52 protein-coding genes, 1 pseudogene and 1 riboswitch (2 of these 54 only partly in view) are annotated in these 57671 nt (G+C 55.4%); of the genes and pseudogenes, 49 read left to right on the top strand and 4 right to left on the bottom strand.

Annotated elements, in window-relative coordinates:
• The 34 genes and pseudogenes from HMPREF1992_RS02545 to purD all read left to right on the top strand — a co-directional run.
• Positions 1-1310 carry the end of a DNA polymerase III subunit alpha gene (locus HMPREF1992_RS02545; RefSeq protein ID WP_021684252.1) on the top strand. Its footprint begins 2083 nt before the window's first position, so the window shows 1310 of its 3393 coding nt (coding positions 2084-3393); the start codon falls outside the window, past its left edge; its stop codon occupies positions 1308-1310.
• A gap of 8 nt (positions 1311-1318) precedes the next feature.
• Positions 1319-1987: pseudogene (locus tag HMPREF1992_RS02540) on the top strand (pseudouridine synthase); the annotation flags it as partial.
• 58 nt (positions 1988-2045) lie between these two features.
• Positions 2046-3299, top strand: coding sequence for an NAD(P)/FAD-dependent oxidoreductase (locus HMPREF1992_RS02535; protein WP_021684250.1), 1254 nt, complete (start codon positions 2046-2048; stop codon positions 3297-3299).
• Between the two features lie 4 nt (positions 3300-3303).
• Complete coding sequence (gene aroA, locus HMPREF1992_RS02530) at positions 3304-4611, top strand: 3-phosphoshikimate 1-carboxyvinyltransferase (RefSeq protein ID WP_021684249.1); 1308 nt, start codon at positions 3304-3306, stop codon at positions 4609-4611.
• A gap of 12 nt (positions 4612-4623) precedes the next feature.
• Positions 4624-5277 (top strand): (d)CMP kinase, encoded by a 654-nt coding sequence (gene cmk, locus HMPREF1992_RS02525; RefSeq protein WP_021684248.1) that lies wholly within the window; start codon positions 4624-4626, stop codon positions 5275-5277.
• A gap of 9 nt (positions 5278-5286) precedes the next feature.
• Complete coding sequence (locus HMPREF1992_RS02520) at positions 5287-5889, top strand: 1-acyl-sn-glycerol-3-phosphate acyltransferase (RefSeq protein WP_021684247.1); 603 nt, start codon at positions 5287-5289, stop codon at positions 5887-5889.
• A 307-nt stretch (positions 5890-6196) separates the two neighbouring features.
• Positions 6197-6952: an MBL fold metallo-hydrolase gene (locus tag HMPREF1992_RS02515; RefSeq protein WP_037358126.1), complete on the top strand. Its 756-nt coding sequence runs from the start codon at positions 6197-6199 to the stop codon at positions 6950-6952.
• 13 nt (positions 6953-6965) lie between these two features.
• Complete coding sequence (locus tag HMPREF1992_RS02510) at positions 6966-8069, top strand: S1C family serine protease (protein ID WP_021684245.1); 1104 nt, start codon at positions 6966-6968, stop codon at positions 8067-8069.
• Positions 8066-8545: a 23S rRNA (pseudouridine(1915)-N(3))-methyltransferase RlmH gene (rlmH, locus tag HMPREF1992_RS02505; RefSeq protein ID WP_021684244.1), complete on the top strand. Its 480-nt coding sequence runs from the start codon at positions 8066-8068 to the stop codon at positions 8543-8545. Before HMPREF1992_RS02510 ends, rlmH begins: the two co-directional genes overlap by 4 nt.
• Positions 8546-8701: 156 nt before the next feature.
• Positions 8702-10051, top strand: coding sequence for an NADP-specific glutamate dehydrogenase (gdhA, locus tag HMPREF1992_RS02500; RefSeq protein WP_021684243.1), 1350 nt, complete (start codon positions 8702-8704; stop codon positions 10049-10051).
• Between the two features lie 133 nt (positions 10052-10184).
• Positions 10185-11030, top strand: a complete 846-nt coding sequence (locus tag HMPREF1992_RS02495; protein WP_021684242.1) for an undecaprenyl-diphosphate phosphatase — start codon at positions 10185-10187, stop codon at positions 11028-11030.
• A gap of 3 nt (positions 11031-11033) precedes the next feature.
• The gene (gene pth / locus HMPREF1992_RS02490; RefSeq protein ID WP_021684241.1) at positions 11034-11669 is read left to right on the top strand and encodes an aminoacyl-tRNA hydrolase; all 636 of its coding nucleotides are present in this window, start codon (positions 11034-11036) and stop codon (positions 11667-11669) included.
• The gene (locus HMPREF1992_RS02485) at positions 11626-12903 is read left to right on the top strand and encodes a radical SAM protein (protein ID WP_021684240.1); all 1278 of its coding nucleotides are present in this window, start codon (positions 11626-11628) and stop codon (positions 12901-12903) included. Before pth ends, HMPREF1992_RS02485 begins: the two co-directional genes overlap by 44 nt.
• Before the next feature lie 176 nt (positions 12904-13079).
• Positions 13080-13391 carry a 50S ribosomal protein L21 gene (rplU, locus tag HMPREF1992_RS02480; protein ID WP_021684239.1) on the top strand — a complete coding sequence of 104 codons (312 nt, stop codon included), beginning with the start codon at positions 13080-13082 and terminating at the stop codon, positions 13389-13391.
• A gap of 3 nt (positions 13392-13394) precedes the next feature.
• Positions 13395-13715, top strand: a complete 321-nt coding sequence (locus tag HMPREF1992_RS02475) for a ribosomal-processing cysteine protease Prp (RefSeq protein ID WP_037358119.1) — start codon at positions 13395-13397, stop codon at positions 13713-13715.
• Positions 13712-14014: a 50S ribosomal protein L27 gene (gene rpmA / locus HMPREF1992_RS02470; RefSeq protein ID WP_006691870.1), complete on the top strand. Its 303-nt coding sequence runs from the start codon at positions 13712-13714 to the stop codon at positions 14012-14014. The genes HMPREF1992_RS02475 and rpmA overlap by 4 nt, the downstream gene beginning before the upstream one ends.
• A 60-nt stretch (positions 14015-14074) precedes the next feature.
• Positions 14075-15358, top strand: a complete 1284-nt coding sequence (obgE, locus tag HMPREF1992_RS02465) for a GTPase ObgE (protein ID WP_021684237.1) — start codon at positions 14075-14077, stop codon at positions 15356-15358.
• 14 nt (positions 15359-15372) lie between these two features.
• The gene (locus HMPREF1992_RS02460; protein ID WP_037358117.1) at positions 15373-15672 is read left to right on the top strand and encodes a YhbY family RNA-binding protein; all 300 of its coding nucleotides are present in this window, start codon (positions 15373-15375) and stop codon (positions 15670-15672) included.
• The gene (proB, locus tag HMPREF1992_RS02455) at positions 15669-16793 is read left to right on the top strand and encodes a glutamate 5-kinase (protein ID WP_021684235.1); all 1125 of its coding nucleotides are present in this window, start codon (positions 15669-15671) and stop codon (positions 16791-16793) included. Before HMPREF1992_RS02460 ends, proB begins: the two co-directional genes overlap by 4 nt.
• 22 nt (positions 16794-16815) lie before the next feature.
• Positions 16816-18117 carry a glutamate-5-semialdehyde dehydrogenase gene (locus tag HMPREF1992_RS02450; protein WP_021684234.1) on the top strand — a complete coding sequence of 434 codons (1302 nt, stop codon included), beginning with the start codon at positions 16816-16818 and terminating at the stop codon, positions 18115-18117.
• A 143-nt stretch (positions 18118-18260) separates the two neighbouring features.
• A complete protein-coding gene (nadD, locus tag HMPREF1992_RS02445; RefSeq protein ID WP_037358113.1) occupies positions 18261-18881 on the top strand; it encodes a nicotinate-nucleotide adenylyltransferase in 621 nt (206 codons plus the stop codon).
• Entirely contained in the window at positions 18865-19440 is a 576-nt protein-coding gene (gene yqeK, locus HMPREF1992_RS02440; RefSeq protein WP_021684231.1) for a bis(5'-nucleosyl)-tetraphosphatase (symmetrical) YqeK, read from the top strand. The genes nadD and yqeK overlap by 17 nt, the downstream gene beginning before the upstream one ends.
• Before the next feature lie 36 nt (positions 19441-19476).
• On the top strand, positions 19477-20526 hold the full coding sequence (locus HMPREF1992_RS02435) for an LCP family protein (RefSeq protein WP_021684230.1): 1050 nt from the start codon (positions 19477-19479) through the stop codon (positions 20524-20526).
• A 14-nt stretch (positions 20527-20540) separates the two neighbouring features.
• On the top strand, positions 20541-20885 hold the full coding sequence (rsfS, locus tag HMPREF1992_RS02430; protein ID WP_021684229.1) for a ribosome silencing factor: 345 nt from the start codon (positions 20541-20543) through the stop codon (positions 20883-20885).
• A gap of 5 nt (positions 20886-20890) precedes the next feature.
• The gene (locus HMPREF1992_RS02425; protein WP_021684228.1) at positions 20891-21799 is read left to right on the top strand and encodes a S1 RNA-binding domain-containing protein; all 909 of its coding nucleotides are present in this window, start codon (positions 20891-20893) and stop codon (positions 21797-21799) included.
• Positions 21800-21888: 89 nt separating this feature from the next.
• Positions 21889-22839: a chemotaxis protein gene (locus HMPREF1992_RS02420; protein WP_021684227.1), complete on the top strand. Its 951-nt coding sequence runs from the start codon at positions 21889-21891 to the stop codon at positions 22837-22839.
• A gap of 45 nt (positions 22840-22884) precedes the next feature.
• Positions 22885-23016, top strand: coding sequence for a secretion protein HlyD (locus HMPREF1992_RS11720; protein WP_071782447.1), 132 nt, complete (start codon positions 22885-22887; stop codon positions 23014-23016).
• Positions 23017-23109: 93 nt separating this feature from the next.
• Complete coding sequence (gene purE, locus HMPREF1992_RS02415) at positions 23110-23598, top strand: 5-(carboxyamino)imidazole ribonucleotide mutase (RefSeq protein WP_021684225.1); 489 nt, start codon at positions 23110-23112, stop codon at positions 23596-23598.
• A gap of 62 nt (positions 23599-23660) precedes the next feature.
• The gene (gene purC / locus HMPREF1992_RS02410; RefSeq protein ID WP_021684224.1) at positions 23661-24374 is read left to right on the top strand and encodes a phosphoribosylaminoimidazolesuccinocarboxamide synthase; all 714 of its coding nucleotides are present in this window, start codon (positions 23661-23663) and stop codon (positions 24372-24374) included.
• A gap of 5 nt (positions 24375-24379) precedes the next feature.
• The gene (purF, locus tag HMPREF1992_RS02405; RefSeq protein ID WP_021684223.1) at positions 24380-25831 is read left to right on the top strand and encodes an amidophosphoribosyltransferase; all 1452 of its coding nucleotides are present in this window, start codon (positions 24380-24382) and stop codon (positions 25829-25831) included.
• A 6-nt stretch (positions 25832-25837) separates the two neighbouring features.
• Entirely contained in the window at positions 25838-26887 is a 1050-nt protein-coding gene (purM, locus tag HMPREF1992_RS02400; RefSeq protein ID WP_021684222.1) for a phosphoribosylformylglycinamidine cyclo-ligase, read from the top strand.
• Entirely contained in the window at positions 26880-27512 is a 633-nt protein-coding gene (gene purN, locus HMPREF1992_RS02395) for a phosphoribosylglycinamide formyltransferase (protein WP_021684221.1), read from the top strand. Before purM ends, purN begins: the two co-directional genes overlap by 8 nt.
• Positions 27509-28102, top strand: a complete 594-nt coding sequence (locus HMPREF1992_RS02390) for an MGS-like domain protein (protein ID WP_021684220.1) — start codon at positions 27509-27511, stop codon at positions 28100-28102. Before purN ends, HMPREF1992_RS02390 begins: the two co-directional genes overlap by 4 nt.
• 10 nt (positions 28103-28112) lie before the next feature.
• A complete protein-coding gene (gene purD, locus HMPREF1992_RS02385) occupies positions 28113-29372 on the top strand; it encodes a phosphoribosylamine--glycine ligase (RefSeq protein ID WP_037358176.1) in 1260 nt (419 codons plus the stop codon).
• A 57-nt stretch (positions 29373-29429) separates the two neighbouring features.
• Here purD and HMPREF1992_RS02380 read toward each other — a convergent pair whose 3' ends face one another.
• Positions 29430-30188, bottom strand: a complete 759-nt coding sequence (locus HMPREF1992_RS02380; protein ID WP_021684218.1) for an HAD family hydrolase — start codon at positions 30186-30188, stop codon at positions 29430-29432.
• 158 nt (positions 30189-30346) lie between these two features.
• Between HMPREF1992_RS02380 and HMPREF1992_RS02375 the strand changes: the two genes are divergently transcribed.
• The 12 genes from HMPREF1992_RS02375 to HMPREF1992_RS02320 all read left to right on the top strand — a co-directional run bounded on the left by HMPREF1992_RS02375 (position 30347) and on the right by HMPREF1992_RS02320 (position 46453).
• Positions 30347-31681 carry an MATE family efflux transporter gene (locus tag HMPREF1992_RS02375; protein WP_037358175.1) on the top strand — a complete coding sequence of 445 codons (1335 nt, stop codon included), beginning with the start codon at positions 30347-30349 and terminating at the stop codon, positions 31679-31681.
• Between the two features lie 114 nt (positions 31682-31795).
• Positions 31796-32031: riboswitch (cobalamin riboswitch) on the top strand.
• 159 nt (positions 32032-32190) lie between these two features.
• A complete protein-coding gene (nikB, locus tag HMPREF1992_RS02370; RefSeq protein WP_037358173.1) occupies positions 32191-33114 on the top strand; it encodes a nickel ABC transporter permease in 924 nt (307 codons plus the stop codon).
• Positions 33111-33923, top strand: coding sequence for a nickel transporter permease (gene nikC, locus HMPREF1992_RS02365; RefSeq protein ID WP_021684215.1), 813 nt, complete (start codon positions 33111-33113; stop codon positions 33921-33923). Before nikB ends, nikC begins: the two co-directional genes overlap by 4 nt.
• An 11-nt stretch (positions 33924-33934) precedes the next feature.
• Positions 33935-35500, top strand: a complete 1566-nt coding sequence (locus HMPREF1992_RS02360; protein ID WP_021684214.1) for an ABC transporter substrate-binding protein — start codon at positions 33935-33937, stop codon at positions 35498-35500.
• A gap of 18 nt (positions 35501-35518) precedes the next feature.
• A complete protein-coding gene (locus tag HMPREF1992_RS02355; RefSeq protein WP_021684213.1) occupies positions 35519-36316 on the top strand; it encodes an ABC transporter ATP-binding protein in 798 nt (265 codons plus the stop codon).
• Positions 36297-37127, top strand: coding sequence for an ABC transporter ATP-binding protein (locus HMPREF1992_RS02350; protein WP_021684212.1), 831 nt, complete (start codon positions 36297-36299; stop codon positions 37125-37127). The genes HMPREF1992_RS02355 and HMPREF1992_RS02350 overlap by 20 nt, the downstream gene beginning before the upstream one ends.
• A 306-nt stretch (positions 37128-37433) precedes the next feature.
• Positions 37434-38060, top strand: coding sequence for a DUF47 domain-containing protein (locus HMPREF1992_RS02345; protein ID WP_021684210.1), 627 nt, complete (start codon positions 37434-37436; stop codon positions 38058-38060).
• Positions 38053-39051: an inorganic phosphate transporter gene (locus HMPREF1992_RS02340; protein WP_021684209.1), complete on the top strand. Its 999-nt coding sequence runs from the start codon at positions 38053-38055 to the stop codon at positions 39049-39051. Before HMPREF1992_RS02345 ends, HMPREF1992_RS02340 begins: the two co-directional genes overlap by 8 nt.
• A 68-nt stretch (positions 39052-39119) precedes the next feature.
• The gene (locus HMPREF1992_RS02335; RefSeq protein WP_037358108.1) at positions 39120-40742 is read left to right on the top strand and encodes a nucleoside kinase; all 1623 of its coding nucleotides are present in this window, start codon (positions 39120-39122) and stop codon (positions 40740-40742) included.
• A 144-nt stretch (positions 40743-40886) separates the two neighbouring features.
• Positions 40887-42356 carry an LCP family protein gene (locus HMPREF1992_RS02330; protein ID WP_021684207.1) on the top strand — a complete coding sequence of 490 codons (1470 nt, stop codon included), beginning with the start codon at positions 40887-40889 and terminating at the stop codon, positions 42354-42356.
• Between the two features lies 1 nt (position 42357).
• On the top strand, positions 42358-44283 hold the full coding sequence (locus tag HMPREF1992_RS02325; protein WP_037358105.1) for an ABC-F family ATP-binding cassette domain-containing protein: 1926 nt from the start codon (positions 42358-42360) through the stop codon (positions 44281-44283).
• A 1-nt stretch (position 44284) separates the two neighbouring features.
• On the top strand, positions 44285-46453 hold the full coding sequence (locus HMPREF1992_RS02320) for an ATP-dependent RecD-like DNA helicase (RefSeq protein ID WP_021684205.1): 2169 nt from the start codon (positions 44285-44287) through the stop codon (positions 46451-46453).
• A gap of 144 nt (positions 46454-46597) precedes the next feature.
• On the opposite strand, the gene HMPREF1992_RS02315 is transcribed toward HMPREF1992_RS02320, so the two are convergent.
• The 3 genes from HMPREF1992_RS02315 to HMPREF1992_RS02305 are packed head-to-tail and all read right to left on the bottom strand — an operon-like array spanning position 46598 to position 49646.
• Positions 46598-47464 carry a hypothetical protein gene (locus HMPREF1992_RS02315; protein ID WP_021684204.1) on the bottom strand — a complete coding sequence of 289 codons (867 nt, stop codon included), beginning with the start codon at positions 47462-47464 and terminating at the stop codon, positions 46598-46600.
• Positions 47461-48867, bottom strand: coding sequence for an ATP-binding protein (locus HMPREF1992_RS02310; protein WP_021684203.1), 1407 nt, complete (start codon positions 48865-48867; stop codon positions 47461-47463). The genes HMPREF1992_RS02315 and HMPREF1992_RS02310 overlap by 4 nt, the downstream gene beginning before the upstream one ends.
• Positions 48868-48917: 50 nt before the next feature.
• On the bottom strand, positions 48918-49646 hold the full coding sequence (locus HMPREF1992_RS02305) for a LytTR family DNA-binding domain-containing protein (protein WP_021684202.1): 729 nt from the start codon (positions 49644-49646) through the stop codon (positions 48918-48920).
• Positions 49647-49858: 212 nt separating this feature from the next.
• Between HMPREF1992_RS02305 and HMPREF1992_RS02300 the strand changes: the two genes are divergently transcribed.
• The 3 genes in view from HMPREF1992_RS02300 to HMPREF1992_RS02285 are tightly spaced (at most 36 nt apart) and all read left to right on the top strand, a layout consistent with a single transcriptional unit that may run on beyond the window.
• The gene (locus HMPREF1992_RS02300; protein ID WP_021684201.1) at positions 49859-50812 is read left to right on the top strand and encodes a glycosyltransferase family 8 protein; all 954 of its coding nucleotides are present in this window, start codon (positions 49859-49861) and stop codon (positions 50810-50812) included.
• A 10-nt stretch (positions 50813-50822) separates the two neighbouring features.
• Complete coding sequence (locus tag HMPREF1992_RS11710) at positions 50823-53192, top strand: autotransporter outer membrane beta-barrel domain-containing protein (RefSeq protein WP_021684200.1); 2370 nt, start codon at positions 50823-50825, stop codon at positions 53190-53192.
• A gap of 36 nt (positions 53193-53228) precedes the next feature.
• Positions 53229-57671, top strand: partial view of a YDG domain-containing protein gene (locus HMPREF1992_RS02285; RefSeq protein ID WP_021684199.1) — the 5' portion only. 1035 nt of this gene lie beyond the right edge of the window; only the first 4443 of its 5478 coding nucleotides appear in the window; it begins with the start codon at positions 53229-53231; its stop codon lies off the right edge, out of view.

Genomic DNA, 57671 nt, shown 5'->3' with positions numbered 1-57671 from the left:
GCGCGATGGGGAAGAAGAAGCACGATCTGCTGATGGCGCAGAAGGAAATCTTTTTGCAGGGCTGCGACAAGAATGGCATTGAGTCAGGACTTGCCAACCACATCTTCGATCTTTTGACGCACTTTGCGGACTATGGCTTCAACAAGTCGCACAGTGCGGCCTATGCACTGCTCGCGTGGCAGACGGCATATCTCAAGGCGCATTATCCTGTGGAATTCATGGCGGGAGTCCTGACGAGCATTATGGATAAGACGGATAAGATCCCCGTCTACATCCAGCTCTGCCGCCAGATGGGGATCAAGATCCTGCCGCCCGACATCAACTCGAGCGCGGCGTCGTTCGGTATCGAGGACGGGGCAATCCGCTTCGGGCTTGCCGCTGTCCGTAACGTTGGCGAGAACGCGATCATGAGCATGGAGCGCGTGCGCGCGGAGGGCGGGAAGTTCCGCTCGCTTGTGGATTTCTGTGCGCGCGTTGATATGCGGACGATCAACAAGCGCGCGATTGAAAGCCTCATCAAATGCGGTGCATTTGACAGCATTGGCGTCGAGCGCAACCAACTGCTCGCAGCACTTGACGCGGCGATACAGGATGCGGCGCGGCGGCAGCGCGATCTTTTGAGCGGGCAGATTGGACTCTTCGGCGATGATACCATGGAGGAGGTGCAGCAGATTCGCATCTCAGATGATGTCGCGCCGAGTACAGCCCGCGAGCGCCTAACGTGGGAAAAGGAGGCGACGGGGTTTTATATTACCGGGCATCCGTTGGACGACTGCAGCGATACACTCTCATCACTGCTCTCCATTGGGGAGATTCGGAGTGCGGTGCGAAAGGATCGCCAACTCGTACGCGTCGGCGGGATCCTTACGAGCACGAAGCGCTTTACAACGAAGAAGGGCGATACCATGCTCTTTGCCGAACTTGAGGACTTCAGCGGGACGATCGAGGTCACCGTATTTCCGCGCGTGTTTTATGCGCATGTGTCCGACTTGGAGCCGGATGCGATCATCGTGGTGGAGGGGCGCGTCGATATGACGGGGGAAGAGCCAAAGCTGCTCGCTGACGAGATCTGGCGGATGAGTGAGTACCGCTCTTCCTTTTACCTAATTCCGCCGACCGATACGGACCGTCGGGTGCTCTGGAATGAGATGCAGGCCGTCTTTGCCGGACATCCCGGAGATCACCCTGTCTATGTGCGCAGCGACGGACGCTGGCGGCAGCTTGAGACGCGCCATTGGATTGACGGATCGGCAGCGGTACGACGAGAACTCGCACAGCTTATGGGAGAAAGCGCAGTCAGAGTGCGCTAGGGAACGATATGGAAGAACGACTGCAAAAGATCCTCAGCAATGCGGGCGTGGCATCGCGCCGCGCGGCAGAGGAGATGATCCGCGCCGGACGGGTTGCGGTGGATGGCGTAACGATTACGGAGCTTGGCTCAAAGTACGATCCTGCGCGGCATAAAATCTCCGTCGACGGCAAATTCATACGGGAATATGAAAAGCGCTGCTATATTCTCCTCAACAAGCCGCGTGGCTATCTTTCGACGGTCCGGGATGATCGGGGGCGCAAGACCGTGCTCGATCTTCTGCCCGATTTCCCTGTGCGGCTTTACCCCGTGGGGCGATTGGATGCCGATACGGAGGGACTGCTCCTCATCACCAACGACGGTGCCCTGACACAGGGGCTGCTCCATCCGCGCTACGAGATTGACAAGGTCTACCATGCGGAGGTCGTGGGTACCGTTACGGAGGATGGTCTGGCGCAGCTGCGCTCCGGCATTCTCCTTGAGGACGGCAGGACGGCTCCGGCACGTCTGCGCGTGCTGAAGGCAGAGGAGGGGCGTACGGTAGTCGAGACAATCATCCATGAGGGGCGTAATCGACAGGTGCGCCGCATGTTTGCGGCAATCGGCTGCCGTGTGACTGTACTCCGGCGCGTTCGCTTTGCTCAGCTGACATTGCGTGGGCTTGCCTGTGGTGCGTATCGGCATCTGACGGCGGAGGAGATTCGGGAACTATGTATGATTGCGGGGGTGCGGGTGAGTGAAGCGAATCATCGTGGTGGGCGCAGGCCCTGCGGGCATGATGGCGGCAGCAGCGGCGGCGGAGTACGGCGGGAGCGTTCTGCTCCTCGAAAAGATGGCACGCGTCGGCCGCAAGATGATGATCACGGGCAAGGGGCGGTGCAACGTCACAAGTGCCGACGAGATTCCTGATATTATCAAAAATATTGTTGGAAACGGCAGATTTCTCAACAGCAGTCTGCGTGCCTTTGACAATGCAGATGTGATCGCGTTCTTTGAGGGGCTGGGTGTACCGCTCAAGACCGAACGCGGCAACCGTGTATTCCCGCAGAGTGACCGTGCTGCCGATGTGGTGGATGCCGTTCTGCGCCATCTGCATGATCAGAATGTGGAGATCCGAACAAACGCAGCGGTGCGTGAACTTATCATCGAAGATCATGCCGTGTGCGGCGTACAGCTGCAGGACGGCAAACGACTGGATGCAGCCGCCGTGGTTCTTGCCACGGGCGGCGCATCCTATCCGGCGACAGGGTCGACGGGCGACGGCTATGCACTTGCGCGTACGGCAGGACATACGGTTACGCCGATCTTTCCCGCCCTCGTTCCTCTCGTGACGAGGGAAGTGTGGGTAAAGGATGTGCAGGGGCTTGCGCTGCGGAATGTGCGCGCAAGCCTCCATCGCGAGGGGAAGAAGGAGCAGGAGTTTTTCGGTGAGATGCTCTTTACCCATTTTGGCGTGACAGGCCCCATCATTTTGCAGCTGAGTCGCTGTGCCTCAGAGCTTCTTGCGGCTGGTGCAAAGGAGCTGGAGCTTCGTCTGAATCTGAAGCCTGCACTCATGCATGAGAAACTGCGGGAACGCGTGGATCGGGACTTTGCGGCGTACGCGCAGAAGCAGCTCCACAATGGCATGGTCGATCTCCTGCCCAAGCGTCTCATAGATATTGTCCTGGAGGCAGCGAATCTTTCGCCGGAGCGTGTTGTTGGGCAAACTTCGGCGAAGGAACGTGAGCGGCTGGTGCGTACATTGCAGGCACTGCCGCTCACGATCATCGGGACACGTCCCATTGCCGAGGCGATTGTGACAGCCGGTGGGGTCGCAACGCATGAGATCAACCCGCGCACGATGGAGTCCAAGCTTGTGAGGAATCTCTATTTTGCCGGAGAATTGGTCGATGTGGATGCTTATACGGGCGGTTATAATTTACAGGCGGCATTTTCGATGGGGCATGCAGCAGGCTGCTGCAGCGTATGGAATTTGGAAGGGGCGTAAGTGAATGGCTGAGATTCGGACGATTGCACCCGCGCGACACGGGTGGCAGGGCGAGATTGATATACCGGGGGATAAATCCATCTCGCACCGCAGCGTCATGTTTGCGGGACTCGGAAATACACCCGTGCATATTCGAAATTTTCTCCATGCAGAGGATTGCCTCTCGACGGTCGGCGTGATGCGTGCGCTGGGCGTGGATGTCAAATTTCTTAACGAGAATGAGCTGATCGTTACAGGCAATGGTTTACACGGGTTGACCGAACCACTGACCGTCCTTGATGCGGGGAACTCTGGGACGACGCTGCGCCTCATGATGGGCCTGCTCGCTCCGCAGCCATTCCTCTCCGTGTTTTGCGGTGATTCCTCGCTGACGCGCCGCCCGATGGGGCGTGTGCTCCGACCGCTCTCTGAGATGGGAGCGCAGATCTATGGACGCAGCGGGAACAACAATCTCCCGCTCACGATTGTACCGACGGAGGCAAAGCTGCGCGGCATTCACTACAAAAGCCCCGTTGCAAGTGCACAGGTCAAGTCCGCGATCCTGCTTGCGGGACTCTATGCGGATGCGCCGACGACCGTCACGGAGCCGTATGTTTCGCGCGACCATACGGAGCAGATGCTCGCGGGCTTCGGCGTCCATCTCGAGCGAAGTGGAACGAGCGTAACGCTTTACCCTGTGGAGAAGGGCGGCTACCGTGCACCGGATGAAATCACGGTGCCTGGGGATATCAGCTCAGCGGCGTTCTTCCTCGTTGCGGGCAGCATTATCGCGGACAGTCGGCTTCTCTTGAAAAACGTTGGCATCAATCCGACACGTACGGGGATTCTGGATGTACTCACAGAGATGGGAGCACATATCACACTGCAAAATGAACGCATGAGCGGCGGCGAGCGTGTGGCGGACATTGCAGTCGAGGCGGCGCATCTGCACGGCGTGTCCTTCGGTGCGGAGATTATGCCGCGCCTCATCGACGAGATTCCGGTGCTTGCCGTTGCTGCTCTCTTTGCCAAGGGTGATACCGTAATCACGGGAGCGGGGGAATTGCGCGTAAAGGAGACAGATCGTCTCCGTGCGATTGCGGCGGAGTTCCAAAAACTTGCTCCCGGCAGCATCGAGGAGCGGGAGGATGGACTTGTGATCCACGGGAACGCAAAGATCGAGCGGGCGCAGGTGTCGAGCTGGGGGGATCATCGCATGGCAATGTCGCTTGCTGTGCTCGGTGCGGCGGCAGAGGGAGTTCTCCTTGAGAACTCGGACAGCGTGAATATTTCTTACCCAACATTTTTTTCCGAACTTGATCGGCTGAGCTAGGAGGATTTTGACATGAAGCGTGTGATAGCGATTGATGGCCCTGCAGGTGCGGGCAAGAGTACCGTTGCTAAAATTGTGGCGGAGAAGCTTGGCTATACCTACATTGACACGGGCGCGATGTATCGCGGTGTTGCGTGGAAAACACTGCAGCAGTCGCCTGAGGCAACGGATGATGCGATCCTGCATGCCGTCCGTGATATCGACGTGCGCCTTGCCTGCACGGAGAATGGCACACGGGTCACGGTCGACGGGACAGATGTAACACGTGATATTCGCACGCCTGAGGTTACACATATCGTCTCGCGCGTTGCGGCACTCGGCCCCGTGCGCGAAAAGATGGTGGAACTCCAGCGTGTGATGGCGGCAGACGGCGCTGTCGTGATGGACGGACGCGATATTGGGACGAATGTGCTGCCGAATGCCGATGTGAAGATCTTCCTCACCGCCTCCGTCGAAGAGCGTGCGCGGCGCCGCTATGACGAGATGAAGGAGAAGGGGTATGCGGTCGATTATGATGAACTGAAAAAAGAGATCGCTGACCGTGACAAGCAGGACAGCGAGCGCGAGATCTCTCCCCTGCGTCAGGCGGAGGACGCGATCCTGCTCGATACAACGGCACTCTCCATTGACGCGGTTGTCGCACGGATTATGGAACTCTCGGAATAGGCGGTCACTATGTTGTATGGATTTTTGCGTTTCGTTTTTCGACTGATCTTCTACATTCTCTTTCGCACGCGCGTCTACGGGCGTGAGAACATCCCCGCAGAGGGCGCGGTGATTCTGGCTGCGAACCATGCGAGTAATATTGACCCGCCGCTGATGGCGAGTCTGATCGATCGCCCCGTCAGCTATATGGCAAAGATCGAGCTCTTCGAGAATCCGATCTTCGGTGCGGCAATTCGCCGCTGTCACGCATTTCCTGTGAAGCGCGGCGAGTCTGACCGCGGTGCAATCAAGACGGCGGTCACCGTGCTCAAGGAGGAGCGCGTCCTCGGACTTTTCCCCGAGGGAACGCGCAGCAAGACTGGTGAGCTGCAGAAGGCAGAGGCAGGCGTCGCCCTCATCGCTGCCATGACGGGCGCTCCGATTGTGCCCGTTGCCATCCTGAACACACACCGCATCTTTGCCAATGGCGGACTGCTTCCGCAGCTGCGCATCAAGTACGGGCAGCCGATTTCATTTCAGGGCGACCGCAAGAGCAAGGAGGCGCTCGATGCGTTTTCTGCCGAAATCATGGCGCACATAGCGCGGATGAAGGAAGAGCTGGGGAAAAAATAGAACAAGGGGCTGTTGCACGAACGCCCCTATCGGCTCGCTGCACTCGCCACTTCCCCCGTTGTGACGGGGGAAGCTAAGATGCCATAATCCTAGCCTCCCCCGTGCGACACGGGGGAGGGGGACCGCGTAAGCGGTGGAAGGGGCACTTGTAGCGATACTGCTGACATAGACAAGGGCTGTTGCACGAAGTTTTCTAGCTTCGTGCAACAGCCCCTTGTTTTGTCGTTCTCTCACATCTATCCGATGGAATTTGCAGGATATTTACAGAAAAAAGGAATATCATGAAACGCAGAGAGGGGGCTGTTCGTTGCAGGTATCCATATTGGCGAGCGGAAGCAAGGGAAACTCGGTCTATGTCGAACTCGATGGCACGCGCCTCTTGATTGATGCAGGCATCAGTGCGGCGCGCATTACGAGGAGCCTGCGGGACTATGGCGTAGAGCCGCAGAGTCTGGATGCAGTACTCATCACACACGAGCACATTGACCATGTGCGTGGCCTCAGGACACTGGCGAAGCAGTACCATCTGCCGATTCTTGCAACGCGGGGAACGCTTGCGGCGATTGATGGAGGCGCAGCATTTGAGGACGACATGCGCGGGATTACCGATGCGTTTTCCATCGGTGATGTAATAGTGCGACCATTTGCAATTTCTCATGATGCTGCAGATCCATGTGGATTTCGCATTGAGGGGTCATACTGCTGTACAATTGCAACTGATCTTGGCGTTGTGACGGAGACGGTGCAGGAGGCAATGGAGGGGGCCGATGTCCTCGTTCTTGAGGCAAATCATGATGCCGATCTCCTGCGCCAGGGCAGCTATCCATGGCCGCTCAAACGGCGCATCCTATCCAATCGGGGACATCTTGCGAACGGGGATGCGGCGTGGGCCCTCACACGCATGAAGAAACATCCGCGTAAGGTCTATCTCGCCCATCTGTCGGAGGAGAACAATCGACCTTCGCTTGCGCGCGATACGGTGCAGGAGATCCTGGCCTCACGCGGTATGACGCTTGATATTGAGAGCTGCCTGCCGGAGGGCGGTGCAGGGGTTGTTATGTAAAGGAGATGCTTCGATGAACATCCGATTCAAAAAGAAGAAGGGCGCTGCCCTGACAGCAGCGGTGCTTTTGGCTTCCTTTGTCATTTTCGGCGGCTGCTCGATGGGGACGGCTGCGGACAACTCGGTCGGTGCCATGAAACCGTCGCAGACGGTCGACGTTTCAGGACTCTCAGAAGCACGCAATACACCTGTCGTTCGTGCGGCAAAGGCAGTCGGACCTGCCGTTGTCGGCATTACGAATAAGGCGGTCGCGCGCGACTGGTTCAACAATCCGGTTGAGACAGAGGGCGTTGGCTCCGGCGTGATCTTCCGGAGTGATGGCTATATCGTGACGAACAATCACGTCATCAGCGGGGCAAAGGAGATCATTGTCTCGCTCTCCGACGGACGCAGTCTAAAGGGAAAGCTTGTCGGACAGGATGAGTTCACGGATCTTGCCGTTGTTAAAGTCGATGAAAAAGATCTGCCAACGGCGGCCTTTGGAAACTCGGATGAGGTGGTCGTCGGCGAGCCTGCCATTGCGATTGGCAACCCACTTGGCCTTGAGTTCCAGGGGAGCGTCACGGTGGGGGTCATCAGTGCGCTGAACCGAACGCTTGATATCAGTGACAAGCGCGTAAAGCTGCTGCAGACCGATGCGGCGATCAGTCCAGGCAACTCGGGCGGGGCGCTTGTGAATGCGGACGGTGAGGTCATCGGCATCAACAGTGCGAAGGTATCGGCAGCTGCCGTCGAGGGCATGGGGTTTTCGATCCCCATCAATACGGTGCAGGCCATCGTGAATGAGCTGATCGAAAAGGGCTATGTTGCGCGTCCGTATCTTGGCGTCTCCGTCTTTGATCCGACGACAGCAGCACGCTATGGCTACCAGCTGAACATCGACAAGGGCGTCTATATCTTCCGTCTCTCTCTTGACGGGCCATGCGGCAAGGCAGGATTCCAACGCGGCGATATCATCCTCGAGATCGATGGTGAGGAGGTTAACAGTGTTGCGGATCTGCGCACGAAGATTGCCTCATATAAAGTCGGTGACAAGGTAACGGTGACCTATGACCGCAACGATACGAAACGCAAAGCAGAGGTTGTACTTGAAGAGATGCCGCAGGATGACCGGTGAAGATCACGATCGTCTGTGCGGGTAAAATAAAGGAAAAATATTTGCGTGACGGCATTGCCGAGTACGAAAAACGCCTGCGCCCCTACGCTGATCTACGTACAATTGAGATTACAGAGGAGCGCATGAAGGACAAGCCCTCGGCAGCGGAGAAGACGGAGACCATTCGCCGCGAGGGAGAGCGCCTCGCGGCACAGGTGCCCCAGGGCGCATACATCATCGTCCTCGACGTTGGCGGTGCGGCGCTCTCCTCGGAGGAGCTTTCGGCGAAGATAGATCATCTTGCTGTTACGGGCGAAAGCCATATCGTATTTCTCATCGGAGGCCCGTTCGGCCTTGCGGATGAGCTGCGGTACCGTGCTGATCTCAGGCTGTCGTTTTCGCATTTCACATTTCCGCATCAGCTCATCCGACTTTTCCTCTTGGAGCAGATCTACCGTTCGTTCAAGATCAGCCGGGGAGAGCCATACCATCTGTAACATGAGAGGTTTCTGCGAAGGTGCAGGAGCCTCTTTTTTGTATTTTCACTGCATATTGTATTCATGTTCCCAATCTCTATACAAAGTTCTGCTACCTGTGCTATACTCTGTCACGTTCGCTGAACAGTCACCGAACAAGGAGAAGGAGGAATTATAATGTCTGACATGAAACAGTATGTGGATGATGTTCTGGATTTAGTATCGAAGAGAGACCCCGATCAGAAGCAGTTTAAGAATACGGTCTCCGAGGTCATGCGATCTGTCATTCCCCTTTTGGAGAAGCACCCCGAGTACAAGGCACACAAGATTCTTGAGAGGATGATAGAGCCAGAGCGTGTGATCACGTTCCGTGTACCGTGGGTGGATGACAAGGGCGAGATCCAGGTCAACCGCGGCTATCGTGTGCAGATGTCCAGTGTCATTGGTCCATATAAGGGGGGCCTCCGTTTCCATCCGAGTGTTTCACTCGATATTCTGAAATTCCTTGCTTTCGAGCAGGTCTATAAGAACGCCCTGACAGGACTGCCCATCGGCGGTGCCAAGGGAGGATCTGATTTCGATCCACATGGACGCTCCGACAATGAGGTCATGAAGTTCTGCCAGAGCTTTATGACGGAGCTCTATCGTCACATTGGGCCGAACCTGGATGTTCCGGCCGGCGATATCGGTGTCGGCGGGCGTGAGATCGGCTATCTGTTCGGGCAGTATAAGCGCATCCGTGACTCCTATGATGCGGGTGTTCTGACGGGCAAGCGCATTGACTATTGGGGGAGCCTTGCACGTACCGAAGCAACGGGCTATGGCCTTCTCTACTTCGTTAAGAATATGCTTGATGCAAAAGGCATTGATCTCGCAGGCAAAACGGTTGTCATCTCCGGCGCCGGCAATGTTGCTACATATGCAATCGAGAAGGCGCAGGAATTCGGTGCAAAGGTTGTGACCTGCTCTGACTCGAACGGCTATATCTACGATCCGAATGGGATCGATCTCGCGGCACTCAAAGAAATCAAGGAAGTACGTCGTGCGCGCATCAAGGAGTATGTGGCGGTGCATCCAAATGCTGAGTATCATGAGGGGTGCAGCGGCATCTGGTCGGTGAAATGCGACATTGCGCTCCCCTGCGCGACACAGAACGAGATTGACCTAGAGTCCGCAAAACTGCTTGTCGCCAACGGTGTGCAGGCGGTTGGTGAGGGGGCAAATATGCCGTCCTCTCTCGACGCCATCGCTTATTTCCAGAGCCACAAGGTTCTCTTTGCACCGGCAAAGGCTGCCAATGCCGGCGGTGTTGCGGTCTCGGCACTTGAGATGTCGCAGAACTCTGAGCGTCGCCAGTGGACCTTCGACAAGGTCGACACGCGCCTCAAGAAAATTATGGCAAATATCTACAACAATGCGAAGAAAAATGCTGAGCTCTACGCCGATCCCGATGACCTCGTCGCCGGCGCAAATATCACCGCCTTTGCAAAGGTTGCAGATGTCATGCTCGCACATGGTCTGGTATAAGAGAATCGTCACTTTCATAAGGGCTGCTTCGGCAGCCTTTTTTCTTTGATCTCACCGTGCAGAAACGAGCGAACTGTGCTATAATAGGCGGGATTTTGTTGAAGCTTTCGGAGAGCGAAGGAGTACATTTACTGTGGATATTTCATTGATTGAGCTGCTGAAGGTTGTCATATTGGGCATTGTAGAGGGCCTGACGGAGTGGCTGCCCGTTTCGAGCACAGGTCACATGATTCTCGTCGATGAGTTCATTCGGCTTGATGTGTCAACGGCATTCATGGATATGTTCCTCGTTGTGATCCAGCTTGGTGCCATTCTTGCCGTTGTTGTGCTGAACATGGAGAAGCTCAACCCGTTCCTAAAGAGGAAATCTCAGGCAGAGCGGCGCGAGACATTTGATCTCTGGGCTAAGGTCATCGTTGCCTGTCTGCCCGCTGCCGTGATCGGGCTCGCCTTCAATAAATATATGGAAGAGCATTTCATGAATGCGCCCGTCGTTGCTGCGATGCTCATTCTCTATGGCGTTCTCTTCATTGTTGTCGAACGATGGAACAAGCGCCGTACGCCGCGCGTAGAGAGCCTTGCAAAGCTCGACTACCGCACGGCATTCATCATCGGCATGTTTCAGGTACTGTCGCTTGTGCCGGGAACGAGCCGCTCGGGTGCGACAATTCTCGGCGGCATCATCTTCGGTGCGAGCCGTTATGTTGCGACGGAGTTCACCTTCTTCCTCGCGATTCCCGTCATGTTTGGCGCATCTTTCCTGAAAATTGTAAAATTCGGTTGGAACTATACGGGGACGGAGATCATGATCCTCGCAGTCGGCATGGTGACGGCATTCATCGTTTCCATCCTTTCGATCCAGTTTCTCCTGCGCTACATCAAACGCAACGATTTCACGGCATTTGGCTGGTATCGCATCGCGCTCGGCATCATTGTGCTCGCCTATCTCTTCATAGTCGGCGATCCGACGAAGGAGTAACACATGAAAATCATTGCAGGGCTTGGCAATCCTGGAGCAGAGTATGCACAGACGAAGCATAACGTCGGATTTATGCTGGTGGATGCATTGGCGGAGCGCCTGAATGCGCCCGCATGGAAGGAAGATTTTCTTTCGGCCGCCACAGAGGTACGCATCGGCGGTGAAAAAGTTTTTCTCGTAAAGCCTCTGACCTATATGAACAACAGCGGTGAGGCACTTGGGCCCATGCTTTCCTACTATAAGATGGATGTGGATGACCTCGTTGTCGTGCACGACGATATGGATATTCCCGCAGGTATGGTACGCATTCGTCGGAAGGGAAGCTCAGGTGGACACAATGGCATCAAATCCATTCTAGCGCATGTGGGCAGCGAAGATTTTGCACGTGTCCGCATTGGTGTCGGACGTCCTCTGCCTGGATGGACAGTCATCAATCATGTGCTTGCGCCGTTTTCAATGGAAGATGCACCGAAAATTCGAGAGGCAATTTCCTACCTCCTCCCTGCGGTGGAGTGTATCGTAACGGATGGTGTAGATTTTGCGATGAATCGCTACAATCCACATAAGAAAAAGACGAAGAAACAAGAGGGAAGCCATGAAGCCCAAGAAGAAGCTGCAGGCATGCGCACAGAGGGATGAGATCCAGGCCGTCTATGCCGACCGCCGCGGCAATATTTGTGAGGCGGAGGGGCTGCGCGGACTTGGGCGTATCGGTGCAAAAAATGTCCTGCTTGCGCCTGAGGATCTGATTCCGCTTCCCGAGAGCGCCGACCTGATGTTTATGCCGGAGCATTCTGCCGTAGGGCAGGGAGCAGAGGGACAAGAGGAGAGCATTCCAGGGACGGCAGTTGCCGCGATTCTGCCGCAGGGCTACACGCGGACACATCTTCCTGGATTCCATCGAAGGGAAGGCGCCGCCGCCCTGCCTCTCTATGGATATACCGCCGTTGTGTCCCATCGCGGGCGGCTGTGTGTCGCTGCCATCTACACGGATGAGAACGAGAAATGGGATCCTGCCAACTATAATGGAAAGGAGCTTAAGAAACTCGTGCGGCGCACGATGAAGGATCTGCCGAATAACCGCATTGTGGAACAGGTGGGGAACTGTTCGCTCAACTATCACTGTCTGACGGCACAGAATCTCTTTTATCGCCGTTGGGAGTGCGGCGTACCTACATCACCTGTATGCAACGCAAACTGTCTCGGCTGTATATCGCTTCAGAGCGCGGAGTGCTGTCCCTCACCGCAGCAGCGCATTACATTTTCTCCAACTGCGGAGGAGATCGCAGAGGTCGGTATCTATCATCTTTCGCTTGCGCCCGATGGGATCATTAGCTTTGGGCAGGGCTGCGAGGGCGAACCGTCGCTCGCAGCTGACCGCATTGCAGAGGGGATTCGAAAGATTCGCTCCGTAACTGCACGCGGTCAGATCAATATGAACTCCAATGCCGGATTTCCTGCTGGGATGAAGAAGATTGTGGACGCGGGACTCGACTCCCTGCGTGTCTCCATTATTAGTGCACGTGACGAGAGCTATCAGGCCTACTATCGGGCCAACTATCCGTTGGACAATGTAAAAGAATCCCTGCGCTACGCACTCGATCACGGCGTCTATGTGTCGCTTAACCTGCTCCACTTTCCGGGGTTCACGGATCGTGTGGAGGAGCTGACGGCGTGGCAGAATTTTTTTCGTGCGCTGCCCGTGCAGATGATACAGATGCGAAACTTGAACATTGATCCGACGCTCTTCCTGCGAACGATGCCGGAAACATCGGAGTCCTCCCTTGGAACACGTACATTTATGGAGGAGCTGCACAGAGAGTTTCCGCAGCTTGTCATCGGGAGTTTTAGCCATTATGTCACAGGGCGCTAATATACTTTTGATCCATGGTCGTTGGCGGGGTTGACACCATCCCATAAATATGCTAGTATTCGCTAATGTGGGTGTATAGTGTTTGAAAAGATACCCATCCCCAACCGCACGGCGAGGTCACACAATCGGCTCTGCCGAACCGAAGCCGGCGAGTAATGATATAGGGAGGTGTTTTCATGTATGCAATCGTAAAGACAGGCGGCAAGCAGTACAAGGTCGCTGAGGGCGATACCATCTTTGTGGAGAAGCTTGAGGCGGGTGAGGGCGAGACCGTTGTGTTTGATCAAGTTCTGACTGTTGTAAGCGATGCCAGCGTCAAGCTCGGACGTCCGATGGTGGACGGCGCAAAGGTGACGGCGAAGGTCGTGGCACATGGCAAGGGCAAGAAGATTCTCGTCTTCAAGTATAAGGCGAAGTCCAACTACCGTAAGCGTCAGGGTCATCGCCAGCCGTTCACGAAGGTCGTTATCGAGAAGATCGAGGCATAATTTGTGATTTCAGTTGAGATCTTCACAAATGACAGAGGGATGATTGCGGGATACCGTGTTTCAGGACACAGTGGTACCGCCGCGCGCGGACAGGACATTGTCTGTGCTGGCGTATCCGCTTTAACCCAGTCTGCATTGCTCGGAATCATGGAGCATCTGCATCGTGCCGTCACCTATGACATAGCGAGCGGAAATCTCGAAATGCAGCTCTCAGATCTGCCGGATGATTGTACCGAAGCAATTCTGCGCACCATGTATATGGGACTTGCAGAGATTGAGAAGATCAGCCCAAAGGGCATTCGAATTCGAGAAGTAAAGGGGTGAACAGATTGTTTTCGTTTGATTTGCAGCTTTTTGCACATAAGAAGGGTGTCAGCTCGACACGCAATGGCCGAGACAGCCATTCCAAGCGCCTTGGCGTGAAGGAGCAGGCAGGTACGCATGTGACGGCAGGCAGTATCATTGTCCGCCAGCGCGGCACGCATTTCCATCCGGGGCACAATGTCGGCATCGGCAAGGACGATACGATCTTTGCGAAAATTGATGGCAAGGTTGCCTTTGAGCGCAAGGGGCGTCATCAGCGCCAGATCAGCGTGTATCCGCTTGCGGAGGCCGCTGTATAACTTTGTTATATGTGGATGCCTGTACCTAGGTGGTGCAGGCTCTTTTCTATAGGGGGACGTATGCAGTTTATTGACCGCGCACAGATCACGGTAAAGGCAGGAGACGGAGGACATGGAAAATCTGCGTTCCGTCATGAGAAATTTATGCCGAAGGGCGGCCCCTCAGGCGGAGATGGCGGGCGCGGCGGAGACGTTATTTTTCGTACAGACCGCAATCTGAATACGCTCCTTTCCTTTCGTTTTCACCGTAAGTTTTTAGCCAAAAATGGTGAGAACGGCGAGCACAAGAACCAGTACGGAAGAAATGCACAGCCCCTCTATGTAGATGTTCCGCCAGGCACGATTGTTACGGATGACGAAACAGGTGAGGTGTTGGCGGATCTCACAGAGGTCGGTATGGAGGCAGTGATTGCACGCGGCGGGCGCGGCGGACGCGGCAATGCAAAATTTGCAAACTCTGCGAACCGTGCGCCGTCCTTTGCTGAGTTTGGTGAGCCGGGCGAGAGCCGCAAGCTTCGCTTGGAGCTCAAGCTCCTTGCAGATGTTGGGCTCGTCGGCTATCCGAGTGTCGGCAAGTCGAGCCTTGTGGCCTCCTGCTCGGCAGCACGTCCTGAGATTGCAGACTACCACTTTACAACATTGACTCCCGTACTTGGTGTTGTGCAGACGGACTATGAAAAGAGCTTCGTCATGGCGGATATTCCGGGTCTGATTGAGGGCGCTGCTGATGGTGTGGGACTCGGACACGATTTCCTCCGTCACGTGGAACGCACGCGCCTCATTCTGCACATCGTCGATGCCTCCGGCATTGAGGGGCGTGATCCCGTCGAGGACTACTATAAGATCAATAAGGAGCTTGAGCGCTACAGCGAGAAGATCGCACGCCGCACGCAGATCCTTGTGGCGAATAAAATTGATCTGCCTTCTGCTGCCGAGCATCTGCCGCGCCTGAAGTCGCTTGCTGAAAAAGAGGGAATGGAGTTTTTTGCAATTTCGGCGGCGACGCGTTCTGGTGTACAGGAACTAATCGATCGTGTCGGTGCATGGCTGGATGCTTACGTACCGGAGCCTGAGTCTGAGGAAGAGGATGTTGCCGTTTACGATCAGAATGCCGAGGATGATGAGAAGGTGACAATTTCGCGCAACGATGCAGGCGATTTCGTCGTCTCAGGCAAGGCGATCGAAAAACTTGTCGCGATGACGAATTTTAATAACGATGAAGCTGTCCGTCGATTCCAGTACATCTGGCGTCTCAAGGGACTTGATGAAAAACTCCGCGCACGCGGTATCAAAGAGGGAATGACCGTTCATATCGGAGATATGGAGTTCGACTATCAGGATTAATTGGAGGAAGCATTTTGCTGAGAAACTCACTGACCAGTAAGCAGATTCGAAAGCTGCGCTCGCTTGGCATGACGGAGGAGGCGATTGTCATGATCGGCAAGGAGGGGGTGACACCGACGGTTGTCGCATCTGCACGTGAGGCAATTAAGAAGCGCGAGCTCATCAAGGTACGTGTCCTGCAAAACGCTCCTAATGATCCTGCCGATGCCATCACTGTTCTTGCGGAACGGGCAGATGCCAACCTCGTCCAGATCATCGGCAGAAATGGACTCCTCTTCCGACGGAATTTTGACAAGCCAAGGATCGAGCTATGACTGCAAGGACGCGCCTGCGCGAGGCGAAACGCATTGTCGTTAAGGTGGGAACGAGTACGCTCACACATCCGTCTGGAGGGATGAATCTCCATCGAATTGAGCATCTCGTACGGGAGCTGATCGACGAGGCAAATCAGGGGAAGGATATCCTGCTCGTTTCCTCGGGGGCAATCGCCGCAGGGGTGAATACACTCGGACTTGCAGAGCGTCCTGCCAGTGTTCCTGCACGTCAGGCACTTGCCGCCATCGGACAGGGGGCGCTTCTGCATATCTATGAGAATTTTTTCCATGAGTATGGACGCACGATGGCACAGGTGCTGCTCACAAAGGAGAATGCGGCGCGTCACCACCAGTACATGAACTCGCGTAATGCTTTGCTTGCTCTTCTTGAGATGAATGTCATCCCCGTCATCAACGAGAATGATGCGGTCGCTGTCGATGAGATCAAGATCGGGGACAACGATAATCTATCGGCGGTTGTAGCAGCATTGGTCGATGCGGATGCACTCATCATCCTATCTGATATTGACGGCGTTTATACTGCGAACCCACGCACAGATGCGGCGGCAAAACTGATCTCTGAGATCCCCGAGATCACACCGGATATCGAGCGAATTGCGGGTGGTGCCGGTTCGTCGCAGGGAACGGGGGGGATGCAGACAAAGATCGAGGCAGCCAAGATCGCTCAGAATGCCGGTGTAACCATGGTGATTGCACGCGGTGATGCCGATGGAGTGATCCGAGGTATTCTCCGTGGTGAGGAGATTGGGACGTTGTTCCCTGCACGCGAGGCACACCTCAGGACGCGCAAGAGTTGGCTTGCGTTTGGCAAGCATCTTATGGGGGAGATCAGCGTAGATGATGGATGTGTCGCCGCTATGCGGCGTGGCGCAAGCATTCTGGCGGTTGGCATAACGGCTGTATATGGAGATTTCTCAGCCGGGGAGACCGTGCGTGTCCTCAGCCCATCCGGGCGGGAGATTGCTCGGGGCATTGCCGCATATGGAGCTCAGGATATATTACGTTTAATGGGGCATCGGACAGTGGATTTTCGGGAGCTCGTGGCAGATGGTGCGTCTGAAGAGATTATTCATAGGGATAACATGGTGCTGATGATATAGGAGTTGCTGATTGTGGAGGGCGATGATGATGGAGCAGGAGATTCGTACACAGGCGGAGGCAGCAAAGGCGGCATCATATCAGCTTGCAAACCTTCGGACAGATGTACGCAACGCGGCACTCTGCGACATGGCTGATGCACTGCTGAAGCATACTGCCGCCATCCTGCGTGAAAATGCGGCGGATGTTGCGGATGCAAAGGCAGCGGGGACACGTGTGTCTTATCTCGATCGTCTGCGCCTTGATGAGGGACGAATTGCGGCGATGGCAGAGGGGCTTCGTCTGACGGCTGCACTTCCCGATCCCCTCGGACGGGAGGACTATTCCGTACGACGTCCGAACGGGCTTGAAATACGCCGTGTGCGTGTGCCGCTTGGCGTGGTCGGGATGATCTATGAAGCACGTCCGAATGTGACGGCAGATGCCATCGGACTCTGCCTGAAATCAGGCAATGCTGTTGTTCTGCGCGGCGGCTCCGATGCGCTTCGTTCCAACCGCGTGATTGCAGATGTCCTCTCCTATGCCGCGTATGCAGCAGGGATTCCGACGGGAGCGATACAGTTGCTTGCGATGAAGGATCGTGCTGCTGTCGATGTCATGACAAGGCTGACGGGGCTGCTTGACGTCATCATTCCGCGCGGTGGGGCCGGACTGATCCGCCGTATTGTGGAGAACAGTACCGTACCTGTCATCGAGACGGGGGCAGGCGTCTGCCATATCTATGTGGATCGTGCAGCAGAGGTGGGGATGGCGCTTCGCATTGTGGAAAATGCGAAGGTGTCCCGCCCATCGGTCTGCAACGCAGCAGAGACACTGCTTGTTCATGCAGAGATCGCCGCAGACTTTCTGCCGCAGATGGCGCAGATACTCCGTGCGGATGGCGTGGAGCTGCGCGGCTGCGCCAAGACGAGCGCTATTCTTTCAGATATTGGGACGGCGACAGAGGAGGACTGGTCGACGGAGTACGGCGATCTCATCCTTTCGATCCGTGTCGTGCAGGATATGGATGCGGCAATCTCCCATATTAACTACTATAATACGGGGCATTCCGAGACAATCGTCACGAATGATATTCGGACGGCGCATGACTTCCAGCAGCGGGTAGATGCCTCTACGGTCTATGTCAATGCCTCAACGCGCTTTACGGATGGCTTTGAGTTTGGTTTTGGAGCCGAGATCGGCATCAGCACGCAGAAACTCCATGTGCGTGGACCGATGGGACTTGACGCACTGACGAGTACAAAATATCTCGTCTACGGTGAGGGGCAGATCCGTGAGAACATTTCGTCCTCATCGGAGAACAATGCAAACGAATGCAGCGGTTGATTGGATATCTGCGTACACTGCATCAATATGCGAAAACGCAAAAGGGACGTCATGATATCCTCGACTACCTGTATGCAGGCAGTACATTCTTTCTCATAACAGGGCTGATATTGCTTCTGCTCTGGATTGTGAGGTGAGCAAGCGTGGCGAAAAGCATTGGAATCATGGGGGGAACCTTTGACCCCATTCACATCGGGCATTTGATCACGGCAGAGATGGTGCGCTCTGGAGCCTCCTTGGATGAGGTCATTTTTATTCCATCCGCGCGTCCGCCCCATAAGGATGGAATACACGCCGCTTCGCCTGAGGACCGGCTTGCTATGGCAGCGTGCGCCGTGCAAGAGAATCCTTATTTTACCGTATCGGACATTGAACTCAAGAGAGCCGGGCCTTCCTATACGGTGGATACGATTGCGGAGCTTCGGGAGAACCTCGATGGTGCGGAGCTTTTCTTTATCACCGGAGCGGATGCAATGAATGATCTCTATCGCTGGCATGAGCCAAAACGGTTGCTGCAGTCCTGTCAGTTTATCGTTGCTACACGGCAGGGAGCACCGCTCGATGAGCTCCTGATTGCGGAGAAGTTCACTGCAGAGGAGCGCAGGCACATACATGTGCTGATGACACCACATCTGGAGATCTCATCGAGTGTGATTCGTACGCGTATTCGAGCGGGGCTTTCCGTACGGTATCTTGTGCCGCGCGCTGTTGAGGAGTATATTGAAAGGAGGGGGCTGTATCGTGAGCATGACGAAGAGCTATGAAGAGATGTGTGAGATTCTGAAGCAGCAGCTGACGCAGAGCCGATATGAGCATTCCCTCGGTGTTGCCGATACCGCCGCCGGACTTGCACGTCGCTTTGGCATGAATGAAGAGCGTGCACGCGTTGCCGGGCTTCTGCATGACTGCGGCCGTGCATTCGCAACGGCTGCATTGCCGAATGAAGCGCGAAAGCGCGGGATTCCCATCGGAAAAATTGAGTCTGCGATGCCGCTCCTCCTTCATGCCTACGTGGGGGCATATCTGATCTACGAGATCTATGGTGTAAATGATGCGATGATTGCACAGGCCATTTGGCGGCATACCGTCGGCGGCGTCAATATGACAGCACTCGACAAGATCATCTATTTTGCAGACATGATCGAGCCGTCAAGAGCCTACCCAGAGGTGGAGCATCTGCGTAAGCTTGCATGCACGGCATCCTTGGATGAGATGCTTTTGGTCGGGCTTACAGAGTCCGTTCTCTTCGTTGCCCAGAAGGGGGGACTTATCCATCCCGATACCGTTGCTGCGCGAAATGAAATCCTTTTGAATCAGCGCTGAACAATTTGTTTTATAAAAAGAGGAGAGGGGGAGGCGATGTCGGAATACGATGCAGAGGAGCTTGCTGCACAGCTGCAAAGCGAAAACTCGCGTGAAAATATACAAAAACGCCGCAGCCAGCGCAAACGGAAACGACGCATGGCATTTCTGCGCGGTATCTTTCGCATGATCAGCACACTTCTCCTCCTCGTGACCGTTACGGTCTCCGGTTACTATCTGATCGGATGGGGGGTTCAGGTCTATCGAGATATACGTGACATGTACGAGGCATACCTCATTCGGCAGGAAGAAAATCGCGGTGAGGTCGATGTTCGGTTTGACGGATATACGAACGTCCTCGTGCTCGGCTTGGATGACTCTGTCAATATGGATAACGTCGCGGAGAAACGTGCTGACGCCATCCTTCTCATCAGCATGGAGAATGCGACGGGAAAAGTGCGTATTCTCAACATTCCGCGTGATACGTGGGTTACGGTGGCACAGGATAAGGGGGAGACGCGCCTCGCCCACGTCTATGCCGTCGGCGGAGCGCCACTAATGGTGCGGACGATCAACCAGATGTTTGATATCTCTATTCACCAGTATGTTGTCATCGACTTGGCTACATTCGGAAAAATCGTGGATGCGCTTGGCGGGATTGATATCTACATCGAACGAAACATGGACTATGACGACCCGGAGGCAGGGCTCTCCATCCATATGCGTCAGGGATACCGTCACTTGGATGGTGTGGGAGCGGAGCATTATCTGCGCTATCGAAGTGATGACCTCGGCGATCTCGGACGTACACAGCGCCAGCAAAAATTTGTCAAGGCATTCTACGCGAAGCTGCTGCGTGTTGATACACTGCCAAAAGTACCGGCGATTGCAGATATTCTGAAACAGAATGTGACAACAAGCGCAGAGTTGTTTGACTCGATGCACATTGGGAATGTCATACGTAAGCTCAGTATCGAACCGCCGCGTACCATTATGCTTCCCGGTGATTTTTCGCGCAAGGATGACACCGTATGGATCATGGATCGTGCGGCAGCCGATGAAATTATTCATGAACTCTTTCCGCCCGAAGAGGCGGGAACGCAATAACAGGAGGGAATAGATTGACAGAACAGGAAAAGTGCCGTGTAATATGCAGGGCGGCAGATGAAAAGAAGGCGCGCGACATTGTACAGATGGATATGATCGGACTCATGTCGACGAACGACTACTTCGTTATCTGCTCGGCGAATACGGCGACACAGGTGCGTGCAATCGCAGACAATATCGAGGAGAAAATGGAGGAGGCAGGGATTTCCTTCCTGCACAAAGAGGGGTATCGTGAGGGCGAGTGGGTCTTGCTCGACTATGGTGATACCGTCGCGCATGTCTTCCAGCAGGAGGCACGCGAATACTATGCGCTGGAGCGCCTGTGGGGCGATGCAAAGCTGACGCCGTACGAGGAATAGAGTCCATGCAGGAAAGAACACGGCAGGTGCAACGCACGGGACAGCCCCGTAAATATGGACCGAGTCAGGTGGCTGAGCTCACCGTTGTTCGGGAGAGTGAACTCGGTGTCTTTCTCGATGCGGAGACCGGCAATACGAGCGATGATATATTGCTGCACACGGTTCAGCAGACCGCGCCTGTCAAGATCGGTGATCGTGTCCGCGTTTTTCTCTATCTCGATCCTAAGCGCAGACTGACGGCAAGCATGCGGACGCCGCGGATGAAGGAGGGGCAGGTTGCGCGCCTGCGCGTCATCAACGTGACGAAAGAAGGGGCTTTTCTCGATGTCGGCGCGGAGCGTGGAATCTTTCTGCCCTTTGCCGGCATGCGCGGACGTCCGCAGGTCGGTGAGACTGTCTGGGCGAAGCTCTATACGGATAAGTCTGGTCGTCTCGCTGTGACGATGGAGGTGGAGGATGAACTGCGCCGTGCCTCACGTCCGGCTGAGGGCGTTCGCGTCGGTGACCGTCTCAAAGGCTCTGTCTACAACATTACGGAGCGCGGAGCATTTCTCTTCACGGAGGAGCGTTACATTGCCTTCATCGATCATCGAGAAATTCCGCGTCGTCCACGTGTCGGCGAAACTGTCGAAATGCGCGTGACATATCTGCGCGAGGACGGACGGCTAAATGCGTCGCTTCGCCCGCCAAAGGAGGCAGCGCGTGTCGAGGATGCCGATCGGATTCTTGCGCTCCTGCAGGAACATGACGGGAAGATGCCCTATACCGACGCGACGTCACCTGAGGTCATTCAGGATCGTTTCCAGATCAGCAAAGCTGCCTTCAAACGGGCTCTTGGCCGTCTGCTCAAGGAGGGGCTTATTGTGCAGCGTGACGGATGGACATATTTAGCGCAGGAAAACAAAAAGTCCTAGTTTTTTATTAACAGAGGCAGGATTTTTTTTCCAAAGGGCGAATAGAGAGCATAGCAAACAATGTTTACGAGCATGGGGGAGAGAGATAAATGGCAGAGACGGTTACCGAAGAGAGAAAAGGGATCCTGCTTGAGACAGGAACGAACGAATTTGAGATCGTCGAGTTCAGCATCGGGAAGGTAAACTATGGCATAAACGTGGCCAAGGTGCGTGAGGTTATTACGCGCACGCCGGTGACGGCAATGCCCGAGGCACATCCATACGTTGACGGACTCTTTACGCTGCGCGGCAAGGCGATCCCACTCGTCAATATGGCACGCTGCCTCAATCTCCAGACAGAGGACGAACTCCAGAACATCATTGTGACGGAGATCAACAACTACGACATCGGCTTCCTCGTCGGCAGTGTCTACCGCATCCACCGCATTTCGTGGAAAAACATGGAACCTGCTCCGAACGTCGGAGAAGGTTCGCGCGTGGTCGGCATCATCAAGATGGAGGATCGCATTGTTCTTCTGCTGGACTTTGAGACCATCATCGCAGAGATCAATCCAGAGATCAACCAGAAGCTCACAACGGTCACGGAAGCAACACAGGATGCCAAGACGCGCCGCGGCACGGCGCACGTTGTCGTTGCAGAGGACTCCAAGATGCTCCGAGACCTCCTCGTAACGACGCTGCATGAGGCAGGCTATAAATTCATCCGCGACTTCGGCAACGGTCAGGACGCGTGGGACTACCTGCAGGATCTCGCACGCAAGAACGGGCCGATCGAAAACCACGTGCGCATCATCATCTCCGATGTTGAGATGCCGAAGATGGACGGTCACCGCCTCCTGAAGCTCGTACGTGAGGACAACCGTTTGGGTGAGGTTCCGCTCGTTCTCTTCTCCTCGCTCATCAGTGAGGAGATGAAGCGCAAGGGTGAGAGCCTTGGTGCATCGGGACAGGTATCGAAGCCTGAGATCAATCAGCTCATCGACCTCCTGGATACACTCACCTTTGGGGAGCCCCTCCACGATATGGTCGAAGAACAATAAAATATAGGAATCGCTGATAAAATGAAGTCCGTCAGATTGGCGTAAATTTTTCGTCCGAACAAGGAGGCAAACCGGACGCATAGCCAAAGCTATGTGGAGGATTTGCCGACACAGTGCGGGCAAAAAAGATGCGTCAAGATGGCGGTGCTGAATTTATCAGTGCTTCCTATAATATGATAGGGACTACTGTACTCTGTATGGCAGTCCTTTTTTCGTTCTATTGACATGGCTTTGAAATCTCGTTATCATAGAGCTTAAGGAGATGGTAAAATGAAGGTAGCAGTCCTCATGGGAAGCGACTCCGACTGGCCAATCTTAAAGCCGGCGGTAGAGCTTCTGAAGCAATTCGGCATTGAGCCGGTCGTCAAGGTTGCATCGGCGCATCGTACGCCATCGAATGTGCGTGACTTTGTGATGGAAGCCGATCACAACAAAGAGTATGCCGCATTCATCGTTGCAGCAGGAGCCGCGGCGCACCTCGCAGGCGTTGTGGCAAGCTATACGATTAAGCCCGTCATTGGCATTCCGATCAATGCTACCCCGCTCAATGGCATGGATGCACTGCTCAGTACAGTGCAGATGCCGTCGGGCGTTCCCGTTGCCTCGATGGCAATCAATGGCGCCAAGAATGCTGCGATCTTCGCGGCAGAGATCCTTGCAGTCTACGATGCCTCTATTGCAGAGGCGTTGATGGACTATCGTGAAAAGATGGTTCTCGATGTGGAGGCGAAGGCCGATCGTGTCGCTGCTCAACTTTAAACGAAAGTGATATCAAGCAATTTTTACGATGTATTGAGGAACAGTGGAAAGGCAGGCCTATAATGGCACAGAAAGAGGCCCTTTACGAGGGTAAGGCAAAGATTATCTATGCGACGGATCGCCCAGATGAGTATCTTGTCTACTACAAGGATGATGCGACGGCAGGAAATGGTGCAAAGAAGGGAACGATTGCAGACAAGGGCGTAATGAATAACAAGATGACGGCCTTCTTCTTTGACCTCCTGGCAAAGGAGGGGATTCCGCATCACTACCTCTCCATGCCGAGCGACCGTGAGATGATTGTCAAAAAACTGACGATCATTCCGCTCGAGGTTATCATCCGCAACGTGGCCGCAGGTTCGCTTGCTCAGCGTCTTGGACTTGAGGAAGGGGTACCCATGCCGTTCCCGATCATTGAGTACTGCTACAAGAACGACGAGCTCGGTGATCCGATGCTCAATCGCTATCACATTCGTGCAGTGAAGATCGCAACGGATGAGGAGCTGGATGAGATTGAGCGGATGTCACTGAAGATCAACGATGTGCTCACGAAGTTCCTCAAGACGAAGCGTGTCGATCTCATCGATTTCAAGCTTGAATTCGGCAAAGATGCTTCCGGCAAGATCATTCTTGCAGATGAGATCTCGCCGGATAACTGCCGCTTCTGGGATAGTGATACGAAGGAAAAGCTGGATAAGGATCGTTTCCGCCGTGACCTCGGCAATGTAGAGGACGCCTATAAGGAAATGCTCCACAGGCTGACGGGAGAAGCATAAGCACAATGTACGAAAAAGTGCCAAAGTGGAAAGAAGAGTGCGGCATCTATGGTGTATACTCCCCTGAGGAGAACGTCTCCGAGATGACGTATCTTGGTCTCTTTGCGCTCCAGCATCGTGGGCAGGAGAGCGCAGGTATTGCGCTCACGGATGGATATTGGATTGACGTGAAAAAGGGCATGGGACTTGTTACTGAGGTGTTTCATGAACAGCTTCCGTGTCTCGACAATGCAAAGATTGCTATTGGTCACGTCCGCTATGCGACAACGGGATTCAGCCTTGCGGCAAATGCTCAGCCCCTCCGCGTCAACTACGCGGGGGGCGCGCTTGCGCTCGCACATAATGGAGACCTTACGAATGCGGGACTCATTCGTCGTGACCTCGAAAGCAAGGGGACCGTCTTTCAGACAACGATAGACTCTGAGGTCTTTGTCCATCTCATTGCACGCTCTCAGAAGACCTCTGTCGAGGAGCGTATCCTCGAGGCGGTCAGTGTTGTACGCGGTGCATTCTGTCTTTCCATCATGACGGAGGACAAGCTGATCGGTGTGCGCGATCCGCAGGGGTTCCGGCCTCTGTGTATTGGCAGCACACCAGACGGGGGCTGGGTGCTGTCCTCGGAGACTTGCGCGCTTGATGTGAGCGGTGCCGCCTTCGTGCGTGATGTCCTGCCTGGCGAGATGGTTGTCATGAGCAGTGAGGGGATTAAGTCCTATCGATTTTCCAATGGACAGGACATTGCCTCCTGTATTTTTGAATACATCTATTTTGCGCGCCCGGACTCGATCATCGATGGTCAATCTGTCCATGCGGCGCGCTTTGAGATGGGGCGCGTGCTTGCACGTGAGTCCGGACTGCGCGGCGATGTCGTCATCTCCGTGCCGGATTCCGGCACTACGGCAGCGACTGGATTCGCTTATGAGACGGGAATCCCTTTTGCGGAAGGGCTCATTAAGAACCGCTATATTGGCCGGACCTTCATTCAGCCGACACAGAAACAGCGTGATACGGCCGTCAAGCTCAAACTAAGCCCGGTTCGCTCCGTTGTAGAAGGAAAATCCGTGATCATGGTGGATGATTCCATCGTGCGCGGAACGACAAGCGGGAAGATTGTCCGACTCCTCCGAAATGCGGGAGCGCGGGAGATCCATGTCTGCATCAGCAGTCCGCCCATCACAGATCCGTGCTACTACGGCATTGATACATCTGTTCGCAAGGAGCTCATCTCAGCGACGAAGAGTGTCGAGGAGATTTGTTCTTTCATTGGTGCGGACTCCCTTCATTTCATCTCGATAGAGGGGCTGCGCAAATGTGTTCCAAGACTGAACCCAGATCATATGTGCTATGCCTGCTTCAACAATAACTACCCTGTCCCGGAGGAGGATGCCACACTGGATGAGGATGATAAGATCATCCTTGAGCGGCGGCAGATTGCAGAGCGTGAAAGGGGGCTTTGAGAGCTGATGGAGAAAATGACCTATCGCGATGCGGGGGTTGATATCGATGCGGGCAACAAGTCTGTGTCTATGATCAAAGATGCTGTACGTGCGACCTATCGCCCAGAGGTGATGGGCGATCTCGGCGGTTTTGGCGGACTGTTTGCACTCAACACAAGGGACTACAAAGAACCAGTGCTTGTGTCGGGGACGGATGGCGTCGGCACGAAGCTCCGCCTTGCTTTCCTGCTCAATAAGCACGATACGATTGGGCAGGATGCGGTTGCAATGTGCGTCAACGACATCCTCGTACAGGGAGCGGAGCCGCTCTTTTTCCTCGACTACCTTGCCGTGGGCAAACTTGATCCGGATCAGGTCGCTGAGGTGGTCACGGGGGTTGCCCGTGCCTGTAAGGAGTCCGGCTGCGCCCTGATCGGCGGTGAGACGGCGGAGATGGCTGGTTTTTATCCGGTTGGTGAGTACGATATTGCGGGGTTCTCGGTCGGCGTGGCAGAACGCTCCAAACTCATTACAGCTGCCCGCGTGAAGGCAGGGGATATATTGCTCGGACTGCCTTCTTCGGGAGTACACTCGAACGGCTACTCTCTTGTGCGTAAGATCGTCTTTGAGCATAAGGGCTTCAAGGGCGGCGAGTATATGGAGGAGCTTGGCAAAACAATCGGAGAGGAACTGCTGACGCCGACGCGGCTCTATCCGCGCATCTGCCTGCCGCTCATTCAGGAGTTTGACATTCACGGCATGGTACATATTACGGGCGGCGGCTTCTATGAAAATATCCCCCGTGCTCTGCCGGACCACATGGGTGCGGAGGTGAACGCTGCGGCGTGGGAAATGCCGCCCATCTTCCGTCTGCTGCAGGAGTGGGGGAATGTGGATTGGGCGGAGATGTACCGCACGTTCAATATGGGCATCGGGATGGTGCTCATCGTCTCGCCTGAGGAAGCGCAGCGCATTGCCGCACACTTGAAGGCGCAGGGGGAACGTGTTTATCAGATCGGTCATGTGACCGAGGGGGCGCATGAGATCGTCATCAAGGGCGGTGTCTTTGATGCGTGAGGAGAAAATTGGCGTTCTTTGCTCGGGGCGCGGCTCCAATCTCGCGTCCATCATCGAGGCGATTGAGCGCGGTGAGATACGTGCCGAAATCGCCGTTGTCATCGCGGACAAAGCGGATGCCTATGCGCTTGAACGGGCACGGGAGAAGGGGATTCCTGCCGTTGCTGTCATCTATCGGGACTATGCGGAGCGTGCGGACTTCGAGCGTGCACTGCTCACGGAGCTGCACGCACATGGGGTAACTCTTGTTGTGCTTGCAGGATTTATGCGGATTCTGTCTCCTGTCTTTGTGCACGCCTATACGGGACGCATCCTGAACATTCACCCGGCGCTTCTGCCGAGCTTTCCGGGCGCACATGCACATCGCGATGTACTTGCCTATGGCGTGAAGGTCAGCGGATGTACCGTGCATTTCGTGGATGAAGGCATGGACTCCGGTCCCATCATCCTGCAGGCTTCCGTGCCTGTTCAGGAAGGGGATACGGAGGAGACGCTTGCCGCGCGTGTGCTTGCACAGGAGCATCGCATATTTCCCGAAGCGATCAAACTCTATGTCGAAGGAAGGCTGCGTACGGATGGGCGAAAGGTGCATATTCTGTCCGCCGCTGAAGGAGAATCACCATGAAGATAAAACGTGCTCTGATCAGTGTATCCGACAAAAATGGCGTTGTGGAGTTCGCGCGTACTCTGCACAAGGCCGGTGTTGAGATCGTCTCCACGGGGGGGACGATGAAGGCACTGCGCGAGGCAGGCATCCCTGTCATCTATGTCAGCGATGTGACGGGCTTTCCGGAGATCATGGATGGCCGCGTCAAGACGTTGAACCCCTTTGTGCATGGAGGAATTCTTGCCGTACGGGGGAATCCGGAGCATGAGAAGGCGCTGCGCGAGCTCAAGATCACGCCGATTGACCTCGTTGTCGTCAACCTTTACCCATTCAAGGAGACGGTTGCGAATCCCAATGTCACACTTGCCGAGGCTGTCGAGCAGATTGACATTGGCGGCCCTGCGATGATTCGTGCGGCGGCGAAGAACTTCAAATTCGTCACTGTAATTACGAATCCGGCGCGCTATGCGGAGATTGCAGAGAAGATTGAAAAGGACGGCGCTGTTGATGGCATGACACGCATGCGGCTTGCACATGAGGCATTTGAACATACAGCAGACTATGACAGTGCCATCAATGCATATCTCGCCGGACAGTTGGAAAAATGAGGAAGATGACGTGAATATTCTCGTAATCGGATCGGGCGGACGTGAGCATGCCCTTTTTTGGAAACTGTCGGAGAGCCCGCAGGCAGACCGCATCTACGCCATTCCCGGAAATCCCGGCATGGGGGAGCTGATCGATATCCCTGTCACGGACAATGCGGCGATTCTCCACTTTGCGAGGGAAAAGGAAATCGGCCTTGTTGTGGTGGGGCCGGAGGTTCCGCTAATGAACGGCCTTGTAGACGAGCTCGAGGCAGCGGGCATTCCTGCCTTTGGACCGCGCGCGAATGCGGCTGAGATCGAAGGCTCGAAGTCGTTTGCCAAGGATCTCATGAAGAAGTACGGAATTCCAACCGCACGCTACGAGGTCTTTACTGAGGCAGAATCTGCGCGCGCCTACATTCGTCGCGAGGGCGCGCCGATCGTTGTCAAGGCGGACGGCCTTGCCGCAGGGAAGGGCGTCATTGTCGCCATGACGGAGCAGGAGGCACTCGATGCTGTGGATGCCATCATGGAGGACAATTCCTTCGGCGATGCGGGTGCCCGTGTCGTCATTGAGGAGTTCATGGAGGGAGAGGAGGCATCTCTTCTCGCCTTCACCGATGGTAAGGTTATTCGTCCCATGATCAGTGCGCAGGATCACAAGCGTGCCTTTGATGGTGACAAGGGACCAAATACGGGCGGTATGGGGACATACGCACCTGCACCCGTCATGACGCCCGCGATGACCGAGCGTGCTGTGGAGGAGATTCTAAAGCCGACCATCGCCGCTATGGAAAAGGAAGGCCGGATCTACCGCGGATGTCTCTATCTCGGGCTGATGATTACGGACGACGGTCCTAAGGTTGTTGAGTTCAACGCGCGTTTTGGCGATCCTGAGACGCAGGTTGTGCTGCCGCTCCTCGACGGGGATCTCGCTCAGATCATGCTCGCCTGTACGGGTGGTACGCTTGCTGATGTTCCCATTCATTGGAAGGATGGGGCGGCCGTCTGCGTTGTTCTCGCTGCGGGCGGTTATCCCGGCTCCTATGAGAAGGGCCATGAGATTTCCGGCATCGAGGATGCAGCGAAGCTTGGCGCACTCGTCTTCCATGCGGGGACGGCAGCGCAGGGGGATAGGATTGTTACGAATGGCGGTCGTGTCCTCGGCGTTGTCGGCCGGGGAACGGACATTGCATCTGCTGTGCAGGCTGCTTATGCTTCAGTCGGGCAGATTTCTTTCAAAGACGCCTACTACCGTAAGGACATCGCACACCGTGCATTGCGTCGGTAAGTAAAAAATCGGGTTTGCCGAGAAGTTTCGGCAGACCCGATTTTTTATTGGATAGTTTCACATGTGATCGCGCAGCATTGCGCCAACGGAATCGTAGACGGCACGCGCAGCCTCGTGCATAAAGGGCTGTGCGCGGGCTACGGTGAATCCGTGATATGCCTCAATCATGGCGAGATCGTTACGGTCGTCACCGATGATGAGCAGTTCTGCATCCTCCCATCCGCAGCGCCGGACAAGATCGGCGATGCCTGTGCTCTTGTTGACGCCTGCGGTATTGAGATCAAGGTACTGCCGGTTCATATTGCCCGTGAACGTATCGGGAAAGTCTGCATCGATGGCCGCAAAAGCCGCGAGTGTCTCCGCGCGGTCCGCGAATCGCATGCCCATCTGAACGACATTCTCAAGATCGAGGGCATCCTCAACCCGATCCAGTGGTGTGAGGCAGGAAGGAGAGACATCGGCGTGCAGGCGGTAGGAATACGCACGCGTATCGGTAAAAAAGAGCATACCGCCTTCATACGTGCGGACATGTTTTGAGGCGAAGAGCTGCTCCATTGCAGCACGGGGGAGATGCGTCAGCGCCACCGGGGTTCCCGTTGTATCGTGAAGTGCTGCGCCGTTGCAGCAGATGTAGAAGTCGACCGGGATTTCATATGCTGCTGTTTCCATTGCAATGAGACTGTGGTCGCGTCCTGTGACAATGCCGAACTTATTTCCGGCGCTCCGCCATGCGTGAATCGCGTCAATGTTTTCTGCCGGAACTCCTTCGCCCGGCACAGCGAGTGTACCATCATAGTCACTGAATGCTATTTTCATCAGTTCTGTTCCTCTGCATTTGCCGTTTCAATTCGATGGAATAAACCTACATGATTCGGAGGAAAAAGTCAATTTATATTCATATATTGTTGACAAAGATTATCAACCTGTGATAGCTTGTTGGAGGGCTATTGGGACCGGAGTTGGGAGATGATATGTTGCTGACCTCTTACGATAGAAATTATTTGCGGATTAGTCTGCCCGCCGCGCTCGAGGGTGTTCTTATGATTTTCCTGAGCAATGCGGACATCGTGATGGTCGGCACACTCGGCACCGGTGCGATTGCGGCAGTCAGCATCTTTACGCAGCCGCGCATGATGCTTCTCACCGTCGCTCGTTCCGTAGCAGCTGCGGTGACCATTCTGATTGCCGAGCGGTTCGGGCAGGATCGGCACGATACCTATGGCGATGTGCTGAAAAAAACAATGGTGCTTGTTGCCGTTGTGCTTGGACTGGCGCATGTCGCTTTCTTCTTTCATCTGGATGGAATTCTCCTCTGGATGGGTGCACAGGAGGACTATCTGCCGGATGCCATGATCTATGGGCTCTGGACACTGCCTGCTGTGTTCGTTACCTCGATTACGAATCTGATGCAGGCGGTCATGTTCGGCCGCGGCGAGTCCATGAGCGTTCTTTCGATCAACATACAGGGCAATGTCGTCAATGTCGTCCTCAACGCCCTCCTGATTTTTGGCCTCGGGCCTTTTCCTGCGCTCGGTGTTCTCGGTGCTGCGCTCGGCACCATCGGAGGCTCTCTGTGGTCGCTCTTCCTCACGGTGCGTACGCTGCGTGAGTGGGGGATCTTCCGGCAGGGGAGCTATCGCCTGACCCGCGCGTATCTGCGCGAGTTTCTCGGCGTATTCGGCGGCATCTTCAGTGAGCAGGGATTTGAACGAATCGGCATGGTTCTCTATACGCGCATGGTCGCGGAACTTGGAACGGCTGCCTATGCTGTGCATTCGATTGCCATGAATTTCTGCGACTTCTACTATAATTTCTGCAACGGCATGGGGAAAGCGAGCACAGTTTTGGCAGGGCATAACCGAGATGCAGTGAAGCGTGAGGAGTGGAGGCGCTATCTCTGGACGGGAATGCGATGGAGTCTTATTTTTTCGACCATAGCTTTCCTGCTGACTTATGTATTTCGTGCAGAAATCTTCGGTGTCTACTCTAGCGATCCGGATCTCCTCCCGCTTGGGAGCCTTATCATTGCCTATGTTGCGGCTGTAAGTTTTCCGGAGGCGTGTCAGATGGTCTGTGCCGGGATTCTTCGTGCGAGCGGGAAGACAACGCAGGTGGCGGCCTATTGCTTTATCAGCATTACCATACTGCGTCCGATCATCACATATATTTTTATTTACGAACTTCACATGGGACTTGAGGGGGCATGGCTCTCGCTTGCCCTTGATCAGACAACCCGTGCCGTCTGTGCAGCCATTCTCCTGCGTGGCGTCTGCCGGAACAGAGGTGAAGTTTCACTGCATTCTCCTTAATGTACATGCGTGAGCATATGTTTATGTGTGAATAAATTCTTGAAATCATCTGAACTGGACATATTGACAATTGCGTCCAACCTGGATATACTAGGACTGGGAATTTACGAAAACTAAATAGAATACGTTGCGAGTGTCGATTTAGGACTGCTGCCGCTATGATGCAGGACCAAAGTCGAGCGATAAGAGGAAAACGGGTGCGATGCCCGTGCTGTCCCGCAGCCGTAAATAGGGAGCATTCTTCCACAGGCACAGAGCCTGTGCCTGCATAGTCACTGGTGCAAACCGGGAAGGCGGAGGAACGCAGCGATCTATGAGCCGGAAAGCCTGCTCGCAGTAGGATTCATTGTTGGACTCACGAGAGATGGGGAGATGAATAAGGCAATGATATGTCTTGTGCAGAGGCATATTGTTTTAGCTTGTTTGCGCCGCTTTCTCTTTTGAGATAAGCGGTTTTAATGTGCCATTATAAAAAAGGAGTTGGGGAGTTGAGTGCAAAAGCCTTGCTGATGCGTCTTGGCCAAATGCTGCTCACGTTATTGGGTGTAACGTTCTTAACATTTGCGCTGACATTTTTTGCTCCAGGTGATCCTGTGGATGCGATCCTGGAGACGGGCGATACCATTGTTTCGCAGGAGACAATCGAGCGAACACGCCATGAGCTCGGGCTCGATCTTCCGTTTCATCAGCAGTATATTCGCTGGCTGGATGGGGTTGTACATGGCGATATGGGAATGTCCTATTCTGCGAAGATCCCTGTGAAGGATAAACTCCTGCAGAATCTGCCGGGCACACTTCTCTTGGCAGGAACAGCAGTTATTATGATGCTGCTGATTTCCATTCCGGCAGGCGTTGTGTCGGCACTTTATCGCAACCGCTGGCCGGATCAGATCATCCGCATCTTCACCTTTCTCGGTGTCTCCATGCCAAGCTTTTGGGTGGGACTCATTCTGCTCTATGTCTTTGGTCTAAAGCTGGGGCTTTTCCCGATTGCGGGCGGCGAGGTAAGTCTGGATCGTATGATTCTTCCTGCCTTTACGCTTGCGATCCTGCTCTCATCGAAGTATACGCGGCAGGTGCGCACGGCTGTGCTTGAGGAGCTCGGACAGGACTATGTGACGGGTCTGAAGGCGCGCGGTATGTCGATGCAGCGTATCCTCTGGCGCCATGTTCTGCCGAATGCATTCCTGCCGCTCATCACACTGCTTGGCCTTGCGATTGGCTGGCTGCTTGGCGGTGTTGCCGTTATTGAGATTGTATTCTCGTGGCCGGGCATCGGACGTCTTGCTGTGCGTGCGATTGAGACACGCGACTACCCGCTCCTGCAGGGCTTTGTCCTCTGGATTGCAACGCTCTATATGATTGTGAATCTGATTGTTGATATATCCTATACCTATCTGGATCCGAGACTGCGAAAGGGGGCGAAATCATGACAAGAGATGCGCTTCTCTTTCGTCTCTATACGGGGCTGATCCTGTTGATTGCGCTCGCTGCAATCTTTGCGCCTTTGCTTACTTCGTATGATCCGTATGAATCGCAGATTCAGATGTCTCTGCTCCCGCCATCTGCCGAGCACTACTTCGGAACGGATAAGCTGGGGCGTGATCTCTTTACTCGAGTGCTCTATGGTGCACGGGTTTCGTTGACAATGACACTGTTTGTTGTCGTTCTTATTGCGGGGCTTGGCACGCTGATCGGTGTCATCTCCGCCTATGTCGGCGGCAAGGTCGATACAGTAATCATGCGGCTTGCTGATATTTTTCTGGCATTTCCGGGCATTGTGCTTGCGATTGCAATTGCAGGTGTGCTTGGCGGCAGTGCTGTCAATGCAGTCCTGGCCCTTGTGGTTGTCGGTTGGACGAAGTATGCACGCCTCGCACGCAGCTTGACTCTGAAAGTGAAGCAGCAGGATTATTTGGCTGCCGCCATTACAAACGGTACACGACAGGCGGATATGATTCGGCGGCATATCCTGCCGAACATCCTGCCGATCATCATTGTGACAGCGGCGCTCGATATTGGGGCGCTTATGATGGAGCTTGCGGGGCTCTCCTTCCTCGGATTCGGCGCACAGCCGCCTACGCCGGAATGGGGCCTCATGTTGAATGAGGGGCGTCAGCTGATTCAGACGGCACCCTGGCTTATGATTTTCCCAGGACTTGCAATTGCCTCTGTGGTTGCAATCTTTAATCTATGGGGAGATAGTCTGCGGGATATGATGGACCCGCGCAAGGCGAATTAAAGGAGGAACAAATGGGAAAGAAAAAAAGATGGCTTGCGGCACTTCTGACTGGCTGTATGGCAGCGGCGCTCCTGACAGGCTGCGGCGGCGGAAATCAGTCCGCAGGCGACAAAACGACGCTGAAGGTCGGCGTTACAAATTTTGCGGATTCTCTTGAACCCACGGAGAATGCATTTGGATGGGTTGTCGTACGCTATGGCATAGGTGAGACACTGACGCAGTTTGATGAAAAGATGAACATCCAGCCGTGGCTTGCCGAGAGTTGGGAGATCAGTGACGATAAGCTGACGTGGATATTCAAAATTCGTGATGTTAAGTTTTCGAACGGCAGGCCTCTGACGGCTGCAGCGGTCAAGGCATCCCTTGAGCGTACATTTGCGAAGAATACACGCGCAGCAACCTTCTTCAAGTATACGAATATGGAGGCGGACGGACAGACACTCAAGATCACGACGGATAAACCGGCACCGAGTATGCTGGGCTATCTTGCAGATCCGCTCTTCCTCATTGTCGATGTTGAGAGCGAAAAGGAGCGTAACTTTGCAACGCAGGGACCTATTGGTACCGGTCCGTATGTCTGTGAGGCCTTCGTGAAGGAAAAGGCCGTCATGAAGAAGAACCCGAACTACTGGGGCGGAGAAGTTCCCTTTGAAACGATAGAGATTCCGTCCATCGACGATCCGAATACACGCGCGATGGCCCTGCAGTCGGGTGAGGTCGATATGGCAGTCAACATTGCTGCTGGTGATATTGGGCTCTTCAGTGACACTGCGAAGTTCCATGTTGACCGCATTGCATCGCTGCGTACGGTTTTGGCGCGCATCAACCAAAAGGGGATTCTTGGCGATCCGAAGGTACGCGCTGCGTTCATTTCGATGACGGACCGCAAGGCGTACAATGAGGTTATCCTCAAAGGGACCTTTATCCCGGGAAAGGCTCCGGTTCCGCCCTCTCTTGACTATGGTTTCGATCAGCTGACCGATCCGAATGCCTATAATGTCGAGCGTGCAAAGCAGCTCCTCGATGAGGCAGGCTGGAAGGATACAGACGGCGACGGCATTCGTGATAAGGACGGCAAACCACTGTCTGTGGACTTTATCATCTACAACAGCCGTGCTGAGCTGCCGATCTATGCAGAGGCAGTCCAGGCGGATGCGAAGAAGGTTGGCATCGATGTGAAGGTCAAGACGGTTGATTACAATCTTCTTGACAAAATTGGAATCAATGGTGAGTATGACCTGCTGATTTCCAACATCACGACGGCAAATACGGGTGACCCCGAGATTTACCTCAACTGGTACTGGCGCACGAACATCAACGGCAACAACCCGCAGAACGGCTCCGGTTACAGCAATCCTGCATACGATGCGCTCTGTGCTGACCTTGCTGTTGAGTTTGACCGTGGAAAACGCCGTCAGCTGATGATCGATATGCAGCAGATTCTGCTGGACGACGGCGCAGCGCTATTCCTTGGTTATCCCGAGACGAACATCATCAGTTCCACGAAGATCACGGGCGCGATTATGCATCCGGCAGACTACTACTGGATCACGAACAAGATCAAACCTGCGAAGTAATAAGGAGGAGAAGCCCGAATGTTAGTTGAGGTGCGAGGGCTCAAAATCGCATACGAAGGCACGGAAATGGTGCACGGTGTGGACTTCACCCTCAAGGACGGGGAAGTGCTGACCATTGTCGGCGAAAGCGGCAGCGGAAAGACCACCGTCATTCGGGCGATGCTCGGCTGCCTGCCGCATGTCGGCAGGGTAACGGCCGGTGAGATCCTCTATGACGGGAAGGACATGACGAAGTGCTCCGCAGAGGACTGGCGCCGCGTGAGCGGCAAGACCGCCGCGATGATCTTCCAGGACAGCGGCAGTATGATGGATCCGATTCGGACCATCGGCGAGCAGTTCGTTGAGTACATTCAGACACACGATGATATGGGCGTGAAGGAGGCTGCTGCGCAGGCACAGGATATGCTGGCGCGCATGCACCTCTCCAATCCCGCTAATGTCATGAAGAGTTTCCCTTTTGAACTCTCGGGTGGTATGCGTCAGCGTGTGGGGGTTGCCATGGCAATGTTCTTCAAGCCGGCACTCCTGCTCGCCGATGAGCCTACATCGGCACTGGATGTGACGACGCAGGCACAGGTCGTCAACGAAATGATGGATATCTGTCAACTAGATGGGACATCCATTGTGCTCGTGACGCACAACCTCGGTGTCGCTGCCTATATGTCCGACCAGATCATGGTTATGCAGAGCGGCAATGTTGTCGAGCACGGCACCGCCGAAGAGATCATCGAGCACGCACAGCAGGCGTATACAAAGGAACTCCTGCGTGCCGTACCACAGATTGGAGGAGAGCGTTATGACAACATCGGAGCGTGAGGTTATCCTGCGCATCGATCACATCACGAAGCGCTTTCCTCTGGAGGGTGGTAAGGTACTTACGGCATGCGATGACGTGACGTTCCCCGTCTATCGGGGAGATATTCTCGGCATCGTTGGTGAGAGCGGCTGCGGAAAGAGTACGCTGGTGCGCACATTGATGCAGCTGCATCCGCCGTCGGAGGGACAGATCTTCTTTAAAGACCAGGAGATCACCGGCCTCAAGGGCGAGGATGCGCGCAATATGCGGCGCAACATCCAGATGGTGTTCCAGGACCCGACGACCTCGTTCAATCCGAAGATGAAGATCAAGGACATCATCTGTGAACCGCTTCGGAACTTCGGTATTCTCGAAGGCAGTGCACGGGACAAGGCAGCAGAACTGCTCCGTCTCGTCGATCTGCCCGAGGAGTTTGCTGAACGCTACCCCGCGAATATGAGCGGCGGGCAGCGGCAGCGTGTAGGTATCGCGCGTGCGCTTGCCCTCGAGCCTGAGATTCTGGTCTGCGATGAGGCAACGAGCGCACTCGATGTTTCCGTCCAGGAAACGATCGTGGAGCTCCTTGTCCGTATCCAGCGCGAGCGGAATCTGACGATTCTCTTTATCTGTCATGATCTCGCACTTGTCTCGCGTCTCTGCACCCGCGTCGTCGTTATGTACTTCGGCAAGGTTGTGGAGGAGCTGGAGGGGAAAGATCTCGCACAGGCGAAGCATCCGTACACGCAGAAACTGCTAAAGTCTGTGTTTACTCTCCTGCCAAAGGGAAAGGCACCGCGTATTGAAGTTCCAGAAGTGGAAATCCCTGCATAGCATCGGATATTCAAGAAAATCGAATATGCGTTAGAAAAGAGCTGCCCTCCGAGCGCCGCTTCTCCCGTTTCTATGGGGGACCGAGTAAGCACTGGAAGGGGCACTTGCAAGGATACATCTAACACAACATCAAGGGTGCTGCACAAAGTTTTCCCGCTTCGTGCAGCATCTTTTTTGCTTGTCTACGATGAACCTGGAGCGCTGCTTTTCAAATTTATCTTGCTGTCCCTCTGAAATAATGATATTATTACCTTGCATATTCTATGTAAGCGCCTCCATATTTTACATCATAGGGGATTTGGATTTATGTTTAATTTCAAACAGAAAGATGACGAATTCTTCGACCTGTTCATCGAGAGTGCAAAGTACTTTCAGAAAGGCGCGCTGGTTTTAGACGAGGTGATGCAGGACTATACAACCGCCAATGCGAAGGTAGAGGTCATCAATCGGATCGAACACGAAGCAGATGCGATCAATGACCGCATTATAGATAAGCTGAATCTGACATTTATCACGCCGATTGACCGAGAAGATATCTATGCCATGGCAAATGATCTGGACGACGGCGTCGACCTCCTGCAGGGCATTCTCCAGCGCTATGATATGTACCGTATGGGAAAGCCGATGCCGGGCGCAATCAAGCTCACGAAGCTCCTGATCTCTGCGACGGAGGAGGTCGTTCGGGCAGTATCCTACCTCGAAAACATCCGCAAGAATCAAATGCAGATACTGGATGCCTCTCATAAGATCGAGCGTTTTGAGAGTGAGGGAGATCTCATCTACCGCAGCGAGGTCGCCTATCTTTTCGAAAATGAAAAGGATCCGATTGAGCTCATTCGCTGGAAGGATGTCTTGGAGCAGTTAGAGGATACTCTGGATCATTGTGAACTCATTGCGGATATGCTGCGGGGAGTGGTAATGAAGTATGCCTGATTTCCAGCTTATGATCTTCTTGGTCATTATCTTGTCGCTCATCTTTGACTTTATCAACGGGTTCCATGATACAGCGAATGCGATTGCGACATCCGTATCGACAAGAGCCATCAGCCCACAGAATGCGATTATCATGGCAGCCGTTCTTAATTTCTTTGGCGCTATGTACAGCACGGGTGTTGCAAAGACCATCGGATCGGACATCGTGAAATCGGCCTCTCACGTAGATGAACACGTATTGATTGCTGCGCTCTTTGGTTCTATCATATGGAATATCATAACGTGGAAGTTTGGTATGCCATCCAGCAGTTCCCACGCACTCATCGGCGGCCTTATTGGTGCCGTTCTCGTCTCTGTCTCTGGTATTGATGGCCTTAATTTTTATGGAATCGGAAAAATTATACTTTCCCTGATTCTCTCGCCTCTCGTTGGTATGGCCTTGGGATGCGTGATTATGCTCGTTCTGTTTCGCTTCTTTGGACGCTTTCGGCCTGCATCGATCAATGGCAAGTTTAAGAAGATGCAGATCTTGACGGCAGCCACGATGGCGTTCTCGCATGGCTCCAATGATGCACAGAAGTCGATGGGCATCATGACCCTTGCGCTGCTTGCCGGTGGTTACATCGATGTTTTTGAGGTTCCCACCTATGTCAAGGTGCTTGCGGCACTTGCAATGGCATCCGGAACTGCTTGCGGCGGCTGGCGCATCATCAAGACGATCGGGGGGAAGATCTTTAAGCTGCAGCCGATTTCTGGATTCGCAGCAGATCTGAACTCCTCCATCATCATATTTGGTGCGACTCTTCTGCATCTGCCCGTCAGTACGACGCACGTCGTGTCTGGATCGATCATGGGGGTCGGTGCGGCAAAGCGCATCAACGCGGTTCGTTGGGGGGTTGCCCAGCAGATGGTGATTGCATGGGTGATGACGATTCCCTGCACCGCAGTCATGGGGGCAATTACATACAAGATTGTAATGATGTTTATCTGATGGACAGAAAATCCTGCTCGTACGATGAGCAGGATTTTTATATAGAGAGGAAAGGGAGGATATTCTCTATGGGAAAAAGTCTGATTATGTGCGCCAAAGAGAGCCAACATTTATATGACAGCCTGATTGTTGCAGCGAAGATCAATGGGGAAATACATGATCTTCAAACATCATACGCCGAAGCGGACGAGATCCGTTTTGTGACACGCGACTCTCCCCATGGGTGGACAATCTATCGGCGCTCTGTGCTCTTTCTGCTGATTGCTGCGGTAAATCAATTGGAGAAACGTGCAGAAGTCATTGCCAAATTTACCGTAAATAAGGGCCTATACTGTGAAATAAAGATGCCAAACGCTGCGATTGAGCCCGCCTTTATCGAGAAAATCGAGGCTCAGATGCGGGAAATGATTGCGGCGAATCTTCCGATCATCAAGCGCAGTATATCGCGTGAGGATGCCATTGATCTCTTTCGCCGGCAGGGGCGCGATGGAAAGGTGCAGCTGCTCTCTGCGTTATCAAACGAGACGATCAGCATCTATACGTGTGAGGACTGCTTCGACTATCTCTACGGCCCGATGCTCTATGAGACAGGAGAGCTTGGACTGTTTGAGCTCGATTACGAACCTGACGGCGTACTCATCCGTACTCCTGACGAGATGACGCAGGGGCACATCCGGCAGCGAATCAACCAGCCAAAGTTTGGCTCCATCCTTGCGGAGTCGAAGGAATGGGCAGATATCTTGGAGTGCAGGTTTATCTCCGACCTCAATCGCATGAACAAAGAGCATCAAATCGGGGAGCTCATCCGCATCTCGGAGGGACTGCAGGAAAAGAGAATTGCACAGATTGCGGATCATATTGCTGCCAATCAGGAGAATATCCGTATCATTCTGATTGCCGGTCCCTCCTCCTCAGGAAAGACTTCCTTTGCACAGCGTCTGCGCATCCAGCTGCGTGTCAATGGGCTGCGCCCTGTGATGATCTCTCTCGATGATTACTTCCTCAATCGAGAGGATACTCCTCTGAATGAAAAAGGAGAGTATGACTATGAGTCTCTCGACGCATTGGATACAAAGCTCTTCAATGAGAATATGCTCAACCTCTTGGCAGGTCGGGAGGTTCAAATCCCACGCTACAATTTCATCACGGGGAAGAGGGAGTGGAAGGAGGATGCATTCCTCGCCATTCAAAAAGATCAGCCCATCATCATTGAGGGCATTCACGGGCTGAACGAATATCTTACGAAGGCTATTCCACGCATCAATAAATATAAAATATATATCAGTGCATTGACTCAGCTGAACATTGACGCACACAATCGGATTCCAACGACCGAGGTTCGTTTTCTGCGACGTCTTGTACGGGACTACCAGTTTCGCGGTGCAAAGGCACTCAAGAGCATACGCCAATGGCCGGATGTCAGAGCCGGAGAGGAGAAGTATATCTTCCCGTTTCAAGAGGATGCGGATGCCCTCTTCAACTCCGCACTGATCTATGAGATCGGTGTACTAAAAGCATATGCAGTTCCGCTCCTATCTGAAATCAAGCAGATGGAAGAAGGTTATACGGAAGCACGCTTGATTCTGCGATTTTTGCAGTATGTCGATTCGATCGACAATACGGACGACATCCCGAATAATTCGATTTTGCGCGAGTTCATTGGGAAATCAGTGTTCTTCCCGCAGGCATGATGCATTTGTTCTCTGGGAAGATATGAGGGGGCTTTTTGTTGTCTCCAAAGCCTTTCAATTTGCATAGAACCTTTGTTTTTGTTATACTGTATGCCGTTGACAATCTATGATTTACGGCACGAGCGAAGGGAAAGACATACTGGAATGGCAAGGGAACAGAAGGCGGATCATACATTTATCAAATATGCAAGCGGTATTTTTGCGGTATCATTTCTACTGGTATGCGCCATTTATTATGGTGCGCATTATTTTATGTCCGGGTCGCTTCGGAGTGGACATCCTTTCGAGGATGGGGCGGAGCATGAGCTGGGCTATGTCGTCCTCATGGGGGTTGACCGCAGGGAGGGCGATATCGGCCGCAGTGACACACTGATGCTCGCTGCCGTCGATGAGGAGCATGCGCGCGTATCTGTGCTGTCGATCCCGCGTGATACACGCATTGACCTTGGCCGCGGCTATGGCTATGATAAGATCAACCATGCCTATGCGTTCGGTGGTCATACGCTGACACTTTCCGCCGTCGGGAGTCTCGTGGGCGTTCCTGTCACGCATTATATCCTGATCGACACGTCTGCGTTCGAGCGGATCGTGGATGCTGTGGGTGGTGTGGATATCGATGTCGAGAAGCGTATGTACTACGAAGACCCTTGGGATGATCACGGCGGTCTTGTCATCGATCTCGCGCCGGGAGAGCAGCATATGAATGGGGCGCAGGCGATCCAATATGTGCGCTATCGCGACGGTGAAGGGGATATTGGCCGTATTGGGCGTCAGCAGCATTTTCTGCGGGCGCTTCTCACGCAGTTCCTGAGTCCGCAGGTACTCCCACGGATCGCAGCGGTGATCGATGAGGTGAAAAATGCGGTCGAGACCGATCTGACGACGCGTCAGCTCCTCTCTTTTGCAAAGCTTCTGAAAGATGTTGAGGAAAATGGGCCCTCCATGCAGATGGTTGAGGGAGCACCGGCATATCTCGGCGATGTGAGCTATTGGATCCCGGACATTATGGAAACCCGAAAAAACTTCTTTGCGGGTGTGGGAAAGACAATGACAGCGCGCATGGAGGAGGATGCAGTGCATGATGCCACTGTCTATCGTGCGCAAATGCCGGAGCGTCTGCGTGTAATGACGGAGACTGAGGAGCGGGAGCTCCTCCCCTCAGCCGAGGAGCTCCTGGCGGAGGGAGAAACTGCCATCGAGGCACAGCGCTCCGCACGCGGTGAGAAGAAATCTGCGGATAAGGCATCGGAAAAGAAAGAGAAGGGCACAGAGAAAGAGGAGCATGCTCAGAAGCCGGTGCAGGAGAGCGCGGAGGATCGTGCAGAGGATATCTCTGTAATGATCATCAATGCGAGCGGAATTGATGGAGCCGGTGCGGAGATCGCCGATACCCTTCGTGCAAAGGGCTTCCGCATCGCCAGTGTAGAGACGGGAAGTGCCTCGGATCGTCCGAAGACCGCCGTGATGACGACGGACGCGCATGTGAATATGTTCTACGGTATGCCGTTTCCCTGTGTTATCATGCCGGTCGACGGTGCAGGCGATAAGCAGGCGATTGTGATCGTTGGGCGTGACTATCGCCCCGATGCCGTGCATGGGGATGGAGAAGAGTGATATGGGAAGTCTGAAGGTCATAGGACTCGAAAAGGCGTATGGCATACGTACGCTTTTTTCCAATGTGAACTTTGAGGTCATGCGCGGGGACAAGGTGGGACTCGTCGGTGCAAACGGCACGGGCAAGACGACGCTGATGCGGATTCTGCTCGGGCGAGAGGAGAACGACGGCGGACAGGTTGTGATGGATCGTGCCGACACGGTCGGCTATGTTGAGCAGCAGGCGTCGTTCTCCCATGATACGCTCTACGAAGAGCTGCGCAGCGCGTTCTCCGACCTCATCACGCTCCGTGCGGAAAAGGAGCGGATGGAGCACGCGATTGCGGCAGGGGATGCCGGCGCAGAGGAACTTGCCGCGTATGGGAATCTCGTGACGCGGTTCGAGGCGATGGACGGCTATGACTTTGAGAGTCGCATCCGCCGCGTGGCGTTTGGACTCGGTTTCTCCGAGGAGGAACTCCAAAAGGATGTCCGTCATTTCTCGGGCGGGCAGACGACGCGCATCTGTCTTGCGAAGGCTCTCTTGCGTGAGCCGGACTTTCTCTTTCTGGATGAGCCGACGAACCATCTGGACATCGGGATGATCGAATGGCTCGAAAAATTTCTGCAGTCCTATCGCGGCGGCGTGCTTCTGATCTCGCACGACCGCTATTTTCTCGACCGTGTGGTGAACCGTATTTTGGAGCTGGATCACGCGGAGGTCACGGCGTATACGGGCAACTATACGCACTATATGCGTGTGAAGAATGAGCGCCGTGCGGCACTGCAGAATGCCTATGAGAAGCAGCAGGTGCATATCAAGAAGACCGAGGAGTACATCAGCCGCTACAAGGCAGGCATCAAGGCAAAGCAGGCGCGCGGACGGCAGAGTCAGCTGAACCGCCTCGAGCGGATCGTGCTGCCGCCCGAGGCCGCACGTTTCAAGTACTTTGCATTCACAAAGCCGACGGAGTGTGCGCAGCGCGTGGCAGAACTTGAGGACATCAGCTTCGCCTATCCGGGCGGGCAGCGCATACTCGACCGTATTTCCCTGCTCATCCGCAAGGGGGACGGTGTGGCACTCATCGGCGAGAACGGCGTCGGCAAGACTACGCTCCTTCAGATTTTGGTTGGGGAGCTTGAAGCCACGGGGCGTCTCAAGATCGGCAGCCGTGTCAAGATCGGCTACTTCTCCCAGCAGCATGAGGGACTGGATCCCAGCAAGACCATACTCGATGAAATCTGTTATACATTTGGACTTGATGAGGAGACGGCACGCGGCTATCTCGGCGCGTTCCTCTTTCACGGCGATGATGTCCTGCGGCTCATCGGTGCGCTCTCGGGCGGCGAACAGGCGCGCGTGGCGTTCTTGAAGCTCATGCTTACGGGTGCAAACTTTCTCGTGCTGGACGAGCCGACGAACCATCTGGACATCCCCGCGCGCGAGGCGGTGGAGGAGGCGCTGATGGCGTTTCCGGGGACGTTTATTGCCGTCTCCCATGACCGCTATTTTCTCGACAAGACGGCGAACTGCACGCTTGAACTCAAGGACGGCAGGATCACCGAGTATCTCGGCAACTATGGCTACTATCTGATGAAGAAGGAGGCCGAGGCGGAGGAGGCGGCAGAGGAAGAGAGGACTGCGGAGAAGCATGTGCGCCGTGTGCCGTCCGAACAGGCGGAACAAGATCGCACGGAGAAGCCTGCCGCGCCCAAAACGGCGGTGCACAGCGCCATACCTGCCGCACGGCGGCAGGAGATGCTCGAGCGCACAGAGGCGGAGATCGCGATGGCAGAGGCGGAGCTGAAGGGACTCGAGTATGAGATGAATCGACCGGAGACGCAGGCGGATCCGGAGCGCAGCCATGCGATTGCCGAGGCGTATGCAGCAAAGGAAATCGAGATCATGCAGCGTTATGAGAAGTGGGAACAGCTGACGGAGGCGTAACATGGAGCTGCAGCAGAATCTCGGCTTTCACTCCGAGGAGGAAGAACTCACGGGTGTTGTGGATCACATCATATTTGCCTCCACGGACGGCGCGTTTTCTGTCTTTCGTCTGAGATTGGAGCAGAAGGGCAAGTGTACGGCGACGACGAAAGGCGCTGCGCCGCTCGTCGGGCAGGAGGTGCGCCTGACGGGCAGCTGGGTCACACATCCGCGCTTCGGACGGCAGTTCCAAGCCCTGCGGATGCACGTCAGTGCGCCCACGAGCGCGGGCGGCATCGAACGCTTTCTCGCCTCCGGTACGATCGACGGTGTTGGTCCCGCGATGGCACGGCGCATCGTGGAGAAATTCGGCGCGGAGGCGCTCCTCATCATCGAACGTGCGCCGAGTCGTCTCAGAGAGGTCGCGGGCATCGGACCGAAGACGGTGGAGAAGATCACTGCCTCCTATATGCGTCAGTCCGAGCTGCGGGACATCATGCTCTGGCTTGAGGAGCATGGAGTCACGGGGACGTATGCTGCACGTATCTTCAAGGCTTATGGCTCGCTTGCGATAGAGGTGATGGAGAAATCGCCCTACCGCCTCGCGCAGGAGATCGACGGCATCGGCTTCATTACGGCGGATACGATCGCCATTGCTGCAGGATGGGAGAAGAACTCCTCTGCACGCATCGCCGCAGGTCTCTCCTATGAACTCGCGCAGATTGCCTCGGGCGGTCATTGCTGCATTCCCGAGGGGCTGCTCGCAGAGCGCACGGCGCAGCGCCTCGGCGTCGCACGGGGGGAGGTCATGGAGGTGCTCGGCCGTGAGGTGAAGATGAGCCGCCTCTACGCAGTGGATGAGATGGGGGAACGCCTCATCTATGCTCCGCAGCTTTACAAGGCAGAGGAGGAGACGGCACGCCTTCTCCTCACTCTGCAGCGGAGGGCGGAGCACATTCATGTGCATGACACATCCTCTCTTGTCACCTCATGGGAGAAGGAGCATCATGTCAGCCTTGCCTCGGCGCAGCGGGAGGCGGTCATTGCCTCGCTGGAACACGGCGTCCTCGTTCTGACGGGCGGCCCCGGGACGGGCAAGACCACCGTCGTGCGCAGCATCATCGACATCCTCGGTGCGCAGGGACTTGAGATCCTGCTTGCCGCGCCGACGGGACGCGCGGCAAAGCGTCTTGCGGAGGCAACGGGATGCCCTGCCGCGACGGTGCACCGCATGCTCGAAGCACAGGGCAGGGAGGAGGGGGAGATGCGCTTCGGGCGCGACGCGGAGACGCAGCTTGAGGCAGATGTCATCATCGTGGACGAGGTTTCGATGATGGATATTGTACTGATGCAGCACTTGCTTCGCGCCGTTCTTCCGGGGGCGCATCTCATCCTTGTCGGCGACGTGGATCAGCTTCCTGCCGTCGGTCCCGGCTCTGTGCTCAAAGACATCCTGCGCTCCGGCGTCATTCCGAGCGTTCGTCTGACCGAGATCTTCCGTCAGAACAATACGGGCACGATTGTCCTCAATGCACACGCCATCAATGCGGGGCGCGTGCCTTCCTTTACGGAGGCGGACTTTTCCTTTGTCACAGCCGTATCCAGTGAGGATGCCGCCGCACAGATCGTCTCAATATGCACGCGGCTCCTGCGCGCTGGAACGGATCTCATGGATATGCAGGTGCTCTCGCCCATGCGGCGTGAGGCGTGTGGTGTGGATATGCTCAACCGAAGCCTGCAGTCAGCGCTGAATCCGCCCGCGATGGATAAGGCGGAGGCCGTTGGGTTCCGCATCGGCGACAAGGTCATGCAGACGCGGAATGACTACACGAAGAATGTGTTCAACGGTGACATCGGCCGCATCCGCTGGATCGATTCAGAGCATCTCGTCGTCGCGTTTGCGGAGGATATGGAGGTCTCCTACACGCGCGACGAGTTCGGCGCACTCACCCTCGCCTATGCAATGAGCGTGCACAAGAGCCAGGGCAGCGAGTACGACATCATCATCCTGCCGCTCGTGCGCGCACATCACATCATGCTGCAGCGCAATCTCCTCTATACGGGCGTGACGCGTGCGAAAAAGGGCGTCATTCTCGTCGGGGACCGCACGGCGCTCTTTGCGGCGGTCAGCAATGATCGTACGCGCCGCCGCTATACCCTTCTTGCGGAGCGTCTGGCTGAGAAAATCTGATTCTACCCTAAGGAATCACTGATAAATTCAGCACGGCCATCGTGGCGCATCTTTTCCGCCCTGTCTTTGTCGACAAATCCTCCACACCTAAAAAAGTTAAACCCGAAAGCGCAAGAAATCGCTTTCGGGTTTAACTTTTTTAAATTACTTCTTTATCTCTCCAGGCATCGCAGCAAACTGCTGTGCAATATTGTGCAGATATGCCGCAAGGCGTTCCCGTCTGCCCTCGCGCGCGAGCTGTGCAATCATCGTCGCATGCTGACTGAGATCGTGACGCATGCGACGCGATCTGCGCCAGATCTCCAGCATCGTATGATAGTGCGCCTCTTCGGCTTTGCGGATCATCCTCTCATGCATCTGCCGTTGGAGAAGGGCATTTCCTTCCTCCGTATAGCGGGTGAGGAGATCGGATACACGAAGATACTGAACGAGGGCGAACGGGAGCAGCAAGCGTGCAGCGATGATGGTCGGACGTACGGAGGAACTCGACGGATCAGCGGCAATCGCGAGTGCAATGAGGATCAGCTCATAACCGCAGAGGAAGAGCCAGAGCCTCCTGTCATCCACACGGAGGATGGGCGTGAGCAGATGGTGAATCGTATGCAGTGCAGTAGGCAAGACAATGAGGAAGAACATCGGGATCAGCAGACATTTCCACAGCCCATGAGGCAGCCCCTCGCCAAAGAAAAACTCCATCGTCGTCCCAAGCGTCGATGCAAGGAGGAGAAGTGGATAGACGAGCAGCGCGATTGAAAGAATGCGCAGCGGATGATCGCGGATCACCGCTGTCATATAGAGGAGGGCGAGTGGGCGGCAGAGGAGTGCGGTCAGCGACATATCCAATGCGGATGACATCTGTATGGCAAGCGTCAAAGTGATCAGGAGGAGATAGCCGATGATGGTGTATGATCGCCGAAAGCGCAGACGTGTACGAAAGATATAGAAAATCAGAAAATCGAAGGGGGGCGCACATACAAGTGTATGCAGCAGCCGGATTTCAAAATCGCTCATGATATACCGTCGACCTCCCCGTACTGCCCGCTGCGCTCCACAGACGGGACATCTCCATATGAATCGACTGATGTAGTCAGCGTCATATCCACCGAGAAGAGACCGTCCTCCACCGCAACTTCCATCGCTCCGTCATAGCGTGCAAGGCTCGCACGAATGCTCTCCATGCCGATACCGTGCTCGATACAGCCGCGCTTGGACGAGAGCAGATTGCCGTCCGCATCGTAGCGCAGTGTACCGTCAAAACTGTTGTCCATTGTTAGAAACAACATATCTGCCTGATGTACGAGGGCGAGACGGAGGATGCGCTCTGCGGTCGGGGAAAGTCGCTCCATCGCCTCGGCAGCGTTACGGAGGAGATTGCCTAGGATTGCCGTCAGATCGAGTGGGTCTATGGGGTTCTCCGTGCCGATCTCAATGCGGTACTCTGTGCGTGCCCCCAGACGATCGAAGACGGGCTGCCAGTAGCCGATGAGGATGTTTACAGTTTCATTTCCACAGACGGGTGCATAATTCGTGTTGATCTGAGCGGCAGCATCGCGCATCAGATGTTCGATGCCCGTATAGTCCCCGTCCGCGAGGTTTTCCTCTACCTTTTCAAGCAGCGCTGTGAACTGCGTGCGAAAGGTGCGTGTTGTGCGTTCGTTCTCCTCCATCTGCGCCGCATTCTGGCGTGTAATCTCTGCCATCTCCGCCTCGCGTGCAAGCTGCTCGCGCAGTGCACGCTGACGCAGGCGTTCGTTCATGGCGTAGAGGGCAAGCCCGATGCAGCAGAATGCGCCGATCGCCGCACTCAGACGGACGAAGAGCGCCGTGTTTGTTCGCAGCTCGTTGAATGGGGAAAGGAGAATGGTAAGCACGAGGATGAGCGTCCCCAGCCATGCGAGTGGCTTCCAGACGGCATCGAAGGAATCGTCTGCAAGCAGGGGATCGGCGATTGTACGCCCATAGTACAGGCAGAACGGAATGATGATGAGCAGGTTTGCCAGAGTGAGCAGGCCTGAGAGCAGAAATGGAATTTCAAATACGGGATAGGCATCCTCGATCGCATAGACCACCGTCTGCATCCCGAACCAGAGGAGCCCGAGCGGAGCGATGATGCAGATCTGTTTGGCCATCGGCACGCGCGTGACTGCGATCAGATAGAAGAAGATAAAGAAGAGAAACGGAAAGGCGATGCGTCGCGAAAAGACCGTTACCGCCTCGATCTGAATCATGGTCTCGATGCCGATGAGTACGAGCAGCCCCGCAATAATCAGCTGTGGGGAAAAGCGCAGATAGCGGCGAAAGAGATAGAGACGTATCAGATTTCCGGGCAGAACGTGGACAATGGTATAGAACAGCGTCACCATCGGGACGGCAAGCGGGTGCTGCAAGAGATCGAACGTCAGCGGCAGATTCATGAATGCTCTCCTATAGAAAGCGGAGCGTAGGCTCCGTCATACGGAATCTCTCAAGGGGTAAACCCTGCGCGCATCTTTCGAAGCATATAGGCGCGGTATGCCTGACTGACCTCGCTTGTACGGCGTGTTGCGATGGGGAGGAGAGTCCCGTCCATGAGGAGGATTCCCTCGGGCGTCAGCTGGTGTATATAGTCCATGTTGATCAGCAGACTGCGGTGGCAGGACAGAAACATTGGCAGATGTTCCAAGAGTTCGCGTGCGCGTGCAATCGTCATATAGGGTGCGAGTATCGTGCCGTCTGCCAGATGGAAGCAGCAGCGGCGTCCGCTCGCATCGATATAGCGAATCTGTTCAATCGGTACACGTTGCTCCGTATAGTCGATGGTAAGCGCAATCGTCGGGCGTTCCTTCCGGAAAAATGGCGTACGCGCGAGCGCCTCGCGGACACCTTCCTCCGTCACGGGCTTGATGAGATAGTGCGACGCCGTCACATCGAACGCCTCGACGGCGTGCTCGCGGCTCGTTGTCACAAAGATGATTGCACAGTTTGTATTGAACGATCGAAGAATCTGTGCCGTGCGGATGCCCGTGCGCTCCTTCAGATAGATGTCGAGAAAGACAATGTCGGCGCGTGCGGAGGACATGTGTGCAAGAAATTTCCTGTCGTCCGTGAACGCACGGATCATGGGGCGCGGCATATGCTCCGCGCAAACGATATCAATCATCGCACAGAGCGCGTGCAAATCATCTGCGTTATCGTCCAGTACAGCAATTTTCATAACAAACGTCCTCCTCCTTTTCCTTAAATTATTCTATGAAAAAGCATTGAAATGCGCAAGTACAATTTGAAATAATTTGCGTTCATATCATATTTTCGGCATTTATGACAACTTTTATTGACGTTCTTTTTATATATGAGAAAATAATGATAGTATAAGCAAATATACTCTATGGGTATATTGTCCTTTTATTTTAGAGAGTGGGTAAAATCATGCGCTGCGAGATTGCATTCGGTGTTGACGCACGTTATGTGAAGTACGCGGGCATCGCCATGACATCCGCTGCCATGCAGAGTGAGGGGGAGAAAGTCGGATTTCATCTCGTCTGTGACGGGATTGAGGACGCCGACCGCAAACGTTTGGAAGCCTTCCTCGCTGCATTTCCGTGGACGGATGTCCACATCTATGACGCGCGCGCAGCGTTGGACGCGATTCCCTTTCCGAGCGGCATCCCGCGCGAGCGGATCAACCGCAGCGTGTTCACGCGGATTCTCATGCCGGAACTCGTTCCGCATAGCCTTGACCGCATCCTCTACCTCGATGCCGATACACTCTGCGTCGGCAGTATGGGAGCACTCTGGTCGCTCGATCTCGCAGGCGCATCCATCGCTGCCGCACCCGAGGGAGAGGCGCAGCGGAAGGCGTTGCGGATCGGCAGGAAGGGATCCGCATATTTCAATGCGGGCGTTATGCTCATCGACCTCGTACGTTGGCGCGCACAGAACCTCACGGAACGCACGCTTACGGCATGGGAGGAGCACGGCGCATTATTTCCGCTGCTCGAGCAGGACGCACTCAACCATGTACTGGACGGGGATTTCCTGCTGCTCGGGCGGAACTATGTACAGATGATGGATGCCTTTGCGCCGTGGGATGTGGACTTTTCTGCGCGACATACAATCTGGCATTTTCTCAACGAGGGGAAGCCGTGGATTCGCTATGCAGACCCGCGCGTGCGCGAGCCGTATTGGCAGGTCGCGCGCAGATCGCCGTGGAGCGACCTCACGCCATCTGAGCCGTGGGAGACACGCATTGCCTATCTCGCGGGCTGCCACGCCGAGCAGGCGGAGGATTACCGCGCGGCAGCGCAGTACTTTCATGCGGCGGCGGAGCGACTCATGCAGTTCTATTTGGAACAGACAAGCAAAATGAACCAATCGGAATAGGAGAATTGAAATGAAATCGAATGTAGAAAAGAAGCAGATGCGCCTTAGCGCACAGATTGCCCTTGCACTCACACTTGGCACAGCGTTTGTGCCAAGTACGGCACTCGCCGCACCGATCACCACATCCCAAACTTATACAGCTGATGTAACGGTGACGGATGATGTGGATATTGCGGATGGAACGATCACCATGGAGGGGGTCAATGACGATGATACGCCACAGCATACAAACCCTACAGTAATCTTACAGGGGAGCACAATCAAGATTACAAACTCGAGCAACATCCTCACAGCACTCAGCCGCGGGGGTGGAACAATGGATTGGTCGGGGATTCTGACGATCAATCCTGACAGAACGAGCAAGGTGCAGCTACGCGGCGATATTCTCGTGGACAGATTGGATGAATACAATAATCATTCATATATGACGGGAGGCTATGTCAATCTCTATCTGAAGGGCGAGGAGTCCTACTTTGTGGGTGGGATTGCGGAGGTAAAAGACGCGGGGAACAATCCGATTCCGTTGCATAATCGCGGCGGCGTACGTCTCGAACTCTCGGATGGGGCGACGTGGTATCCGAAGGGGGATGCCTATACGCTATTTAATCCCGATCCCTATTCGCAGGATTTTGGTTATAAGAACGGCACATGGACAGAGGATCAGGACAACAAGCCGCGTGGACTCCATCTCTCGGCGAACGGCGGCGTGATCGACATGGCGTTTGCTGCACCGAATGAGGCGCGTATAACCGCTGTCGGAGAGCGAACGCTGACCTTTGACAATACGCGTGCGGCGCTGAATGGTGCGACCTTCCGCATCTCCACGAACCTTACGGAGAACAAGGCAGATAAGATCACGCTGAACGGTGTTACAGGAGCGAGCAATCAGTACAAACTGCAAGTCGCTTTCGATCCGAAGATGAACGATGCGGTGAACAAGACGAACTATGTGATTGAGGCTGTAGCGGCGGGCGGCGTTCCCGTACTGGACTCTGAAAATACGAGCGACACAGCAGCGGCATCCGAGTATATTACGCGAAAAGCTGTTGCGGCGGGTTTGCTGCAAAAGGACTTCAAGGTAAAGCCGACACTTGTTGAGGCAACGGAGAGCGGCAGAAAGATCGTGCGTGTCACCAAGATTACGATTTCGGATATTACTCCAACGCCACAACCACAGCCGCAGCCACAACCGCAGCCGCAGCCACAACCGCAGCCGCAGCCACAGCCGCAGCCAGAGCCACAGCCGCAGCCACAACCGCAGCCACAGCCGCAGCCACAGCCACAGCCGCAGCCGCAGCCACAACCGCAGCCAGAGCCACAGCCGCAGCCGCAGCCGCAGCCACAACCACAGCCGCAGCCACAGCCACAGCCGCAACCGCAGCCAGAGCCGCAACCACAGCCGCAGCCGCAGCCACAGCCAGAGCCGCAGCCACAGCCGCAGCCGCAGCCAGAGCCGCAGCCGCCAACCCCAGGTCCCGCGCTGCGCACCGCCGACCTTCTTATGGATATGGCACTCGCCCAGCTCAGTGCATGGCGCGGCGAGAACAACGACCTGCATCGGCGCATAGGCGGACTGCGTGCGGGTGGGGAATCCGGTGCATGGGTGCGCGGTTACGGCGGCAGGAACGAATTTGGCAGTTACCCCACGACGGGACGCTACAACGGCGTACAGGTCGGTATTGACCGTGCTGCTTCGCTCCATGGAGGCACGCTCTTCATGGGGGTTGCAGCCTCAGCATCGAGCGGCACGGCGCGGAACAGCGACCTCGACGGCAGCCATCGTGCACACTTTTTCGGTGTGTACGGCAGCTACATGGGCAAACGCGGCGACTACCTCGACACGATCGTGAAATACGGACGCATGACGAACGATGCAACCGCCGTCTTTGACGGTACGGCATACACGGGCGGCTACGGCGTGAACGGCTGGAACATCTCCGTCGAATACGGACACCGCATAGCTATCACACCGCATTTCTACTGGACACCACAGGTCGAGCTGAACTATGGACGCATCGGCGCGGCAGACTACACGATGCGTGCAGGTTCTTTGCCGGGGGCTCACATCGCAAACGATGCCGTCACCACACTCGTCGGGCGCATTGGCACACAGATTGGCTGCGAGGACGAGCACGGCACGGTCTATCTGAAACTCGGCTATCTGCGCGAGTTCAAGGGCGATCTCCACCTGCGGGCGCAGTATGGATCGACCTCCATTGACCGCAGCTACACGGCGTGGGACAGCTATTTTGAGTATGGACTGGGCTTTACACGGCGCGTCGGCAGAGCGGATCTTTACGGTGAATTCAGTCGTACGGCGGGCGCAGATGTCATCAGCGAGAAATGGAAGGCGAATCTCGGCGTGCGCATCGAGCTCTAATCGTATACTTTTTGAAACAAGAAAGGCAGAAGCAAAATGAAATCAGCATCGACGAAGCAGCTGCGCCGCAAACTCCTCTGTGCCCTCGTTGCGGGCGCACTCGCCGCCCCCTTTGCCGCGCAGACAGCGTATGCTCTCCCCATCGAGGGCGCGAACGCAGCGACGAACAAGACCGAGGCGGATATCTCGACAAGCGGCACGGTCATGAACATCATGGGCAAGACCGATCACAATATCCTCAAATGGGAGGACTTCTCCATCGACTCGGGCGAGAAGGTACGCTTTGACGGCGGCAGTCAGACGCGCGACTATCTGAACCTCGTCACGGGCGAGGGCGCGTCGAACATCTACGGCACGATCGAGGGCGGCAGGAACGTCTACCTCGTCAACCCGCACGGCATCCTCTTCGCGAAGGGTTCACAGGTCAATACGGGCGCACTCTACCTCTCGACGGCAAATCCCGCTGATATTGCAGCAGCGACGAGCACATTCAAGACAAACGGCACGAGTCCGCTCTCCGCCACCGCACAGACGGGCGACGTGCTGAACCTCGGCACGGTAAAGGCGAGCAAACTCTACATCGAGGGCAAGAACGTCAAAGTCCTCAACACGGATGCTGTAACGGACGCAAACGGCACGGCGCTCACGGGGGCGAACGTCACCATCCGCAGCGAGGATGCGCCGCACATCGGCTACGATGTCGCTAATACAACGACGAGGAACTTTACCGTAAACGGCGCAACGGTCTCGAAGAATGTTTCCGACTATGCGAATGCGAACACCTCAAAATCTGCAAGCACGCGCGGGTGGGTTGTCCAGAACCTCGGCGGCACGGCGCATACGGACTATGACTATATGCGCGTGCATGACGTCTACGAGCTGCAGCACATGGACGCGAATCGGGTGAATGCAGCGGTTACCGGGTCGGATAAGAAGATTATCGGCAGATATATGCTCGCGAATGACATCGCGGCAAGTGAGACACAGGACTGGGATGGGGGCTTTCAGCCGATTGGCAGTTCTGATAATAGCATGGGGGCCTTTACGGGACGATTTGACGGCGCAGGGCACACGATCACGGGGCTGACCGTTAAGCCACCGGCACCGACCGATAGTTTCGGGAGGTATTCTCGCGGGATGTTCGCATACATCGATCACGCGTGCATCGAGAATGTCTCCCTGAAGGACGCCTCCGTGTCGGGAGAGAAGGACGTCGGCGGCATTGTGGGAGCTACAGACCATTCGTGTGTCGTACGGAACGTCTCCTTCAGCGGTAAGGTCTATGGAAGCGGTACCGTGGTCGGCGGCATTGTGGGAACGCTAAAACGAAGTACCATTGAGAACGTCTACCATGAGGGCGCAGTCGAAGGGAACAAGGCTGTCGGCGGCATTGTGGGATATGTGTTTAGCTACAGCACCGTTCAGAACGTCCGGAATGCGGGCAAGGTCATAGGAAATGAGATGCTCGGCGGCATTGCGGGCGTGGTAGATGGGGGAAGCCGCGTTCAGAACGCCCTGCAGACGGGAACCGTGGAGCAAAGAGCGGGACAGACGGATTCGCAAGTCGGCGGCGTTGTGGGACTTTTGAACGGTGACACGGTCAGCCATGCCGTATGGAAGGAGGGCAGTGTAAAGAATGGGAACGGCGCTCTGATCCGGAAGGGCGTCGGCAAAACGCAGGGAAATTTTACAGTGACCGATGTCAAAGAGCACAGTCTGGACGATATGAAGAAGGCGGCGACATACGCGGAATGGGGCAGCGACGTTGCCACCGAGGGCGGCAAGAGGATGCCGTGGCGCATCTACGACGGCAAGACCATGCCGCTGCTCACGGCATTCCTCCGGACGAAGCATCTTGCAAACCGCGAGAGTGTCTACGACGGCACGGCGCCGACGATTGCGGGGCTTGCCCCCGGTATCACATGGACGGCAGGGAAGGATGCCGGCACATATCATGCCTACAGCGAGCAGTATGACATCATCGGCGGCGCGTACACGGTCAAGCCGAAGGAGCTGACGCTCGACTTTAAGAGCGGCACGCGCTTTGACAAGCTCTACGACGGGAGCGATACCGCCACGCGGACGCTCACGAATGGGCTGAACTATCGTCTCACGGGCTTTGTCAGCAGCGAGGACGAAGATAATATCGAACTGGTGCGTAATGTCACGGGCAAGTATGCGGACAAGAACGCAGGCGAGGATAAGGAAGTGACGTTCCAAAATCTCGCGCTCACGGGCACGGGCGCGGGCAACTATACCGTTAAAAAGGCGCAGGGCGTGGGGACAATCTATCCGAAGCAGCTGAATCTCACACTCACGAGCGGCGCACGCTTTGATAAGACCTATGACGGCAATGCAAACGTCACGCAGTCGCTCGCGAAGGGGACGCACTACAATCTCACAGGCTTTGTCGGCAGCGAGGGCACGGGCATCGCACTCGCTTCCTCCACAGGCACATACAGCGACAAGAATGCCGCCGCAGACAAAGCTGTCACGTTTAACGGGCTGACGCTCACGGGGGCGGGCGCGGGCAACTACACGCTGGACAAGACCTCGCTCACGGGCATCGGCACGATCTTGCGGCGTGCGCTGACCCTCGGCGCAGTCGGGGCGCAGACAAAGACCTACGACGGTACGACCGACGCAGACACGTCGAAGTTCGGCGCGGTGCTGAATAATGTCGTTGCGGGCGAGGAGAACAGCGTGAAGGCGACTGCCACGGGTGCGGCGTACAACAGCAAGGATGTCGCGGCGGCAAGCACCATTGACTACACAGGTGTCGCCCTCTCAGGTGCGGATGCGGGGAACTACAGCCTCGCCGCAACCACGGCGCAGGGCACGGGCACAATCACGAAGCGTGCGCTGACCGTTGGCACCGTCGCGGCGCAGAGCAAGACCTACGACGGCACGACCTCCGCTGACGCATCGAAGTTCCGTGCGGCGCTCGATAATCTTGTCGCGGGCGAGGAAGGCAGCGTAGCGGCAACCGCCACGGGCGCGACGTACAACGACAAGAACGTCGCTGCGGCAAACAAGGTGAGCTATACAGGGCTTGCGCTTACAGGCACGGGCGCGGGGAACTACAGTCTCGCCGCTGCGACGGCAGAGGGGAAGGGCACGATCACGCGGCGCACGCTGACCGTTGATACAGTCACGGTGCGGAGCAAGACCTACGACGGCACAACCGCCGCAGACGCAGCGCAGTTCCATGCGACACTCGGAAATGTCGTCGCGGGCGAGGAAAGCAGTGTAGCGGCGACCGCCACGGGCGCGGCGTACAACGACAAGAACGCCGCGGGGGCAAATCGCATTGACTATACAGGCATCGCCCTCACCGGCGCGGGCGCGGCGAACTATACCGTCGCCGATACGGCGCAGGGAGCGGGAACGATCACGCAGCGTGCGCTGACCCTTGGCACAGTTGCGCAGCAGAGCAAGACCTACGACGGCACAACCGCCGCAGACGCATCGAAGTTCCGTGCGGCACTGAACAACACGGTCACAGGCGACAGCGTGACGGCGACCGCCACAGGTGCGACCTACAACGATAAGAACGTCGCGGCGGCGAACCGCATTGACTACACGGGTGTCGGTCTCGCGGGTGCGGATGCGGGCAACTACAGCCTCGCCGCGACGACGGCGCAGGGTACAGGTACGATTGCAAAGCGCACGCTGACCGTTGGCGCGGTCACGGCGCAGACAAAGACCTACGACGGCACGACCGCCGCAGACGCAGCAGCGTTCCGCGCAACACTCGGAAACGTTGTCGCGGGCGAGGAAAACCTCGTAGCGGCGACCGCTGCGGGCGCGGCGTACAACGATAAGAATGTTGCCGGGGCAAATGCCGTGAGCTATACGGGTGTTGCGCTTACAGGCACAGGCGCAGGGAACTATACCGTCGCCACGACCGCAGAGGGCAGAGGCACGATCACGCCACGTGCGCTGACACTCGGCGCAGTCGCGGCGCAGAGTAAGACCTACGACGGCACGACCTCCGCAGATACGTCGAAGTTCGGCGCGGTACTGAACAATGTCGTTGCGGGCGAGGAGAACAGCGTGAAGGCGACTGCCACGGGTGCGGCGTACAACAGCAAGGATGTCGCGGCGGCAAGCACCATTGACTACACAGGTGTCGCCCTCGCAGGTGCGGAGGCGGGGAACTACACGCTCGCTGCGACCACAGCGCAGGGCGTGGGCACGATCTCGCGGCGTGCACTGACTGTTGATACCGTCGCGGCGCAGAGCAAGACCTACGACGGCAATACCGCCGCAGACGCATCGAAGTTCCACGCGACGCTCGGTAATTTCGTCGCGGGTGAGGAAGGCAGCGTAACGGCGACTGCTGCGGGCGCGACGTACAACGACAAGAACGTCGCCGGGGCAAATGCTGTGAGCTATACGGGCGTTGCGCTCCAAGGCACAGGCGCGGGGAACTATACCATCGCCAATACCACCGAGGGGCAGGGCAGCATCACGGCA

The sequence above is a fragment of the Selenomonas sp. oral taxon 892 str. F0426 genome (assembly GCF_000468035.1).
Taxonomy (GTDB): Bacteria; Bacillota; Negativicutes; order Selenomonadales; family Selenomonadaceae; genus Centipeda.
Note: the sequence above shows the minus strand (reverse complement) of the source record. Positions and strands in the feature narration are given on the sequence as shown.

Excerpts from the sequence above, each read along its gene's own strand:
- pth (WP_021684241.1), top strand. The coding sequence starts at position 11,034 with ATGAAAATCATTGCAGGGCTTGGCAATCCTGGAGCAGAGTATGCACAG.
- gdhA (WP_021684243.1), top strand. The coding sequence starts at position 8,702 with ATGTCTGACATGAAACAGTATGTGGATGATGTTCTGGATTTAGTATCG.
- purF (WP_021684223.1), top strand. The coding sequence starts at position 24,380 with ATGTACGAAAAAGTGCCAAAGTGGAAAGAAGAGTGCGGCATCTATGGT.
- HMPREF1992_RS02345 (WP_021684210.1), top strand. The coding sequence starts at position 37,434 with ATGTTTAATTTCAAACAGAAAGATGACGAATTCTTCGACCTGTTCATC.
- yqeK (WP_021684231.1), top strand. The coding sequence starts at position 18,865 with ATGACGAAGAGCTATGAAGAGATGTGTGAGATTCTGAAGCAGCAGCTG.
- HMPREF1992_RS02325 (WP_037358105.1), top strand. The coding sequence starts at position 42,358 with ATGGGAAGTCTGAAGGTCATAGGACTCGAAAAGGCGTATGGCATACGT.
- HMPREF1992_RS02390 (WP_021684220.1), top strand. The coding sequence starts at position 27,509 with ATGAAGATAAAACGTGCTCTGATCAGTGTATCCGACAAAAATGGCGTT.
- HMPREF1992_RS02305 (WP_021684202.1), bottom strand. The coding sequence starts at position 49,646 with ATGAAAATTGCTGTACTGGACGATAACGCAGATGATTTGCACGCGCTC.
- HMPREF1992_RS02425 (WP_021684228.1), top strand. The coding sequence starts at position 20,891 with ATGCAGGAAAGAACACGGCAGGTGCAACGCACGGGACAGCCCCGTAAA.
- HMPREF1992_RS11710 (WP_021684200.1), top strand. The coding sequence starts at position 50,823 with ATGAAATCGAATGTAGAAAAGAAGCAGATGCGCCTTAGCGCACAGATT.
- proB (WP_021684235.1), top strand. The coding sequence starts at position 15,669 with ATGACTGCAAGGACGCGCCTGCGCGAGGCGAAACGCATTGTCGTTAAG.
- HMPREF1992_RS02300 (WP_021684201.1), top strand. The coding sequence starts at position 49,859 with ATGCGCTGCGAGATTGCATTCGGTGTTGACGCACGTTATGTGAAGTAC.
- HMPREF1992_RS02380 (WP_021684218.1), bottom strand. The coding sequence starts at position 30,188 with ATGAAAATAGCATTCAGTGACTATGATGGTACACTCGCTGTGCCGGGC.
- HMPREF1992_RS02335 (WP_037358108.1), top strand. The coding sequence starts at position 39,120 with ATGGGAAAAAGTCTGATTATGTGCGCCAAAGAGAGCCAACATTTATAT.
- purN (WP_021684221.1), top strand. The coding sequence starts at position 26,880 with ATGCGTGAGGAGAAAATTGGCGTTCTTTGCTCGGGGCGCGGCTCCAAT.
- purC (WP_021684224.1), top strand. The coding sequence starts at position 23,661 with ATGGCACAGAAAGAGGCCCTTTACGAGGGTAAGGCAAAGATTATCTAT.
- HMPREF1992_RS02520 (WP_021684247.1), top strand. The coding sequence starts at position 5,287 with ATGTTGTATGGATTTTTGCGTTTCGTTTTTCGACTGATCTTCTACATT.
- HMPREF1992_RS02355 (WP_021684213.1), top strand. The coding sequence starts at position 35,519 with ATGTTAGTTGAGGTGCGAGGGCTCAAAATCGCATACGAAGGCACGGAA.
- nikB (WP_037358173.1), top strand. The coding sequence starts at position 32,191 with ATGCGTCTTGGCCAAATGCTGCTCACGTTATTGGGTGTAACGTTCTTA.
- HMPREF1992_RS02320 (WP_021684205.1), top strand. The coding sequence starts at position 44,285 with ATGGAGCTGCAGCAGAATCTCGGCTTTCACTCCGAGGAGGAAGAACTC.
- HMPREF1992_RS02340 (WP_021684209.1), top strand. The coding sequence starts at position 38,053 with ATGCCTGATTTCCAGCTTATGATCTTCTTGGTCATTATCTTGTCGCTC.
- obgE (WP_021684237.1), top strand. The coding sequence starts at position 14,075 with ATGCAGTTTATTGACCGCGCACAGATCACGGTAAAGGCAGGAGACGGA.
- aroA (WP_021684249.1), top strand. The coding sequence starts at position 3,304 with ATGGCTGAGATTCGGACGATTGCACCCGCGCGACACGGGTGGCAGGGC.
- HMPREF1992_RS02450 (WP_021684234.1), top strand. The coding sequence starts at position 16,816 with ATGATGATGGAGCAGGAGATTCGTACACAGGCGGAGGCAGCAAAGGCG.
- rplU (WP_021684239.1), top strand. The coding sequence starts at position 13,080 with ATGTATGCAATCGTAAAGACAGGCGGCAAGCAGTACAAGGTCGCTGAG.
- HMPREF1992_RS02435 (WP_021684230.1), top strand. The coding sequence starts at position 19,477 with ATGTCGGAATACGATGCAGAGGAGCTTGCTGCACAGCTGCAAAGCGAA.
- HMPREF1992_RS02350 (WP_021684212.1), top strand. The coding sequence starts at position 36,297 with ATGACAACATCGGAGCGTGAGGTTATCCTGCGCATCGATCACATCACG.
- cmk (WP_021684248.1), top strand. The coding sequence starts at position 4,624 with ATGAAGCGTGTGATAGCGATTGATGGCCCTGCAGGTGCGGGCAAGAGT.
- nikC (WP_021684215.1), top strand. The coding sequence starts at position 33,111 with ATGACAAGAGATGCGCTTCTCTTTCGTCTCTATACGGGGCTGATCCTG.
- purE (WP_021684225.1), top strand. The coding sequence starts at position 23,110 with ATGAAGGTAGCAGTCCTCATGGGAAGCGACTCCGACTGGCCAATCTTA.
- HMPREF1992_RS02360 (WP_021684214.1), top strand. The coding sequence starts at position 33,935 with ATGGGAAAGAAAAAAAGATGGCTTGCGGCACTTCTGACTGGCTGTATG.
- HMPREF1992_RS02315 (WP_021684204.1), bottom strand. The coding sequence starts at position 47,464 with ATGAGCGATTTTGAAATCCGGCTGCTGCATACACTTGTATGTGCGCCC.
- HMPREF1992_RS02420 (WP_021684227.1), top strand. The coding sequence starts at position 21,889 with ATGGCAGAGACGGTTACCGAAGAGAGAAAAGGGATCCTGCTTGAGACA.
- purM (WP_021684222.1), top strand. The coding sequence starts at position 25,838 with ATGGAGAAAATGACCTATCGCGATGCGGGGGTTGATATCGATGCGGGC.
- HMPREF1992_RS02310 (WP_021684203.1), bottom strand. The coding sequence starts at position 48,867 with ATGAATCTGCCGCTGACGTTCGATCTCTTGCAGCACCCGCTTGCCGTC.
- HMPREF1992_RS02510 (WP_021684245.1), top strand. The coding sequence starts at position 6,966 with ATGAACATCCGATTCAAAAAGAAGAAGGGCGCTGCCCTGACAGCAGCG.
- HMPREF1992_RS02330 (WP_021684207.1), top strand. The coding sequence starts at position 40,887 with ATGGCAAGGGAACAGAAGGCGGATCATACATTTATCAAATATGCAAGC.
- HMPREF1992_RS02485 (WP_021684240.1), top strand. The coding sequence starts at position 11,626 with ATGAAGCCCAAGAAGAAGCTGCAGGCATGCGCACAGAGGGATGAGATC.